The sequence below is a fragment of the Rhodococcus koreensis genome, from assembly GCF_900105905.1.
GTDB lineage: Bacteria > Actinomycetota > Actinomycetes > Mycobacteriales > Mycobacteriaceae > Rhodococcus_F > Rhodococcus_F koreensis.
The window spans coordinates 6,588,328-6,645,162 of sequence record NZ_FNSV01000005.1 but is presented as its reverse complement, the minus strand read 5'-3'; the positions used below and the strand labels follow the sequence as shown (position 1 = coordinate 6,645,162).

Here is a 56,835-nt window from a genome sequence, read left to right as displayed (position 1 = left end):
CGCCGTGCCACCGCCCGCGATGACGTAGTCGTAGGTGCCTGCACTCATCGATTGCCTCCGGTCCAGTTCGGGAACACGCGGGTGCGTGGTCCGGTGCGGATCTGAATGGTCTTGACGTCGGTGAACTCGTCGAAGCCGGCCTGGCCCATCTCGCGGCCGAACCCGCTCTGCTTCATGCCGCCGGCAGGCAGTTGCGGGGCGCCGTCGATGGTGGTGTTCACCCACACCCGGCCGCTGCGCATCTCGCGGGCCACCCGCAGTGCCTTGTCGATGTTCTTGGTCCAGATCGACCCGGCCAGTCCGTACTCCGTGGCGTTCGCGAGCCGGATGGCGTGGTCGACGTCGCTGAACCGGGTGACGGTGAGGACGGGGCCGAAGATCTCCTCCTGGAAGGCGGCGGATTCTTCGCCGACGCCGTCGAGGATCGTGGGAGCGACGAAATGCCCTCGTCCCCAGTTCTCGCCGTCGAGCCGTCCACCACCGGTCAGGACGGTTGCACCGTCGCGCCGCGCCGCGTCGATGTGGCCGAGCACGTTCGCGAGGTGGCCCGCGTCGATCATCGGACCCAGTTCGCTCGCCTCGTCGAGCGGACCGCCCACCGTGATGCGGCCGGCGGCCTCGACGAGGCGGCTCAGGAAAGCGTCCGCGATCGAATCCTGGATCAGGAGCCGGGCGCCCGACACGCAGCATTCGCCCTGGTTGAAGAACACCCCGAACAGCACCCCGTCGAGGGCGTCGTCGAGGTCTGCGTCGGCGAACACGACGCTGGCGGCCTTGCCGCCCAGTTCCATCGACAGCCTCTTGACGCTGCCCGCGGACGCCTCCACGATGCGCTTGCCCGTCTCGGTGCTCCCGGTGAACGACAGGATGTCGACGAACGGGCTCTCCGCGAGGGGTGCGCCGACCACCGAACCGGCACCGGTGACCACGTTCACCACGCCGTCGGGGACGCCGGCCTCGGTGAGCAACCGGGCCAGTTCGAGTGCGGTGCCGGACGTGAACTCCGCGGGCTTGATCACCGCGGTGCAGCCGGCGCCGAGCGCGAACGGCAGCTTCTGCGCGAGCAGGAGCAGTGGGAAGTTCCAGGGAATGATCATGCCGACCACACCGGCCGGCTCGCGGACCACCATGGCGGTGCAGTCGTCGCCCAGCGCCGTGTGTGCCTCACCGTGCATCGTCATGGCCAGGGCCGCCGCGTATTCGAACAACTCGATGCTCGCCGCGACGTCACCGCGGGCGAGGGTGATCGGCTTGCCGGTCTCCTCGGCGTCGATGCGGGCGAGGTGTTCCTCGTGTTCGCGCATCAGCCCAGCGCAGCGCAGGAGCGCGCGGCCGCGGTCCATCGCGGTCCAGTGCGGCCATTCACCCTCGTCGAACGCCGTGCGGGCGACGGCGACGGCGTCGAGCGCGTCGGCGCGCGTGCCCGCGGTGTACGTCGCGAGTACGCGGCCGTCGGCCGGGCTGATCCGCTCGAACGTGGTGTCCGACTGGGGCACCGCCCGGCCACCGATGAAGTGCCCGTAGGTGCGGAGGTGTGTTGCTTCGACTGTCGACATCTGGAGCCGTTCCTTGTCAGTGTTCGTGGATGAGGACGCCGCGCAGGTTGAGCCCTGCGTGCAGGTCCGCGTAGGCGTCGTTCACCTGGTCCAGGGCGTATCGCCTGGTGATCAGTTCGTCGAGCTTCAATCGTCCCGACTTGTAGTAGTCGAGGAGCGCCGGGATGTCCCGGGTGGGGTTGCAGTTGCCGAACAGGACCCCGCGCAGGTGCTTGGCGTAGACCACCAGTTCGAGCGGGCTGATCGGGATCCCCGGTGCGTTCTGGCCGATCGAGACGACCGCGACGGTGCCCTCCTTGCGGACGGCGCCGAACGCGTCGGCGATCAGCTGACCGTCCACCACGCCGACGGTGACGACGGCGTTGTCGGCGCCCTGGCCGTTGGTGACCGAGCGGACGAACGGCATGGCCTCGTCGATCGACGCGTACGCGTGGGTGGCGCCGAGTTCGAGGGCACGTTCGCGTTTGAACGCCACCGGGTCGACGGCGACGACGTGCGCGGCCCCCGCGTGGTGGGCACCCTGCACCGCGTTGATCCCCACACCGCCGACCCCGACGACCAGCGTCGTGTCCCGGGGACGGACGCCCGCGCCGTTCACGGTGGAGCCCCAGCCGGTCGCAACCCCGCACGAGACGAGACAGGCCACGTCGAACGGGATGTCCGCGTCGATCTTCACGGCCTGGGCCTGGGAGGTGACGAGGTAGTTCGCGAACGTGCCGAGGCGCTGCATGGCGCCGATCGGCCGCCCCGACTGTGTGGCGAACCGCGCCGTTCCGTCGAGCATGAAACCAGCCTCCATACCGGCCCCCGTATCGCAGATATATTGCATCCCCTGCGCGCACCAGGCGCAAGTTCCGCAGGCGGGGAGGTAGGCGGTGGCGACGTGATCACCGACGGCGAGCCGGGTCACCCCGGGACCGACCGCGTCGATCACCCCGGCACCCTCGTGACCGCCGACCAGCGGCAGCATGTTGGGGATGTCGCCGGTGACGAGGTGATCGTCGGAGTGGCACAGCCCGGACGCCATCACCTTGATCCGCACCTCTCCGGGACCGGGCTCGGCGAGGACGAGATCGTCGACCTCCCACTTGCCGCCCACTTCGTGAATCACCGCACCGCGTGCCGTCGTACTCATCGTTCTCCTTCGAATCTCACACTCACACAGAGTCCTATTTGATGATCGAGAGCCGGCTGCGGTCGAGCGTCACGGCGACCGCGACGATGACGACCACGCCGTACACGATCTGCTGAAAGCTGGGATCGATGCCGGCCACCGAACCGCCCACCCGGAGGACGGTGACCACCAGGGCGCCGACGAGCACCCGCCACGCGCCACCGATTCCACCGGTGATGGCGCAGCCGCCGACCAGCACGGCCGCGATCGCGGGAAGCAGCAGCGAATCCGCGAGTTGCGGTGCGGCGCTCTGCTGCTGGGCCGACAACACGATACCCGCGGCTCCCGCGAAGAAGCCGGACAGGGCGAAGGCTCCGACCCGGACGACCCGGGTCCGGACGCCGCTCATCATCGCCGCGATCTCCCCCAGCCCGACGAGGTGGAAGACGTTGCCCCGCGGCGAGAACCGCATCGCGCAGAAAACCGCGGCGACCGCGGCCACGCCCGCCCACACCGCCATCGGCAGTCCGAGCACCGTCCACGAACTGAGCCAGAAGATCGCGTCGTAGCCTTCGCTGATGTAGATGGTGGTCGATCCCGAGGCGACGAGCGCGACCGCACCCCAGAATCCCAGCGCACCGAGCGAGACGACGAACGACGGGACCTGCCCGAACACGATCAGCAGACCGGTCAGCGCACCGATCAGGGTGAGCGCCACGAGGGTGACGACGACCGCGAGCGGGCCGAGCGACCCGATCGCCGTCGCCAGGATCACCGTGGCGAGCGACGCGAGCGCCGCTACCGACAGGTCGATGCCGCCGGTGAGGATGACGAACATCTGCCCCAGCCCCAGCAGCAGGATCGGGACCGCCTGCGCCGAGACCACGGCGAGGGCGTTCACGGACAGGAAGTTCGGTTCGGCGAGCGCGACGAGGAGGACGAGCGCGACCAGCACGACCGACGGTCCCGCCAGGCGCAGCCGGTCCCGCGTCGTCCGGGACACCGCGGCCGCCGCACCCCCGGGTGCGCGCGTCTCGGCGGAAGTCCTCTCGGTGAAAGTTTCTGTTGCCACGGCGATCACATCATCTTCTCGAGGAGTTGGAGTTTGCTGGGTGGGTTTCCGGGCGGCGAGTCGAACTCGGCGGTGATCTCACCGTCGCGCATCACGATCACGCGGTGGCCGAGGCCGATCGCCTCGTCCAGGGTGTCGGCGAGCACCAGAATCGCCACTCCCCGCTCGGACAGATCGCGGAACAGTGCGTACAGGTCTTCCTTCGCGCCGATGTCGAGCCCGCGGGTGGGGTGGTCGAGCACCAGCACCTTCAGGCCGTCGCCCAGGATCCACTTGGCGACCACGGCCTTCTGCTGGTTGCCGCCCGACAGTCGCGCGATGTCGGCGTCGGGGTCGGCGGGCCGGATGCCGAGTGTGTCGATCCAGGTGCGCGCCGTCTCCTGCACTCGGGCGCCGGAGGAGATGCGGCCGCCGCCCGCCTTCACCGGATGCACCGTCGCGATGTTCTGCGCGACGGTCGCCCCGGCGATCATGCCCTCGACGCGACGCTCGGCGGGAACGTACGCGACACCGGACAGCACGGCGTCCGCCGGTGATCGGGGCGCCGAACGCTGCCCGTCGATCTCGACGGTTCCGGAATCAATGGGGACGGCGCCGAACACGGCGCGGGCCACCTCCTCGCGGCCGGAGTCGACCACCCCCACCACCGACACGATCTCGCCGGCGTGGACGTCGAGCGAGACGCCCGTCGCCTTGCCGCCACACGTGAGGTCGCGGACCGACAGCGTCGGCGTGCCGGTCCGGGAGACGGCGCGCTTGCGCTCCGACGAGTAGATCTCCTCGGCCGCACCCTTGCCGATCATCAGCTGGTACAGCTCGGATTCGGTTGCCGCCGCGGCGATCCGCTCGCCGACGACCTTGCCGTCGCGCAGCACGTACACGCGGTCGGAGAAGCGGAGGACTTCGTCGAGACGGTGCGAGACGAAGATGACGGAACCACGCTCCTTGAGAGCGGTGACCCGGCGGTGGAGCACCTCGACATCCTCGGGTTCGAGCACCGATGTCGGCTCGTCGAGGATGAGGAGCGGCGGGTGTTCGGACTGCCTGGACGCGACCGCGCGCGCCACCTCCACCATCTGTCGCTGCGCGAAACCGAGCGTTTCGGTGAGCGCACCGGGGTCGACCGTCGACTCCACCACGGACAACATGTCCTGGGCGCGGGCGCGGATCCGGCGCCGGCGGAGGAATCCGGCACGGGCGGTGTCGCCCTCGTGCCCGAGGATCAGGTTCTGGCCGACGGTGAGGTTCGGCAGCAGCGACTGCTCCTGATGCACGACCCCGATCCCGTGGCCGGCGGCGTCGGCCGGGCTCGAAAAGCTCACCTCGCGCCCCCCGAGCACCATCCGGCCGCCGTCCTGGCGGTGCACTCCCGCGAGGATCTTGAGCAGTGTCGACTTGCCGGCGCCGTTCTCGCCGATCAGTCCCACCACCTCGTTCGGAGCGATGGACAGGCTCACGTCGTCGAGGACGGTGTTGGGCCCGAACTTCTTCGTGACGTTGCGGAGTTCCAGGAGAGATGTCATTTCACGACCCTCAATCGACTGCGGGCGGGCCACCCGGTCGCGATCACCGCGACCACGATGATGAGTCCCTGCGCGCCCTGCTGGATGTACGGGCTGGCGCCCGAGAGGAGAAGCCCGTTGCCGAGGACCACGAGGAGCAGCACACCCACCAGGGAGTGCAGGGGCCCACCGCGACCACCGGACAGCAGGGTGCCGCCGACGACCACCGCGGACAGGGTGAGGAACAGGCTTCCCGATCCGACGCTCACGTCGCCGACACCCAGCCGGATGGTGGCCAGCACTCCCCCGAGCGCGGACAGCAGTCCGGCCACCGCGAACAGGATGACCTTGGTGCGCCCGACCGGGACGCCCGCCAGGCGGCTTGTCGACTCGTCGCCGCCGATCGCGTAGGTGTGCATGCCCAGCCGGGTTCCCTTGCACAGCACCACTGTCACGGCCACGGCGGCGAGCGCGAACACCACGACGACGGGAAGTCCGAGCCAGTGGCCACCCGCCCAGGCGGCGAGCGACGGGTCGGCGAGTTGGGGGGTGGCGGTGCCGAAGAGCACGGTGGCGACACCGAGCCCGACGAACCAGGTTCCCAGGGTGACGAGGAAGGACGGCACCCGCGCGACGACGTGCAGCACCCCGTTGGCCACCCCGAAGAGCAGACCGACGCCCAGCGCGATCAGGACCGCGAGGAGTCCGAGGTCGTTGCCGTTGACGCTGTTCGCGGCGAGCAGGACGAACGTCAGCCCGCTGGCCGCCATCACGCCCTCGATCGACAGGTCCACGCCGCCCACCAGGACCACCAGCGTGGCGCCCATCGCGAGGACCACGGGAATGGCGGCCTGCTCCACGATCGCCATCGCGTTGCTCGCCGTCGCGAACCCGGGAGCCAGTGCGGCGAACACGGCGCACAGTCCGAGCAGGGCGGTGAGCGGGCCTGCGGTGGACAGTAACCGTCGCACGCGGGGTCTGGTGGTGCGCGCGGGCGGGCGAGTTTCGGCGGGAGTCGTCACCTCCCCCGTCATTTCGGTCGTCGACATCGTCACTCCTTCGGAAGATTGTGTGGTTCGTGAATGGTGAGGGGTTACCGGGCCACCGGGCCGGTGATGCGGGAGAAGGGATCCTGCACGGACCGCACGATCTCCTCGTCACTCGGCACGGTGCGGAATCGGTCGACGTTGCTCGCGGTGATCAGCGACTGCTCGACGTAGAATTCGCGGTTCTCGCGGGGCAGCGACGCGACGTCGATCTCCCCGGTCATGGCCTGGTAGCAGATGGCGAGGCCCATCGCTCCGTTGAAATAGGGGTCGGTCGTGTAGGTGGAGAGCAGTTCGCCGTCGGCGATGGCGCCCAGCCCTTCCGGGGTGGCGTCCGCGGCGCTGGCGATCTTGATCTCGCCCGCCCGGCCCGCTTCACGCACCGCCTGCAGCGCACCCAGGGCCATGGAATCGGTTGCGGCCCAAATGCCGTTCACCTGGTCGCCGTATTTGTTGAGCAGGGTCTGCGTGGTGGTGTACGCCTTGTTGCGGTCGAAGTCGGCGGGCTGGTCGTCGAGCAGGGTGACGCCGGACTGTCCGTCCATGGCCTGCTGGAAGCCCTGGAACCTGGTCTGGCTGATCTCGTTGGCGAGCAACCCCTGCAGCGCGATCACGCCGCCGGTGCCGCCGAGCGAATCGACGAGCGCCTTCCCGGTGTCGGCGCCCTGCTGGACCCCGTCGTAGGCGACGTAGGACGCCCACCCGTTGCCGACGTCCCAGGGGTGCAGGTCCGAGGGCTTGCTCCACTGGGTGACCGCGCACCCGCCGCTGTTCTGCACGGCACGCACGATCGCCGGGGTGTCGGCGCTCGTGTTCGGATTGATGTTGAGCAGGACGGTCTTTCCCGCGGCGAGCACAGACTGCAACTGCGACAGCGCGTTCTGCGAATCGCCGCCGTAGACGATCACCTTCAGTTCGATCCCCAGCGATTCGGCGTACGCGCGGCTGCCCTGGACCCACGCGGCCTCGTACGGGTTGGTCAGCGACCGGACCTCGGAGACCATCACCATGTCGCCGCGGTCGACGGTGGCGCCGTCCCGCTCGGTCCGTTCCGATCCCGTCGAGCAGGCGACGGCGGAACTCGCCATGACGGAGATGGCCGCGGCAACGCCGACGGCCCGGGCCGCCGCCCTGACCGATCGGTTCGCCGGTGTCATCGTTCGTCCGAGCCGGTGCCCGCGGCACCCTTCAGCACGGCCCGGCTGATGATGAGCCGCTGCATTTCGCTGGTGCCTTCGTAGATCTTCGTGATGCGGGCGTCGCGGTAGAGGCGCTCCACCTCGTACCCGCGGATGAAGCCGTTGCCGCCGAACACCTGCACGGCGGCGTCGGCGTGGCGCACGCATCCCTCGGACGCGTACAGCTTGGCCATCGAGCAGAGTGTCTCGGCGTCCGCCGCGCCGGTGTCGAGGGCCCGCGCCGCCTCGACCGACAGCGCGGTGCCGGCCCGCAGTTCGGTGGCCACGGTGGCGAGGGAGAACGAGATGCCCTGGTTGGCGGAGATCGGCTTGCCGAACTGGCTGCGGTCGAGGGACTGCCGGGTGGCGGCGTCCAGTGCGGCGCGGCTGATGCCGAGGCTCAGTCCCGAGATCCCGAGACGGCCCTTGGCCAGCACCTTCATCATGTAACCGAACGCCTTGCCCTCCTCACCGAGGAGCGCGTCGGACGACAGCCGGACGGAGTCGAACACCAGACCGCCGACCTGGGACGCCCGCTGCCCCATCTTGTGTTCGTGGTAGGCGCGGCTGACGCCGGGCTGGTCGACATCCACCAGGAACACCGAGATGCCACCGCGCTTCCCCAGTTCGGGGTCGGTGACGGCGAGCACGACCGCGAAGTCCGCGACCGGGGCGTTGTGGATGTAGATCTTCTCGCCGCTGAGCACCCAGCCGTCGCCGCTGCGCACCGCCCGCGTGGTGATCGACCCGAGGTCGGAACCGGAACCCGGCTCGGTGAGCGCGTAGGCGCAGCGCTTCTCGGCGGAGAGCATCGGGCGCAGGTACTGCTCCTGCTGCTCGGGGGTGCCGTAGTTGCCGAGCAGGCTGCCGAGGATCTCGACGAGCCCGCACTGGTCGGCCACCGACGCATAACCGTAGGACAGCGACTCCATGACGAACAGGTAGTCGAGGGCGGTGCCGCCGAATCCGCCGAACTTCTCGGGCACGGTGATGCCGAAGAGCCCGATCTTGCCCATCTCGGCGTAGATCTCTTCGGGGAATCGTTCGGTCTCGTCCAGTTCGCCGGCGACCGGCCGGATCCGTTCGTCGACGAACTCCGCGACGAGCTTGCGTTCGTCGGTTCCGAGCACGGACGACGGAATGACACTGTTTCCGGTTGGCATGTGGTTCTCTCCTCAGATGTGTACGGCGACGGGGGCGAACAGCCCCGCGTCCATCAGGCGTGGGTTCTTGATGATCGGACGGAATCCCATGTGCGGAAGAATGTCCCGATCGATGTCGATTCCGGGAGCGACCTCGGTGAGTTCGAGGCCGTCCCGGGTGAGCACGAAGACGGCGCGTTCGGTGACGTACACCGCCTCGCGTCCCTCACGGACGGCGAGAGCGCCGGAGTAGGTGACCTGGTCGACGCGGTCGACGAACTTCGGCACCGACCCTTCCCGCCGGATCACCAGTTCTCCCCCGACGATCTCGATGTCCAGTCCGCGCGCGGTGAAGGTTCCGCAGAACACGACGCGCGGCGAGTTCTGGGAGATGTCGATGAACCCGCCCGGTCCGACGATGCCGCCGCCGATCTTGCTGACGTTGACGGCGCCGGTGACGTCGACCTCGGCCATGCCCAGGCAGCTGACGTCGAGCAATCCGCCCGAGAACAGGTCGAACTGGGTGGTCGACGAGTGCACGACCTTCGGTCCTCGTGCGGCCCCGAACAGGTCGCCGGAGACGGGGATGCCGTCGATCAGCCCCTGCTCGATGGCGAGGGTGACGTCGTCCAGGCGGTCCTGTTCGGCGAGCGCGTCCACGACCAGCGCGGACACCCCGAAGCCGACGTTCAGGACGTCGCCGTCCCGAACCTCGGCGGCGGCCCGCCGGGCGATCAGCATGCGGATCGGGTCGTGGTCCGTCGCGTCGAAGCCGGCGTTCGCCGCGTCGCCGGACAGTTCCGGGTCGAATTCGCCTGCGTACGTCTGCCATTGGGCCGGCGCGTGGACCACGTCGTCGACCAGGACCGCCGGGATGTGCACGAGCCGTGGATCGATCGGCCGGTCCAGCAGATTCTTCACCTGGACGATGACCCGGCCACCGCAGGCCTTCGCCGCCTGAGCGACGGCCAGCGCGTCGAGCTGCGCGGCCTCCCCCGAGCACGTGACGTTGCCGGACGGGTCGATGGAATCGCCGCGGACGATGGCCACGTCGACGGGAAACGGCTTGTAGCGCAGATACTCACGACCGTCCAGCGCGAGGAGTTCGACGAGGTCCTCGGTGGCGGACGGCGTGAACTTGCCGCCACCGTGCCGCGGGTCGACGAACGTGTCGAGACCGGTGGCGGTGACGAGGCCGGGACGGCGCGCGCCGATCTCCCGCAGCAGCTGACTGATCGCGCCGCCGGGCCATGCGTACGCCTCGATCTCGTCGTTGCGGACGAGTTCGATCATCGTCGGCGACCACGTCCAGTGCCCGCCGATGACCCGCTTGATCATGCCCTTGTGCGCGAGGTGGTTGGTTCCGCGGCGCACCCGGTCACCGATGCCCAGAGCGTGCACGATCGTGAGGTCCCTGGGCGATCCGGTCGCGAGAAAGCACTCCTCCAGCGCCTTCAGCACAGTGTCCGGTTCGAGGATTCCGCCGCCCGAACCGGTGAGGGCGATCGTCGATCCTGGTGCGATGCCGCTCACGGCTCGTGTCGCGGTGGTCGGTGTCCAGCGCCTCGCCGCGGCACCCGGTCCGGGATGTGTCATATCCGCTCCTGTAAATGCTTACATTCGGCCAATCGGTCCATGAACGCCATGTACCTCGGTTATTGACACACTATATTGTGAGCTGAACAACATCAAGAAAGCGGTTACAGAATTTTTCCGAGACTGATCCGGCTATCGGAAGAACACGATTCGCCGACGACTGCCGCGTCGGCCTGCTTCACCGCACCGGCGCAGCACTGTGCGCCGGGGTGACCTGGATGATCGACGGCTCTGTCGCCGACCCCGCCTCTATCGTCCGAGCGAAAACGCCGGGGTCAGCTCGGGACGGGGCCCGTCGACTCGCGAATGACGACGTCCGCGGAGATCAGCGGCGGAGACGTGGTGGTCTCGTTGTTCAGGGCGGCGCGCATCAGCGACCACGCCTGGTCGCCCAGATCGATCTTGGGGCTCACGACCGTGGTCAGGCGCGGCGCCAGGTGGCGTGCCATGTCGATGTCATCGAAACCGGTGACCGAAATGTCCTCGGGGACACGGAGTCCCCGCTCCCGCAGTTTCGAGATGACGCCGAGCGCCGTCAGGTCGTTGAAGCACACGAGGGCGGTCGGCTCGTGCGTGAGCGCTTCCTCCACCACGTCGTAGCCACCCTCGATGGTCCCGTCCGACGGCACCGCCGTCGCCTCGATCCCGAGCACCTTCGCCATTTCGATGGCCCGCCACCGCTCGCGGTTCTGCCAGGCCAGGTCCGAACCCTTGACGTAGACGATCCGGCGGTGGCCGAGCTTCGCGAGGTGCCCGCACAGCTCCATCATCGGGGTGAAGTTGTCGACCGCGACCATGGGGAGATCGACCCCCAGCTCCACCCGGTTGACGAGCAGGACGGGCGTCGACTGCCTGGCGAGTTCCTTCAGCCCGCTCGTCGGAATCCTCGACGAGAGCAGCACGAGACCGTCGACCTGGCCGAGCAGGTCGAGCGCGGTGGCGAGTTCGTCGGCCGCGTCACCGGAGTAGTCGGCGACGAGCATGCGGTATCCGTCGGCGGTGGCGCCGTGGTGCATCTGTTTGACGACGTCGAAGAAGTACGCGTTGGCCAGGTCGGGCAGGATCACGCCCATGTTTCTCAGCGACCCGAGGACGAGTCCGCGGGCGGCGCTGCTGGGCCGGTAGGACAGCTCGTCGGCGACCTTGTGCACCCGGGCCGCGAGGTCCGGGGTCACCGACGAGCTGCCGCTCATGACGCGGGAGACGGTGGCGATCGAGACGCCGGCGGCCTTCGCTACGGTGTTGATCGTGACGCGACGGCTCGCGGGCACTCGGGTCTGATCCGCCATCGTTGCCTCTGCATCTCTCGTCGCCATTGCCTCGTCCACCCAGTGAAGGGTGGAAACGCTTACAGCGTAGCGCGAAGGCGGCCCCGGATCACGCGGACGCTCACTCCCCGTGCAACAACGCGCGCGTTCCGAGCAGTTTCCGCGACGTCAGCAGCACCTTGACGTGCCTGCTGCCGTTCGATTCGAGCTCCTCGACCGCGCGGCCGAACTCGTCCAGCGCGAACGTCGCGGTGTGCAGCGGCGACGCGTCCACCTGCCCCGACTCGAGCAGTTCGGCCGCGTCGACGAAGTCCTGCCGCACATAGTTCCGGCAGGCCACGACGGACAGTTCGCGGGCGTAGAGCGCGCTGTAGTCGAGCGTCAGTTCGTGCCCGGGTTTCGCGGACGCGATCGCCACGTACCGGCCGCCCGGAGCGAGGACCCGCAGCGCCAGCCGAGCGGATTCCTGGGAGCACACCGTGTCGTAGACGAGGTCGACCGATTCCGTCCGGTCCCGGAGCCAGCCCTCGAGCGCGTCACCCGACTCCGTCGTGAAATCGCTCATCCCGCATGCCAGGGCGGGCCGCTCCCGTTCGGCGTAGCGATCGACGCCGAGCACCCGGACGCCCCGGCTCCGGGCCACCAGCGTGGTCGCGAGACCGATCGCCCCGGTCCCGACGACCAGCGCGGTGTCCCCCGCCGACACGCCGCCGCGGCGGACGACGTGAACGCCGACCGCGAGCGGTTCGACGAGGGCCCCGAAACGGTCCAGCACCGCGTCGCTGACGGGCACGCACTGCGTCTCGGGGACGACGAATTCCTCACTGAAACACCCGCGCGGATCGGACAGCCCGAACACCCGGATACTCGGGCAGTTGTTGATCCTGCCGTCGCGGCAGGCGCGGCATCGGCCGCATCCCGTCGTCGGGTAGACCATCACCGGCTGCCCGACCGTGAGACTCGTTCCCGGGCCCACCCGCGACACGCGTCCGGCGCATTCGTGGCCCAGCACCGTGGGGTACGCGGCGACGGCGTTCCGGCCACGCAGATGCGACAGGTCGCCGCCGCAGATCCCGGCCGAGTCGAGAGCGACGAGCACCTCCCCCTCACCGGGTTCCGCGACGTCACCGCGGTCGAGACGATAGGAGTTCGGACCGTCGACCCGAATACTCAAGACTGACATGCACTTTCCCTTTCCTCGGAGACGATTTCCGGTGTCGTGCCGGCAGCGGCGGACCGGTAGGCGGCGTCGATCACCGACTGCACGCGCAACCCGGACCGGGCGTCGGACAGCGGCGCTGCCCCTGCCGCCCAACTGGTGAAGACGTCCTCGTACAACGACCGGAACCACGCCGACATCGACAACGGGTCGGGTCCGGACGCGTCGACGGTCCCGTCGACGAGGGTGCGGGCACCGTCGCCGATCCGGACGAGCGAATCGCCCACCAGCCGAAGCTGTCCCGCGTCGCCGAAGAGGTGGATCGTCTCGGCCCCGCCCGGCCAGGCCGCCGTGCTCGCCGTCACCGACGCCGCATGTGTGCCCTGGTCGATCAGCAGGTGGATCGTGTCCTCGGCCTCGAGCCGCCCACGGCTGGTCGAGGACGCGGCCACGACACTGCGCGCCGGTCCGGTCAGCGACAGGTAGAGGTCGAGGGTGTGGATGGCCTGGGTGATCAGCGCTCCGCCGCCGTCGCGGTCCCAGGTGCCGCGCCCGGCCTCGGCATAGTAGGAGTCCGGCCGCCACAGCGGGACGGTGACGGTCGCCGAGCGGAGCGTGCCGATCGCGCCGTCGGCGAGCAGTTGCCGTGCGCGGACGGCCGCCTCCTTGTAGCGGTGTTGCAGCGTGACCGCGGCCCGGACACCGGCCCGCTCCGCGACGTCCACGATCGCCTGCGCATCAGGCAGCGAGGCCGCCAACGGTTTGTCGATCACCAGGTCCAGACCGCGTTCGGCCAGCGCCGACGCGACCGCGAGGTGACTCGAGGGCGGCGTGACCACCACCGCCGTGTCGGCGTCCAGGGCCGCTGCCGCGTCGAGACTCGGGAGGATCCGCGCCTCCGGTGCCAGCCGGTGGGCGGCGGCCGCCCTCGTCTCGTCGCGCGTCACCACACCGACCACGTCGGCGCCGACCGCCCGCAGGGCCGTGAGGTGCGCGGCGCTCGCGAGACCGGCGCCGACCACCACGACACGACGGGTCACGATGCCGCCTCGACGTGGGTGCGCGCACCCACGCTCCGGCCGAGAGTCTCGGGGAGCAGGGCGATGCCGATCAGACCCACCACGCTCAGGCCCATGAGGTAGCTCGCGACGAGCCAGGGTGTTCCGCCCGCAACGGCGACGAGGGCCGTGGCGACCAGCGGGATCGTGCCGCCGACCACCGCGGCGGGGATCTCCCGGGAGATCGCGATACCGCTCCAGCGGATCTTGGTGGGGAACAGTTCGGAGAGCAGCGCGCCGCCCGGGCCCGACGTCGTGCCCTGGACGAGGCAGATACCGAGGATCAGCGCCAGCCCGACCATCCACGGCGACCGGGTGTCCAGCATCATGAACATCGGGAACGGGAAGACGATGCCGAAGACCGCGCCGGACAACAGGACCGGCTTGCGGCCGATCCGGTCGGCCAGGCGGCCGAAGCCGAGGATGACGGGGATGGCACAGAACTCGGCGACGATCAATCCGATCAGGGCCTGGGTGGAATCGACCCCCAGGGTCTTGGTCACGAACGACAGCGCGAAGACCTGCATGACGTAGGCCCACGGAATCACGAAGCTGAACAGGGCGAGTCCGCACAGGATCTGCCGCCAGTGGTTGCGGACCGCCTCGACCAGCGGTGCACGGTCGACCTCACCGTGCTGGGCGGCCTCCTCGAACACCGCCGTCTCGTTCACCTTCAGTCGCAGGTAGCCGGCGACGAGAACGATGACGGCACTGGCCAGGAACGGAATACGCCAGCCCCAGGACAGGAAGAGGTCGTCGGGCATCAGCGTGAGCAACGCGAAGATCGCGGTGGCGCCGCCGGTTCCGACGTAGATCGCGGCGCCTGGATACGCACTGGAGAGGGCTCGCCGGGAACTGTCGGTGGATTCGGTGACCATCGTGATCGCCCCGGCGAACTCGGCGCCCGCGCCTGCGCCCTGGAACAGGCGGAGGACGATCAGGAGAATCGGCGCCCAGATGCCGATCGCGTCCGCGGTGGGCAGTGCCCCGATCAGCGTCGTCGAGGCGCCCATCACGAGCAGGGTCATGAGGAGCATCGGCTTGCGGCCGATCCGGTCACCGAAGTGCGCGAAGACCAGCCCACCGATCGGGCGGGCGCCGAGGCCGACGGCGAACGTCCCGAAGGCGGCCATCGTGCCGGCGAGGGATCCCGCCCCGGGGAAGTAGAGGGGCCCGAAGACGAGGGCGGCCGCGAGACCGTAGAGCGTGAAGTCATACCACTCGATCACGGTTCCCGCCGCGCTCGCCTTGATCACCCGGCGGCGTTGCTGTCCCGCCGACCCGTGCGGCACCGCGGTCGACCGCTCGGTGCCGAGTTCGGTCATGCCCATCGAGAACTCCTGACTGTGGAAAGGAACTGCCGGAACCCGACTACTATGACTCACGTCACCGAGTTTGTAAACGCTTTCTCAGCTCCGGCGGCGCAATTCCCGTTCACACAGTTCACAGCAATATGACCGATGTTTCCCGGCTACATGCGGGTAGATACCGCTTTCATTTCCGGTCGCGGGCCGGAACCGGCCTCGCGTTCAGGTGGGAGGCGTCGACCTTCTCCGGCGCGAGGTAGCACTCGGAGTCACCGCCGACAGATTCCGGAGGTCCGCGGCGGCGCGCGGGCCGATCGAATGGAACCTGGCGGTCCGAAACGGTTAGATGGGACCTGAGGTTCCGGACAGTGCAGCGTCGTACGTCGGAGTGAACGGAGACACAGATGCCAGGCCCAGTCGCGAGATTGGCACCCCAAGCAGTCCTCACTCCGCCCAGCCCTGCCGCCCTGTTCCTGGTGCTCCTCGCCGGCCCCTCCGACGAAGACCGCGCGACGGTGTGCGACGTGATCTCCGGCATCGACGGACCGCTCAAGGCCGTGGGATTCCGCGAACTCGCCGGCTCCCTGTCCTGCGTGGTCGGTGTCGGCGCGGAGTTCTGGGACCGCGTGAGCGCGTCGTCGAAGCCTGCCCACCTGCACCCGTTCGTCACACTGTCCGGACCGGCCCACAGCGCGCCCTCCACACCCGGTGACGTGCTGTTCCACATCAAAGCCTCGCGCAAGGACCTGTGCTTCGAACTGGGCCGCCAGATCGTCTCCGCGCTGGGGTCCGCCGCCACCGTCGTCGACGAGGTGCACGGCTTCCGCTACTTCGATTCCCGCGATCTCCTCGGATTCGTCGACGGCACCGAGAATCCCACCGAAGACGACGCATCCGACGCTGCGCTGATCGGCGACGAGGACCCCGACTTCCGGGGCGGCAGTTACGTGATCGTGCAGAAGTACCTGCACGACATGGGTGGGTGGAGCACGCTGAGCACCGAGGAACAGGAACGGGTCATCGGGCGCACCAAGCTCGACAACATCGAACTCGACGACGACGTCCAGCCGAGCAATTCGCACGTCACCCTCAACAGCATCGTCGACGAAGACGGCGTCGAGCACGAGATCCTGCGGGACAACATGGCATTCGGCAGCCTCGGCGAGGCCGAGTACGGGACCTACTTCATCGGGTACGCGAAGGACCCCGCCGTCACCGAGTTGATGCTGCGAAGAATGTTTCTCGGTGAGCCGCCCGGAAACTACGACCGCATCCTCGACTTCTCGACGGCGGCCACCGGCACGTTGTTCTTCGTGCCGAGCCGGGACGTGCTCGAATCGCTCGGCGACGCACCGGCCGTCGCGGAGTCGGCGCCCGAAGACCCGGTCGAGCCCGCCGCGGCCGACCCGTACGACCTGTCCCTGAAAATCGGTGGTCTCAAAGGAGTATCGCAATGAGTGATTCGAGCAATCTGCACCGCAACCTGGCACCCGTCACCGAGGCGGCCTGGCAGCAGATCGGCGAAGAGGCCACCCGCACGTTCAAGCGCCACGTCGCGGGCCGGCGCGTGGTCGACGTCGCGGGACCGTTCGGATACTCCTATTCGGCCCACAACCTCGGCCGGGTCAACCCGATCAAGACTTCCGACAGCAGGATCCGCGCCCAGCAGCGGCAGGTCGACCCGCTCGTCGAACTCCGGTTCCCGTTCACCCTGAGCCGCGCCGAGGTCGACGACGTCGCCCGCGGTTCCCTCGACTCCGACTGGCAGCCCGTCAAGGACGCCGCGAAGGCGGTCGCGTTCGCGGAAGACCAGTCGATCTTCCAGGGATTCGACGAGGCGGGCATCCGCGGACTCGGACCGTCCAGCGACAACCCGGTTCTCAGCCTGCCGGAGGATCCGCTGCTGATCCCCGACGCCGTCGCCTCCGCGCTGTCGGCGCTGCGACTCGCCGGAGTCGAGGGACCGTACTCGGTGGTGCTCGACGCCGACGCGTACACCGCGGTCAGCGAGACCCGCGACGAGGGACATCCGGTGTTCCACCACCTGCGCGACCTGGTCACCGGGGACATCATCTGGGCACCCGCGATCAGCGGTGGATACGTGCTGTCCACGCGTGGTGGCGACAACCAGCTGACCCTCGGCACGGACCTGTCGATCGGCTACGACAGCCACACCGCCGACGAAGTCACGCTCTACCTCGAGGAGACGTTCACGTTCGCCTCGCTCACCGCGGAGGCGGCAGTCGTCCTCGCACGCTGAGGCACACTGGGGGCCGTCAGCCACCGAACAGCAGGTACAGCCCACCGAACGTGTAGGTGACCATGGTGAGCAGCAGTGCCAGCTGCCCGGTCAGCTGATGGCCCCGCGGCAGGAGCCTCATGGATTTGTCGTGCGCCGCAATCACTCCCAGCACGTGCCCGGCGAGGACGAACAGCACCTTGATCGACGCCGAGGCGGCGGGGTGCTCGGACAGCACGTACCAGACCTCGGCGTCGCCGAGTCCCAGCAGGTTCCAGCCCCGCCCCATCGGGTCGGCCAGCAGGATCACCGTCGCCTGCCCCTTCTCCACCAGATACGTCAGATAGTGCGCGAAGACGTAGCCGATGACGATCGGGATCAGCGAATGCGACAGCTGCCCCGGGAGAGCGGCGCGCTGCTCGGGCCGCAGTCCCCCGGTGGCCCGCGAGGCCACCCAGAACGACACCCCGACGAAGCCGACGAAGACCAGGAGCCCGGCCGTGCGCACGAGGGTGGCGCCGATCGGGGAACCGATCCCGTCCACCAGACGCGACCACCAGAGGAACGCGGAGAAACTGTCGAAGGCAGTGGACCCCAGCAGGGTTGCCATCAATGCGACCGAGCCGGCCCGGACGGGCATCGACCCCAGGTGGTCCAGCGGGTTGCGCAGCACGATCCGTCCGCTCGGCCGGTCCCGACTCAGCGGAGACAGCCGCGACGCCAGCGTGCTGTACACCTCGAACGGATCGCCCCGCTCGCACCAGCGCTCGCCGCACAGAAACGCCCCGGCCGTCGTGACCACGACGTACACGAGCAGCCACGTGCGCACCGCGGCCACGGAACCCGGGTCGCCGGAGGCGAGTTCGAGCCAGACGAAGGCGAACAGTCCCGCGACCGCGGGCCGGTAACCCCACGAGTTGCGGTACCGCGCATCATTTTCCGCCGGTGAGCGGCCGATCGCCGCGCACACCGACCGGTGCACGGTGCGGACCGGGGACAGCACCCGCCAGACCGGCCCGAACGCCAGCGACGCCGCGACCAGCCCCACCCAGAGCAGCACGTAGAACACGCCCGGCAGTGCGTTCTCCGACGACGCCGACGGTCCGAAGAAGGCGGCGAGGGCCACCCACACCGCGAACACCACACCGGCCGCGGCCAGCACGTTCCGCGTGACCGGCGCGTCGGCGAACCGGGTCACCCAGCGGGGCAGCTCGCGCCCCGGGTTGTCCGGATCCAGCTTCGGGGTGCGCCACGCGAACGCCAGCACAACGAAGGAGACGGTGAGCGCCCAACTCGCCCCGACCAGCGCATACGTGAACGGGATGGGAAGGTCGGTGGATCCGCCGAGCCCGTGCGCGAGAACAGCGGTCATGGACGCACGAGCAGGGTGGCCACCGTCTTACCCGTGTCGTGCAATTCCACCGCCACCTGACCCGGAACGTCAACGGAGAACTGGGTTTCCTGCGTTCCGGGGTGAATCTCGAACGAGTGCTCCGGAACGGCGTGCACGTGCAACTCGTCGGCGGCGTCGCTGTCGATCCGCACCGTGACGGTCTCCCCCACCGTCGCCTCGATGCGTTCGTTGCCCGGTGTGACCGTGCCGTTCTCGATCACGACGTCGATCACGACGCCGTCCTCCGTGGCCGGTGTGTCGTCGTCGCCTCCGCAGCCCGATACCAGGGCGACGACGACAGCGGGTATCACTACAATTCCGGCCCACCGCCTGATCACCTAGTTCTCCTCTTCGTGCGCGCTCGGACCGTGCTTCGCGTTCTCGGCATTCTCGGCGGCTTCCGCCTTGCGGTCCCGGACCGCCAGGTAGATGACCAGTCCGGCCACCAGGAACGCCGGGACGAACGCCGGAATCGCCAGCAGTACCGAATGATCGGCGAGGTAGACGACGTCCGGATCGTGCACCGGGTTCATGTCACCGTCACGTCCTCGCGGGTGCCGGTGGCCGCCTGCCCCTGCGTGTACTTGCTGATCCGGCCCGCTCCCCACGCCAGCGCGGTGATCAGCGCCAGGGTGCACACCAGCACCACCAGCGATGCGGCGCCGAACAGCCAGGACGGGTGGTCGAAGTTCCGCTCCCGCTGCAGGATGGTGATCTCCGGGACGAAGTCGCGGGTCGAGGACGCGACTGCGGGCAGTTCCTCCGCGCCGATGCCCGGGTCGCTGGGCAGGTAGATCGGGACGGCCGTCATCGTGCGCCCGTCCTGCACGCGCAGCAACGTCTTCCATGTTCCGTGAACCGGGACCGGCTCGTGCGTCCGGTAGGTGCCGGGACCGGTGCGTTCGAGCCGGTCGACCGTGAAACCGTTGCCCAGTCCGGGGCCGCCCTGCCAGGACAGGATGGACACCCACGCCGGATCGTCGCTCGCGAGATCGGGTGGGTCGATGCGCACCTCCGCGTCGACCATGCGGCCGCCGTCCGGGGTGGCCTCCGTGAGAGCGATCGCCGCGGTGGCGTTGTCCGGGACCGTGGCGACGAGGCCGTTGGCCGTGGCGCCGGCGATCACCACGACGGTGGCGACGACGATGGTGCGGCTGATCGCCGGGCGCGGAAGCCCCTCGGATCGGAGCACCCGCCCGAGCAGGGCGCCGCAGGCTCCGGCCGCGATGGCGACGGGCACGGCCATGGCCAGGGCCTCCGGCCACATGCTGGTGGGCCAGGGGTAGATGTACACGGCGTCGATCCACAGCGACTCGAGCCACAGCCCGACCGTCGCGACGAGCAGTCCGCCGACGGCACCGAACGCCACCCGATTCTTGATCAGCGGTGTCAGAGCGAGCAATTCGATCACCACCGCGGCGCCGAGGCACAGTTCGAACACGTTGGTGGGGGCACCGAGAACCGGTCCGACGATCAGCGCCGTGATCGCGCGCACGACGCCTGCCACCGCCACGGCCACGATCGCCGCGAACGGTCCGAGAACGATGCGCGCCGCCACCAGGGTGAAGGCGGCCGCTCCGGCGATCATCATCGGTTGCAGGACGAGCCGGAACTGCTCGACGCCGAAGTCGTATTCGATCTGGAAGACGGACAGGCCGATGAGCAGGCCGCCGAACGTGCCGCACCGCAGGAACCAGATGAGCCTGCTGTCCGGCTTGACCTCCCCGGGGGTCGCCATCCGGCCCTCGTAGTCCAGGAGCAGGACGCCGATCAGCGACAGTCCCGCACCGCCGATCAGCATCAGGTGCGTCGGTCCCCACAGCGTGACGTCCTGACCGAAGATCCGGTGCCAGACGTCGTCGAGCGGGAACCCTATGAGGGCATACAGACCCGCTCCGGCCACGAGGACGCCGCCGACCGGGACGTACCAGGTGCGGGTGATCTTGATCGCCGCCGGACCGGGTTTCTCGTCGCGCGGCAGGATCATCGCCAGCATTCCGGTGATGAACAGCAGGAACAGCCCGACGAGGATGAAGTAGTGCGCGGGGTTCGCGAGCGGCCCGTCGTCGCGGCCCCGCCCGATGTGCAGGCTGACGTCCCAGATGAAACCGAAGAACGCCGTCAGGATGGTCCCGACGAACGTCACCAGGGGCAGGGCCACCCACGGGGGCCGGTCGAGTGCGCGCGACGCCGCGTCGGCAGTCGTCTGCAGCCACGTGATCTTGCGTGTGCGATGCAGGTACGCGATCCACAGCAGACCCACGGTGATGATCGCCGTCGCCACCGTGATTCCGATGATCTGGTCGAATGCCGCACCGCCACCCTCTCCGCCCGACTGGGCAAGAATGAGTGAACTCGGAGTAACAGTAACTTGGCTCACGGGGTGATTATGTGCGCCTCGTGCCGAAAATGCCAGACCCTCGACCCGTAAACCCGCGGACCGTATGCAAATCTATTCAAATCTGCGATCGAACGTAGATACGGCTAGATTCCCCTAGCGACGCCTCGACCAGCGACAACTGCCACCGACCGCACGCGCAGCCGAGGTAGGTGACCACGCCCGTGCTCGTTCGATGCCGGGATACTTCCTGCCAGTCGTGTTCGTGATGTTCGCTCATACACCCAGCGTGATGTAATGGCATTGTGCATCTCAACCCTTACGGAGAGTATGCGGTCACGCTCGCCGCCGACCTCGCGAATCACCCGCCCGATTCGACCGGCGAACTCGTCGGCCGATGCGTCGACGCCGGCATCGTCGTCGACTTCCCGGTCACCGACGACGACCTCGCCGAAGTACTCGCCATGCTCGATCGGTGGTCGGCGATCGCCGACGCCACGAGCGACGAAACCCGGGCCGAACAGGTCAACCTCCTGCTCACGAAGGCGTCCGCCTACCCGCGGCTGACCAACCACGCCGGCGACGGCTGGCACCTCCACTACCGCGACGACCAGCAGTCCCTCGCCGGCGTCCTCGAGGCGCTGTTCTCCGTCGGCACCGCGCTGCACCTCGTCGGCCGCGGCATGCATCGTCTCGGCCGCTGCGCGCTCGAGGAGTGCACCGCCATCTATGCCGACACCTCGCGCAACGGCCGTCAACGGTACTGCTCACCCAAGTGCGCGAACCGGGACGCCGTACGACGTCACCGGGCGCGCTGACTCGTGTGCGAAACCCTCCCCTGTCTACTCCCGCTACTCGACTACCGACTCGAGGACAGGAACGCCGTCGACCCCGACAGATCCCCGGGACGGTGGGTGCGGGACTGCACCAGACCGCGGCGTTCGAGGATCGGACGCACACCTTCGCCGAAGTTGAAGGCCTCTTCGAGGTGCGGGTAGCCGGAGAGGACGAAGTGGTCGAGTCCGAGCGCCGCGTACTCGGCGATGCGGTCGGCGACCTCCTCGTGGGAGCCGACCAGCGCGGTGCCCGCGCCGCCGCGGACCAGGCCGACCCCGGACCACAGGTTCGGGGCCACCTCGAGGGCGCGTGCGCCGGCGTCCTTCGAGTAGGCGCTCCCACCGCTGCGCAAATAGGCGGCACCGCCGCCGTGCAGTTCGCGCATGCGCCGCTGGCCCTCGGAACCCGAGCGGGCCAGGCTCTGCTGCGCCTGCTCGACGGTTGCCGGGTCGAGAGCGGACAGCAGGCGGTCGGCCTCGGCCCACGCCTCCTCGGACGTGTCGCGGCTGATCACGTGCAGCCGGATGCCGTAGTCGAGGGTGCGGCCCTGGACGTCGGCGAGGTCGCGGATCCAGGCGATCTTCCCGGCGACGGCACTCGGCGGCTCGCCCCAGGTGAGGTAGGTGTCGGCGAACTGGGACGCGACGGTGCCCGCGGCCGGCGACGACCCGCCGAAGAAGATCGGCGGCACCGGGTCGGGGATGCGCTGCAACTGGGCGTTCTCCACCCGGATGTACTCGCCCGCGTAGTCGACCGGTCCGGTTCCCGCCCACAGCTTTCGGATGACGTCGAGGAATTCGCCGCAACGGGCGTAGCGCTGACTCTTGTCGAGGTAGTCGCCGTAGGTGCGCTGTTCGTGGTCCTCACCGCCGGTCACGACGTTGAGCAGGAGCCGTCCCTGCGACTGCCACTGGAACGTCGCCGCCATCTGCGCGGCCAAGGTGGGGCTGAGCAGTCCGGGGCGCAGCGCGACCAGGAACTTCAGCGTCTCGGTGGTCTCCAGCATCATGGCCGTGGTGAGCCAGGCGTCCTCGCACCACGCACCGGTGGGCGTCAGGACCGATTCGAAACCGTTCGACTCCGCCGCTGCGCCGATCTGATTGAGGTATCGCAGCGTCGCGGGACGGTCTCCTGCCATGGAACTCCCGTGACCACCCGCCATCAGGTTGCGGGAATCACCGTAGGTGGGAAGGAACCAGTGGAAATGCAGAGACACGCGCGATCCTCTTGTCGACGACAGATGGGCAGCGCAGGCCAGTTCATCAACGACGGAGCCGGGCCGCGAGGGTTTCGATCACCGTGATTCAGAGTAGTGCTCGACCGCAGCCGGCAAGGTTACGGTCGCCGCGCTATGACTACGCTGTCCGACGCCCCGTACACATCCTCGAACGAATCCGACCTCGAACGGCGCAAGCGGCTCCGCACCGTCGTCGCCGCCAGCCTGCTGGGGACGACTGTCGAGTGGTACGACTTCTTCCTCTACGCGACGGCCGCCAGCCTGGTCTTCAACCAGCTGTTCTTCCCCGATCAGAGTTCGTTCGTCGGCACCATGCTGGCGTTCGCCACGTTCGCGGTCGGTTTCGTGGTCCGGCCGATCGGCGGAGTCGTCTTCGGCCACATCGGCGACCGCATCGGACGGAAGAAGACGCTCGCACTCACCATGTTCATCATGGGCGTCGCCACCGCCCTGATGGGTGTGCTGCCGACGGCCGCACAGGTCGGGGTGATCGCGCCGATCCTGCTGCTCCTGCTCCGCATCCTGCAGGGATTCGCACTGGGCGGCGAATGGGCGGGCGCCGTGCTCCTCGCCGTCGAACACAGCCCCGCGAAGAAGCGCGGCATCTTCGGCAGCATCCCCCAGATCGGCCTGGCGCTGGGCCTGGCCCTGGGCACCGGCGTCTTCGCCGCACTGCAGGTGATCTTCGACGACGGCCAGTTCCTCACCTACGGATGGCGAATTGCCTTCCTGCTGAGCCTGATCCTCGTCTTCGTCGGATTCGTGGTCCGCCTGAAGGTCGAGGAGACTCCCGCGTTCCAGGAGGTTCACGACCTCTCGAAGCGCTCCTCCGCTCCGCTGAAGGATGTGTTCCGCGGCCGGGTGCGCCGGGGCACCGTCCTCGGCCTGCTCTCGCGTTGGGGCGAGGGCGCCGCGTTCAACACCTGGGGCGTCTTCGCGATCACCTACGCCACCAAGAACCTGGAATTCGCCAAGATTCCCGTCCTCCTCGTCGTCACCGTCGCCGCGACGGTCATGGCGGTGCTCCTGCCCTTCTCCGGCCTGCTGGTCGACCGGTACGGGGCCAAACGGATCTACCTCATCGGGATCGGGGCCTACGGACTCGCGGTCTTCCCCGCGTTCGCCCTGTTCGGGACGGAGAACCTCGTCCTGTTCGGCGTCGCGATGGTGCTGGTGTTCGGCGTCATCCATGCCCTCTTCTACGGCGCGCAGGGCACGCTGTACGCGAGCCTTTACCCCACCGAGATCCGCTACACCGGACTGTCCGTCGTGTATCAGTTCTCCGGGATCTACGCGTCGGGCGTCACGCCGATGATCCTCACCGCCCTCATCGCGGTCGGGGGCGGAACCCCCTGGCTGGCCTGCGGCTACCTCGCCGCCACCTCGGTCGTCAGCGTCGTGGCGACCGCCCTGATCCGAAAGCAGGACCTCTACCTCTGAGACCGCCCAACTTTCCGAACGGGCTCTGACGGCCATGTTCGATACACCAGTGTATCCGATACGCTAGTGTATCGACGGTTGCTGTCGACCCGATCGGAGGAGAGGCCATGCCGACGTCACCGGCGCACTCCTCCGAGCCTGCCACCAGCACACCCCGGAAGGTGACGAAACGGCGCGGCCAGACTCGGCGGCGACTGCTCGACGCCGCCGTCGAGGTGTTCGCCGAAAACGGGTTCGGACGGTCGACGGTCGAGCAGATCTGCGAACGCGGCGGCTATACCCGCGGCGCCTTCTACTCCAACTTCGCGTCGCTGGACGAGATGTTCTTCGCCATGTGGGAACAGCGCTCCAGCGCGATGCTCGCGCAGATCCGGCTGGCCGCCGACTCGTCGAGCATCGACCTCTCCGGGCTCACGCCTGCCGAAAAACTGCGCGCCGGCACCGAACTGGTGCTCGGCGTCGTCCCCGTCGACGACCAGTGGTACCGGATCAACGCGGAATTCACCGCCCACGCCCTGCGCAACCCGTCGCTGAAGAAGGCACTCGCAGCCCGCGAAGACACGATTCTCGACACCATCGTGCCCATCCTCGAGAAAGCTCTGCACAGACTCGGGCGCCGCATCGCCGGCGATCCCCGGGTGCTCGGCCGCGCGCTCGTGGCGCTGCACGACGGCACCAGCGTCCAGTGCCTGATCGAGGACGAGAACGCCGCCGCCCGGGAACTGCGCCTCGAACTGTTCACCCGAGTCGTAACCGCCTACACCGAACCCGCCACCCACACCCACACACACCGGAAAGAGGGGTCCTCGTGACCGAACAGGCTGATGTGATCGTCGTCGGCGCCGGACTGGCCGGACTCGTCGCCACCTACGAGATGGTCAAGGCCGGCCGGAAAGTCCTCGTCGTCGACCAGGAGAGTTCGGCGAACCTCGGCGGCCAGGCCTTCTGGTCGCTCGGCGGCCTGTTCCTCGTCGACAGCCCCGAACAGCGGCGCCTCGGCATCAAGGACTCGTACGAACTGGCGATCCAGGACTGGATGGGCACCGCCGCCTTCGACCGCGAGCGCGAAGACCAGTGGCCGCGGCTGTGGGCGCAGGCGTACGTCGAATTCGCGGCCGGCGAGAAGCGGCAGTACCTCCACGACCTCGGACTGCGCCTGATGCCGAACGTCGGGTGGGCCGAACGCGGACGCGGATCCGCTCTCGGGCAGGGCAATTCCGTTCCGCGTTTCCACATCACCTGGGGTACCGGCCCGGGTGTCGTCGAGGTCTTCCTCACCCGCGTCGTCGCCGCGTCGAAGCGGGGACTCGTCACGTTCAAGCACCGTCACCAGGTCGACGAGATCGTCGTCACCGACGGCGCCGCCACCGGTGTGCGCGGCACCGTCCTCGAACCGTCCACCGAGGCACGCGGTGTGAAGAGTTCGCGAACCGCGGTCGGGGAGTTCGAATTCTCCGCGCAGGCCGTGGTCGTCACGTCCGGCGGCATCGGCGGGAACCCCGAACTGGTCAAGAAGAATTGGCCCGCACGACTCGGCAAGGCCCCCGAGAACATGCTCGCCGGTGTCCCCGCGCACGTCGACGGCCGCATGCTCGAGATCACCGAGAACGCCGGCGGCAACATCGTCAACCGCGACCGCATGTGGCACTACACCGAGGGCATCCAGAACTGGGACCCGATCTGGCCCAACCACGGCATCCGCATCATCCCCGGCCCGTCGTCGATGTGGTTCGACGGCAACGGCAACCGCCTGCCCAGCCCCAACTTCCCCGGTTTCGACACCATGGGCACCCTCGAGCACATCATGAACAGCGGCCACCACCACACCTGGTTCGTCCTCGACCAGAAGATCATCGAGAAGGAATTCGCGCTGTCGGGGTCCGAGCAGAACCCCGACATCACCGGCCGCGATTTCAAACTCCTCGCCGAACGACTCAAGAAGGGCGCCCCCGGCCCCGTCGAGGCGTTCAAGCAGCACGGCGCCGACTTCGTCGTCCGCGACAACCTCCGCGACCTCGTCGACGGCATGAACGCCCTCACCCCCGACGCACCGCTGAAGTACGAGGACCTCGAACGCGAAATCGTGGCCCGCGACCGGGAGGTGAAGAACTCCTACACCAAGGACTTCCAGGTCATGGCGATCCGCAACGCCCGGAACCTGCTGGCCGACAAGATCACCCGCGTCGTGAGCCCGCACGAGTTGCTCGACCCCAAGAACGGTCCCCTCATCGCGGTCCGGCTGCACCTGCTCACCCGCAAGACCCTCGGCGGCCTCGAGACCAACCTCGACTCGCAGGTGATCCGGCCCGACGGCACCCCGTTCGAGGGTCTCTACGCCGCTGGTGAGGTCGCCGGATTCGGTGGTGGCGGCGTCCACGGGTACAGCGCACTCGAGGGCACCTTCCTCGGTGGCTGCATCTTCTCCGGCCGGGCCGCAGGTCGCGCGCTGGCCCGCCGGCTGTAGGCTGCTCCGCCGCCCGTGCGTGCGTAACGAGTCCCTGAACTCCTTAACCACTCACGGGCGCAAGCCTCTCGGACGCCTCCAGTTCGCGGACCAGCGGCAGGACGTTGGCCCCGAAGTATTCGATCTCCTCCTGGAAGTGCAGGAAACCGCCCAGGATGAGGTCGACTCCGCGACGGCGGTATTCGACGATGCGCTCGGCGACCTGCTCCGGCGTGCCGATCAGCTGTGTGCGGAAGCCGTCGTTGTACTGGACGAGATCCTCGAACGTGGAGTCGGCCCACATTCCCGACTTGTCGGCGGTGGACGCGCCCGCCTGCTGGACGGCGGACCGGAAGCCCTCGACCGCCGGTTTGTTGGCCTTCTCGATGATTTCGCGGAGGGTGTCGCGGGCTTCCTTCTCGGTGTCGCGGGCGATGATGAACCCGTTGAGCCCGAACTTCACTTCCCGGTCGTGTTCGCGCGCCACCCGTCGTACGTCGTCGATCTGTTCGGTGATGCCGTCGTAGTCCTTGCCGTTGCTGAAGTACCAGTCGGAGTACCGGCCCGCGTTCTGTCTCGCGGCGGCGGAGTTTCCGCCCTGGAACAGTTCGGGGTTCGGGCGGTCGGGCGTGTTCAGCGGTTTCGGCTTCAGGGTGAAGTCGTGGATGCGGTAGAAGTCGCCGCGGAAGTCGACGTCGTCCTCGGTCCAGATCTTGCGGAGCACCTGCAGGAACTCGGCGCTGCGCCGGTACCGCTCGTCGTGCTCGAGCCACGGCTCCCCGAGGTGGGTGAACTCGTCCTTGAACCAGCCGCTCACGACGTTGACGGCGAACCGGCCGTTCGACAGGTGGTCGGCGGTGGCTCCCAATTTCGCCAGCACGGCGGGCTGCCACAGACCGGGGTGGACTGCGGCGATCACCTTCAGTCGCTCGGTGGCGAGCAGGAGCGCGAGGCTGAAGCTCGTCGACTCGTGCTGGAATTCGGCCCCGTAGCTGGCCTCGTACCGGACCTGGCTGAGCGCGTACTCGAACCCGTTGTTCTCGGCGGTCTGGGCGAGTTTCTTGTTGTACTCGTAGTCCCAGCTGGTGCGCTGTTCGATGTCGGACGTGACCAGCCCGCCACTGACGTTGGGCACCCAGTAGGCGAACTTGATCTGCTCAGCGATGTGTTCGGTTGACATACCCAGCATGGAACCCGCCGGCCCGGCAGACGCCCACCCTTCCAATCAGCGCGCGTCCAACCCTTCACCGGGCTCGCGGGACCGTGTGAGGTTCGACGGCATGACAGCCGTACAGGAACGAAGAGCTGCACAGCCCATCGCGAGCGAGACCGACTACGGCACGCTCGCCGCCCGGTTCCGCCCCCTCTTCGCCGACATCGCCGAAGGTGTGGTGGAACGCGAACGCGACCACGTCCTCCCCTACGAGCAGATCGACGCCCTGAAGAAGGCCGGTTTCGGGGCGGTGCGCGTGCCGACATCCCACGGCGGGTCGGGCGCGAGCATCCCCCAGCTGTTCCGGCTGCTCGTCGAACTGTCCGCGGCGGATTCCAACGTCACGCAGGCCCTGCGCGGACATTTCGCGTTCGTCGAGGACCGCCTCGTCGCCGCCGACGGTCCCGACCGCGACACGTGGCTTCGGCGATTCGCGGACGGTCAGCTGGTCGGCAACGCGTGGACCGAGATCGGCGACGTTCCGCTCGGCGAGGCGAACACCAAGGTGTCCCCCGTCCCCGGTGAGGCCCACTTCTTCGCGAACGGGACGAAGTACTACAGCACCGGTTCGATCTTCGCCGACTGGATCGACCTGTACTCGCAGCGCACCGACACCGGCGCGTTCGTGATCGCCGCGGTCGAGGCGCGTCAGCCTGCCGTCACGCACAGCGACGACTGGAACGGTTTCGGCCAGCAGACCACCGGTTCGGGCACGTCGACGTACGAGAACGCGATCGTCCAGCCGGAGAACATCTTCGACTTCTCCACCCGGTTCAAGTATCAGACCGCGTTCTACCAGTTGTTCCACCTCGCCACGCTCGCGGGCATCGCGCGGGCGGCGACGGACGTGATCGCCCGCCGGGTGGCGGCCCGCACCCGCACGTTCAGCCACGGCAACGCCCCCACCTATGCGCAGGACGCGCAGATCCAGCAGGTGGTGGGCGAGGTGTCGGCCGCGGCGCATGCCGCCGAGGCGATCGCACTGCACGCGGCGGAACCCGCCCAGTGGGCGTACGAGGCCGCGTTCACCGGCAGCCCGGACGAGGAGAAGTCAGCCAACATCGCCGCCGAGATCGCGTCGGCCCAGGGCCAGATCTCCGCCACCGCGCTCGTCGTCCCCGCCACCGCCACGATCTTCGACGCACTCGGCGCGTCCGGGGTCAGCCGCGACTGGGACCTCGACCGCTTCTGGCGGAATGCACGCACCGTCGCCAGCCACAACCCCGTGGTGTTCAAGGCCAAGGTGGTCGGCGACTACGAGATCAACGGAACCGAACCCGTCTACGTGTGGGCCATCGGCACCGCACCGAGCGCAGAGGGAGACAAGGCATGACCGTCATCACCGAACAGAAGATCTGGTCGGACGCCCCGGCCACCGCCGACGGCTGGATCGCGCGTGCGCGTGAGGTGAGCGCGATCCTCGCGCGCGACGCCGTCGAACGCGACCGCGCCGGCGGTGCACCGTTCGACGAAGTCCGGCTCCTCAAGGACAGCGGGCTCGTCACCCTGCTCGGGCCCACCGAATTCGGTGGCGCCGGACAGCCGTGGGAGACCGCCTACCAGGTGGTCCGCGAGATCGCGCGCGGCGACGGCTCCCTCGGACAGTTGCTCGGCTACCACTACCTGTGGGCGTGGGCCGTGCGACTCGTGGGCACCGCACCGCAGATCGGGGCCGTCGAGGAGTTGTACACGAGCAACCGCTTCCTGTTCGGTGGGGCGGTCAACCCGCGCGACACCGACCTCACGATCGTCGACCGCGGGGATACGCTCGTCTACAACGGGGAGAAGTCGTTCTCGACGGGCGGCCGCGCCACCGACCTCACCGTGCTCGAGGGCATCATCGAGGGCACGGCCACACACGTGTTCGCGATCGTGCCGACGGCGCAGGACGGCATCGTGTTCCGGGGTGACTGGGACAATCTCGGGCAACGCCTCACCGACTCCGGCACGGTCGAGATCAACGACGTCGAGGTGGACTGGTCCGGGGCGGCCGGGTTCGTGGACAAGGAGTTCCAGCCCCTCGTCTACAACACGCTGAACTTCCCCGCGCTCGAGATTGTGTTCGCCAACTTCTATGTCGGCATCGCCCGCGGCGCACTCGACACCGCGGCCGACTACACCCGGACCCGGACCCGTCCGTGGCCGTACGGCGGCGACGACAAGGAACTGGCGACCGACGAGTGGTACCTGCGCGAGGGCTACGGCGACCTGCAGTCGAAGCTGTGGGCGGCGGAGGCGTTCGTCGATCAGGTGAACCGCGAGGCGAACGCGGTGCTGCACGACGCGCGGGAAAACCTCACCGAACAGGCGCGCGGGGATCTCGCCGTCCGTATCGCCGCCGCCAAGATCCGCGCCGCCGACGTCGCCCTCGAGATCGGCACCAAGGTGTTCGAACTGACCGGTGCGCGTGCCACGTCCAACACGGTGGGTCTCGACATCTTCTGGCGGAACGTGCGGACGCACACCCTGCACGATCCCGTCGCGTACAAGCGGCGCGAGGTGGGCGGCCACCTGCTGACCGGCGAACTTCCCGAACCCACCTGGTACACATAACGATTCCGAACCCCGAGTCCGGCCACCCGTCGACGGTGGCCGGATTCGGTGCGTCCGCACCACCGACCCACGGAGAACCATGACCGCCGTCCAGAACGCCCACCGCATCAGCGACGAGGCCGAAGCCCTCACCGTCGCCGCCGATCTCGCCGCACACCTCGCCGAGGAGGCGGCAGCGCGCGATTCCGGGCGACAGCTGCCGCACGAACAGGTGCGGGCGCTCGCCGCGTCCGGACTGCTCGCGCTCGGCGTTCCCCGCGAGCACGGCGGCATCGACGCGCGGACCGAAACCCTCGCCGAGGTGTTCCGGCTTCTCGCCGAGGGCGATCCGAGCATCGCCCAGATCCCGCACAGCCACTACACGTTCCTCGAGGTGCTGCGCCATCAGGGCACACCGGCGCAGCAGGAGTTCTTCTACTCCGAGGTGCTTGCGGGGCGCCAGTTCGCCAACGCCCAGAGCGAGCGCGGAACGAAAACGATCGACATCGACGCCACGACCCTCACCGAACAGGACGGGGACTTCGTCGTCGACGGTCGCAAGTACTACAGCACGGGCGCGCTGTTCGCCGACTGGATCGCGGTGCGGGCCACGGTCCCCGGGAAGACGACGCCGGCGGGGAAACCCGCCAAGGCCGTCGCCTACCTGCCGCGGACCGCCGCCGGACTGTCGATCGTCGACGACTGGGACGGCATGGGGCAGAAGACCACCGCGAGCGGAACCGTCACCCTCGACGCCGTCCGGGTGCCCGCGTTCCACGTCGTGCCGTTCTCCCCCATCTTCGACGCACCGACCACCTACGGCTCGCAGGCGCAGATCCTGCACGCCGCCATCGACGCCGGGATCGCCGCGGCCGCGTTGAACGAGGGCGTGCGCGCCGCCCGCCGGGCGAGGCCCTACTTCGAGGCGGGCGTCACCGACGCCGTCGACGATCCCCTGCTGATCCAACTGGCCGGAGAGGCCGCGGTCGGCGTCCGGTCCGCGACGGCACTGCTCCGGGAGGGTGCCCGCAGCATCGACGCGGCGCGGCGCAATTTGACCGAGCAGACCGCCGCCGTCGCGTCGATCGACGCCGCCGCGGCCAAGGTCGCTGCCGCACGCGCGTCCCTCGAGGCGTCGAGCGTGCTGTTCGAACTGGGCGGCACCCGCAGTGCGTCGGACACGTCCAACCTGTCGCGGTACTGGCGCGACGCCCGCACCCACACACTGCACGACCCCACGCGGTGGAAGATCCAGCACATCGGCCGGTGGACGCTGTCGAGCACCGTCCCGCCCCGGCACGGCCTGCTGTAGGCGGCTCCGCCGCCCGTGCGCCTTTCTGGTTGCGGGAGCTACCAAAAAGGCGCACGGGTGCTACGCGCCTAGATCCGCCTTCATCAGGAAGACGTTGTAGTCCGACCAGGTCGACATGGTGAAGTACAGTTCGTCGCCGCTGGACCACGGGTGGATGAAGCCGCCGTACAGTTCCGGGTATTCGGCGGCGCTGACCATCGGCGCCCCGCCGGACCAGGCGCCCTGCGGCGAGTCGGACTCACGGAGCACGATGGCCGCCTTGGACGTGTCGAGGTAGGTCATCTGCCACTTGCCGGTGGCTTCCTCGTAGCGCACGGACAGTTCGGCGGCGGGGGCGTCCACGATCGGCGTCGCCTCCGTGTAGCCACCGACCGGCGTCCAATTACCGTTCTGCCAGTACTGGTACGCGGACGTGTTGAGCACGTCGGCGGCCGGGACGCGCGCCAGACCGATGGCGCCGAGCCTCGTGTTGGGGGTGCCGAACATGTACACGAAGTCGCCGGCGGGGACCATCGACGCGACCTGGAACTTGGTGACCCCGAAGATGTTGTCCCACTTCGCGTACGGGTCCTTGGTCCACGTCGATCCGCCGTCGTCGGAGTAAGCGATGCCGCCGTAGTTCGTCCACCACGTGGCCGGGATGCTGTTCCAGGTGCGGATCGACATGTAGCTCATGTACTGCCGGTTCCCGACGGCGAAACCGGACGTCGGGATGGTGGTGATCTCGATGTTGTCGAGTTTGCGGCTGTCGAGCAGTTCCGCCGCGTGGCACCGGCTGTCCTGGACCATGCTGTCGAGGCTCATGCCATCGGACAGGTTGCGGTCGGAGCTGAAACCGAGGACGTTGCTGCGCCAGTCGTCGCCCTGGCCGCCGGGCGGCTGGAATCCCTTGCCGACGGTGTCACCGAACGCGACGGCGACCTGGTCGGGGGCGCTCTCCCAGATGATGCCGAGGTCGGTGCCGTTGACCTGGTAGCGCTTGTCGGTGCGGCTGACCGAGCCGGCGCCGGTCACCTTCGCCACGCGGGTCACGTCGCCGATCTTCGGGGTGGCCGGGGCCGCGCGGCGCGGTGCCTCCTCGGTCGCGGGGTGGACGAGGGGCGGCGGCGGGGGCAATTGGATGTCGGCGCCCGGCACGGGAATGCCGAAGTGGAAGGGCGTGAACTTCACGCTGACGTCCGGGATGTTCAGCTCGCTCGACAGGTTTCCCGGGGCATGGTCGGTCTCGTCGGTGAGATCGGGGCACGGATCGGTGCACGTGTCGGCGGGCAACGCCTGCGAGACGCGGACGGGGTCCGTGACCGGGGCGGGATAGGGCACCGTCGTGATCTTCGGGTACGGGATCGGGATCTCGAGCTTGTCCGGGATGAGCGAGTGCGTCTCGTTCGACACCTCGCTCGCGCAGGGTCCGCTGCCCGGAAGACCGTTGGATACCCGCTCGGGTTCCGCGACGGCGGCGTTCTGGTTGGAGTAGGCGATCATGCCTGAACCGATCGCCACAGCCGCGACCGACGCGACCCACCTCTTCGACATTCCCCGACCCCTCCGTCAACTCCGGCCACACCCGGCGAGGGGAACATAACATCGCCCTTCTACGCTCGCCGGTTACCACACGCCATACCTGGCGGTAACATTTGCGTCCCGATCCGGAAACCGCTGTGACTCCATCCCCGGGCGCACGTTCACCGCGCCGCGATCCGCCCGAAGCCACTGCGGTTCAGAGGCTTCGGGAGTTCTCCTCCGGTGTCCGACATCACTGCCCGCCCGCGGGTGACCCGTCGTCCCGACGACCGCGGCGCCATTGCAGCGGCGGGATGTCGTGCCAACGCCGGAACGCGCGGCTGAACGCACTCTGGTTCCGGTACCCGAGCAGCCGGCTCACTTCGACGAGCGGCAGGTCCGTCTGGGACAGGAACTGTTCCGCGAGGTCGCGGCGGGTCTGATCGACCACCGCCTCGAACGTCGTTCCCGCGCGGGCGAGGTGCCGATACAGGGTGATGCGGTGGACGGAGAACAGCTGCGCCACCTGGTCGACGCTGCAGTCTCCGGCGTGCAGCGATTCCTCGACGGCCCGGCGAACCTGGCCCACAACGTCCTTCCCCGTCCCGGTCTGCAACTGCTGCAGATGCCCGTGGAAGAAGCGCTGCAGGGTGGGATCGGTTCCCGAGACCGGCTGCTGCAGCACTTCTTCCGGAAACAGCACCTCGTGCCGCGGTTCGTCGAAATGGATTGGTGCACCGAAGAATCGGCGGTAGACGTCGGACGACGCCGGCTCACGGTACGAGATGCGGACCAACGTCGGCCGCCACGGCCGTGCGAGAAGGATTTCGAGGATCTTCACGTAGGCCGCGAGATACGCCGTCAGCAATTGCTCGCGCCCCGGGAACAGGCCGTCGAGAGTGAGCGACAGGCCGGCGTAGCCGCGCTCGACGGTCAGCGCCACGGTGATCCCCCGGTACCAGATGGGGCTGAACCGGGCCACCGCGTCGAGGGCCTGCCCGACAGTGTCGGCATTCGTGACGAGGAATCGCAGCGGCCCGGTGTTCTCGAGCGACGCGAACTGCCCCAGCAGCAGCCCGAGGTGGTCACAGCCCGTCTCGATCGCCGCGGCGTGCAGGATCCGGCCGTGTGTCTCGATCGGCAGCGACCGCAGGGGTTGCCCGGTCAGGAGTTCCGCGGTGACGCCGTACGACTCGAGCAGGGGCCACGCGTCCGCGCCGAAACTGCCCATCACCTTCGGCAGGTTGGCGAGCGCGCCCACGGGAATCGACCGGGCCCGCAGGCCCGTGTTCTCACCGGCCATGACTGCCCGTTCGCCAGCTGCAACGCATAGGTAAATAGTAGTTACGTAGAGATAAATAGTCAGGTGTGATGCGCATTACCTTGAGTTCTCGACAGGGCAGACGAGCAGGAGATCTGCCCCTGAACCCGAGGGATGAACATGCACTTTCTCGACGACAGCCTGTACCCCGAAAACCAGGAGAAGCTGGTCATCCAGGTCGCGCCGTACGGTCCGCAGTGGCTGCCGACCGACTCCGACGACATCGCGGTCACCATGGACGCCCAGATCCAGAAGGCCGTCGACTGTTTCAATGCCGGCGCCTCCGTGCTGCACGTCCACGTCCGCGAGGAAGACGGCAAGGGCTCCAAGAAGCTGTCCAAGTTCAACGAGATGCTGGGCCTGCTCCGCGAGGCGGTCCCGGAGATGGTCCTCCAGGTGGGCGGATCAATCTCCTTCGCACCCGAGAACGAGGGCCAGGCCGCCACGTGGCTCGACTACGACACCCGCCACATGCTGGCCGAGCTGGACCCGGCGCCCGACCAGGTGACCGTCGCCGTCAACACCAGCCAGATGAATATCGTCGAACTGCTCACCGAGGACGACGTCCAGGGCACGATCCTGGAGAACCCTCAGTACGTCCAGGCGTACACCGAGATGGTGTCGGACGCGCGCCCCTCCTTCTACATCGAACACCTCGAACGGCTGGCCAAGTCGGGGATCCAGCCCCACTTCATGCTCGGCCACGTCCACCAGCTCGAGTCGGTGGAACGGCTCATCCGGAAGGGTCTGTACCAGGGCCCGCTGATCCTCAACTACGTGGCGATCGGCGGCGGCGCGGCCGGGTTCAACCCGGCCGACCTCATGGAGTTCGTCCGCCGCACCCCCGACGGAGCCGTGCTCACGGTGGAGAGCGCGATGCGTGCGGTGCTGCCGATGAACGCGATGGCCATCGCGATGGGGCTGCACGTCCGGGTCGGCATCGAGGACAACCTGTGGGGCCGCAAGGGCGAACGCATCACGTCGGTGGAGCAGATCGAGCAGACCGTGCGCCTCGCCCGCGAACTCGGTCGTGACATCGCCGACGGCACGGAGGCCCGCAGGATCTACAAGATCGGCGAGACCTACGGCAGCACCGACGAGACGATCGCGAAGCTGGGCATGGCCCCGAACCGGCGCGTCGGCCAGCGGGGCTTCACCGTCCCCGGCGTCGCCTGAATCGGTAGGCAGCAATGGATCATTCCACGCTCGACCCGAAGCTTGCCGCCTTCGTCCGACTGAAGATCGACGTGTCGGCCACGCACCTGTACGCGCCCGGCGTCCGCAGGCACATCAAGACCGCGATCGAACTCGGCGCCACCCGCGAGGAACTGCTCGAGGTGATCAAGCTGTCGGCGGTGATCGGGATCCACTCCTGCGCAACCGGTGTGCCGATCCTGGCCCAGGAACTCGTCCACGCCGGTCGCCAGTCGGCTCCCCCGGAATCGACGCACCCGACACCCGTCTGCGACGGGCTGCGGGCACAGAACCAGTTCAATCCCCTGTGGGAAACCCTCTACAACTGGGACCGGGTCTGGCTCGAGAAGTTCCTCGCGATGGGCGCCGGCATCTGGCGCGACAACATCCTTCCCCCACTGTGGATCGAATTGCTCTGCATCGCCGGCGATGCCGCGCTGACCCACATGTACTCCCCGGGCACACGCAGGCACATCGCGACCGCGCTCGCGCTCGGCGCCGACCGCGCACAAATCGACGAGGTCCTGCGGATCGTCGCCGAGCAGGGCCAGGAGTCCTACGAATTCGCCCTGCCGATCCTGGAGCAGGAACTGCGCAACCAGGCCGTCGGCGTCTGACACGCCCACCGCCGTCCCCTCCCGACGCGCACGATTCCGTGCCAGTGAAAGAGACACCATGAGAATCACACGAACCCGCGGCGGTGCCGCCGCGAGCACGGAGTCGTGCGCCCCGGGCAGGGGTGACGGCCCACCGGCGACGAAGGCCGAACTCGACCGGCTGTACCGCAAGATCGCATTCCGCCTCCTGCCCTTCCTCTTCGTCGCCTACATCGTCAATTCGATCGACAGGGTGAATATCTCGTTCGCCAAACTCCGCATGATGGACGACCTCGGGCTCAGCACCGCCACCTACGGACTGGGCGCGTCGCTGTTCTTCGTCGGATACGTCCTGTTCGAGGTGCCGAGCAACCTCTACATGCAGCGCATCGGCGCCCGGGCGACCGTCATGCGCATCATGATCCTGTGGGGCCTGATCACGGTGGCCACCGGTTTCGTCACCGCCCCCACCCAGCTGTACATTCTCCGATTCCTGCTCGGTGCGGCCGAGGCCGGCTTCTTCCCCTGCATCATCCTGTACCTGACGTATTGGTTCCCGGCAGCGCGACGGGGCCGGATCACGTCGATGTTCGTCCTCGCCGTCCCCGCCGCCGGGATCCTCAGCGGACCCCTCGCCACCTGGATCATGAACACGTTCGACGGTGCGCACGGCCTGCACGGCTGGCAGGTGCTGTTCGTCTACGAGGGCATCCCGGCTGCGCTGCTCGGCGTCCTCGCCTGGTTCCTCCTGCCCGACGGGCCCGCCGACGCCAAATGGCTCACCCCGCGTGAACGAGACGTCACGGCAAGCGAACTCGTTACCGAGAACACCGCCCGGCACGCCGGCGAGCCAGCCGGTAGCGTTCTGCGCCGGCTCCTGACGGACCGGCGGGTGTACATCGCGGGCTTCGTGTTCTTCGCCATGTACGCGGGGTTCAGCGTGTTCTCGTACTGGACTCCCACCATCCTCGAGGGGCTCGGTGTCACCGACCTCACGACGATCGGCACCCTGAGCACGCTGCCCGCCGCGGGTGCCGTGATCGGAATGATCGTCAACGGCCGGAGTTCCGACCGCCGCCTGGAACGCCGGTTCCACGTCGCGGTGCCCCTGGTGGTCGCCGGATTCTGCTTCGCGGCCCTGCCACTGACCCAGACGAGTGTCCTGTGGTCGATGGCTCTCCTCACGGTGGCCGCCATGATGTGCTTCGGCACCCTGCCGGTGTTCTGGACGGTGCCGCCGTCGTACCTGTCCGCGGCCACCGCGGCCGGCGGGATCGCGCTCATCAGCAGCATCGGCGGTGTGGCCGCTTTCGTCACCCCCAACGTCATCGGGCAGATCACCACGGCGACGGGGAACCTCTACGACGCCCTGCTCGTCATCGCGGCCCTGCTGATGGTCGCCGCCGTCGTCATGGTGAAGGGAATCCCTGTCACCGTCCTGAAGGAGCACCGCTCCGCCGCCCCCTCCGAACTGTGAAAGGTCCGATTTCCATGCCTGTCTCGGCGCCCCATGCCACTCTCTCGCTGGCGGCGATCGTCGCCGAGTCCGCCCGGAAGTACCCGCACGACGTAGCCGTCGTCGACGGCGATACCCGGCTGACGTACCGGGACCTGTGGGACCGTGCCCGCCGGGTGGCCGCCGCCCTGCACGAGCAGGGGGTGCGGCCGGGTGACCGGGTCGCGCTGATGATCGGCAACGTCGCCGAGTTCCCGGTCGTGTACTTCGGAATCCTCGCTGCGGGAGCGGTGGTCGTCCCCGTCCACCTCCTCCTCACCGCCACCGAGGTGGCGTACGTGCTGCGCGACAGCGAAGCGAAGCTGATCGTCTGCCACGGCCCGACCACCGAGGTGGCCATCCTCGCCGCCGACGAGGCCGGCGTGGCGGTCGCGGCGGGTGGTGCGCTCTCCGAAGGAGGCACGGCCACAGTCGGTTACGAGTCTCGATCGCCCGAGGATGCCGCCGTCGTCTTCTACACCAGCGGCACGACGGGCGCGCCGAAGGGCGCGGTCCTCACCCACCTCAACATGGTCCTGAACGCCACGGTGTCGGCACTCGACGCGAACGACGTCCGCAAGTCGGACATCGTGCTCGGCTGCCTTCCGCTGTTCCACGCGTTCGGCCAGACGGCCACCATGAACGCCGCCTTTCGGATGGGGGCGACGATCGTCCTGCTGCCCCGCTTCTCCGGCGACACCGCGATCGAGATGATGGTCCGGAAAGGCGTCGACGTCTTCCACGGGGTGCCGACGATGTACATCGCACTGCTCGACGCCGCTCGGGCCGCGGACTGCGCCCTCCCGTCGCTGCGCACCTGCATCTCGGGTGGCGCGTCGCTGCCCGTGAACGTGCTCGACGAGTTCGCCGCCACGTTCGCGACGACCGTGTACGAGGGGTACGGTCTGTCGGAGACGGCGCCGGTGGCGTGCGCGAACCAGGCCGCGTTCGGCACCCGGCCGGGAACAGTCGGCAGGCCGGTGTGGGGTGTGGACGTCGAGATCGCCGACCCCGAACGGGAACTCACCGTCGAACTGCTTCCCGACGGCGAGGTCGGGGAAATCGTCATCCGCGGGCACAACATCTTCGCCGGATACCTGAACCGCCCGGACGCGACCGCCGAGGCCGTCGTCGACGGCTGGTTCCGCACCGGCGATCTCGGGACGAAGGACGCCGAGGGCTTCGTCACCGTCGTCGACCGCAAGAAGGACGTGATCATCCGCGGCGGATTCAACGTCTACCCCCGCGAGGTCGAGGATGTTCTCTCGACACATCCCGCCGTGTCGCAGGTCGCGGTGATCGGCCTGCCCGACGCCACCCGCGGCGAAGAGGTCTGCGCGGTGGTCGTCCCGGCGGATCCGACCGCCGGAATCGATCCGACGACGTTGATCGAATGGAGCAGATCCCGTCTCGCGAAGCACAAGTACCCGCGACAGGTGCACGTCGTGGACGTGCTGCCGACGGGACCGAGTCACAAGGTACTGAAACGAGAGCTGCGCGAGACGTTCTCGCGCTCCTGACCCACGAGGAGAAGAACATGCGAATGAAGGACAAAGTGGCCGTGGTGACCGGCGCCGGACCGGGCCTGGGCAAGGCGATCGCCGTCACCCTGGCCCACGAGGGCGCGAAGGTCGTCATCTGCGATGTCAGCGACGCATCGTTGGACGAGGCCCGTCGCGAGATCGAGGAAGCCGGTGGCACCTGCCTCGCCGTGCGCTGCGACGTGTCGTCGAGTGCGGAGGTCCACGACCTGTTCGCGGCCGCGGTCGAGCAGTTCGGCACCGTGCACGCGCTCGTCAACAATGCCGCGCTGACGCCCAACCGGCCGATCGACACCGAGCGTCGCAACACGCTCTACGCCTACCTGCAGACCCCGGTGGAACGCGACTCGCTCCGGTTCACCAGCGAGATCACCGACGAAGAATGGTTGCGGTACTGGGACGTCAACGTGCACGGCGTGTTCTACTGCACCCGTGAGGCGCTGCGACTGATGGAACCGCAGCGGTACGGGCGCATCGTCAACATCGCGTCGATCGCAGGCATCTCGGCGCGCAGTGCGCACAGTCCGCACTACAGCGCCACCAAGGGCGCGGTGGTCGCGTTCACCCGCTCCGTGGCGTTGGAGGTGGCAGGCGCGAACATCTTCGTCAACGCGATGGCGCCCGGCGGCGTCGCGACGCCCGCCTTCAACGGCTACCTCGAGCAGATCGGCGAGACCGGCCGCAACCGGCTCTGGCAGAGTTGCCCGGCGGGGCGCTTCGGGTCGGTCGACGAATACGCCTCCACGGTGCTGCATCTCGCGAGCGACGAGCACTACCTCGTCGGGCAGGCCATCAGCCCGAACGGCGGCTCCGCGATCTGATCGCGCTCGCCCCGGGTCGCAGCAGCACCACGATGAGACCCGACAACCCGGCGACGACGACGGCCAGCACGACGAGCGTCGTGTGGAACGCGCTGTCGTAGGCGTCGACCGCGGTCAGCCCTTCGTCGACGCGGCGGGTGGCGAGGCCGGTGAGCAGCGCCGCGTACACGGCCACCGCGAGGGCCTCGCTGCCCAGCCGCATCGTGTTCACCACCCCCGCAGCCATACCCGCCTTTTCCTCGGGGACGAGTGCGAGTGCCTGACCGTCGACGAGACCGGCGGACAGTCCCATGCCGGATCCCGCGAGCAGCAGCGGCACCGCGATGACCGCGACCACCGTGTCGGGGCCCGCCAGCAGCAGCCCCAGGTCGCCGGCGATCAACGCTCCCAGGCTGATCCAGATCACGACGAGCGGGTTCACCCCGGCGCCGACGGCGCGGCCCGCCGCGAGCGGGCCCACCACGACCGGAATCGTGAGGAGCACGGTCACGAGGCCCGCCTTCGCCGAAGACTGTCCGGCCACGTACTGGAGGAAGGTCGGGAAGTAGGTGAGCAGCGTGACGAAGCCGAACGACGCTGCCACCGGAACGAGGCACAGTGCCATGAACCGCGGGTGGGTGAGCAATTCGAGATCCAGCAGCGGGGCCGGGCGTCGCGATTCGACGCGGGCGAACCCGATCAGCAGCGCGATGGCGAGGACGAACGACGCCACTACCGCCGGGCTGCCCCAGCCCCAGGGCCCGCCCTGGACGATGCCCACCATCGCGGCGAGCAGACCCGTGAGGTTCGATGCAAGGCGAACCTTCGGTCTGGTGGTCGAAGACCCGAACCTGGAGGTGCGCAGTGCCCGACGCCGAGGGACATCCCGCAGTCGACGAGATCGAACTGGTCTCCGTGCTCGCCGCACTCGCCGACCCCCTGCGACTGGAGGTCGTGCAGAAGCTCTTGGTCGAGGCCGAAGGCGCGGAACGTCACTGCACGTCGTTCGGGCTGCCCGTGTCCAAGTCGACCCGCAGCCACCACTTCAAGGTCCTGCGCGAGGCGGGGCTGATCAAGCAGGTCGACCGCGGCAATTCCCGGATGGCACAGCTGCGCAGATCCGACATCGACGCCCGCTTCCCGGGGCTCCTCGACGCCGTGGCGACCGCACCCGCCTGAGCGGATTCCACACCCGTGGTGATGATGACGTTCTCAGGCGCCGGTTCCGAACAGCATGCCCAGCACGTAGGTGGCGGCGGCTGCGCCGTACCCGATTGCCAGCTGGCGTAGCGCCCGTTTGACCGGGGGTCCACCCGACAGCAACCCCACCACCAGGCCGGTTCCGAGCAGCGCGACGCCGACGAGCGCGGCGGCGACCACGAGCGCGGCAGTCCCTTCCATCCCGAAGAGATACGGCAGCACGGGGATCACCGCACCGGACGCGAAGAAGCAGAAACTCGCCGCCGCCGCACCGAGTCCGGTGCCGATGGCCTCGTGCTGGTCGACGGCCTCCGAACCCGAAACAGCCTCGGGCTGAACAGCTCTCTTCAACACGTCGGCGGCGCGTTTCTCGGCGTCTTCGGCGGGCATGCCCCGCGCCCGGTACACGAGTGCGAGTTCATTCGCGTCGACGTCGAGGAGCGGCACTGCCGCGCGAGCCCCCTCCCCCGGCGCCGACGCCTCGAGCAGTTCACGCTGCGACCGCACGGACACGTACTCGCCCGCACCCATCGACAACGCGCCCGCGAGCAGACCGGCGAGCCCGGTCAGCAGCACGATGTGATTGTCGACGCCGCTGCCGCTGATACCGAGCACCAGGGCGAGATTGCTGACCAGGCCGTCGTTGGCACCGAACACGGCAGCACGAAACGTGCCGGACAGACGATTTCGCCCACGGGCCGCCAGCGCCCGCACCACTTCTTCGTGGATGCGCTCGTCCGCGCCCATGGCGACGGTGGCGTCGACGTCGGTCAGGTATGGCGACCGGGTCTCCACGCGTTGCGCGAGGGCGAGCACGAACACCGATCCGAACCGCCGGGCCAGCACTCCGAGGATGCGCGTGCGGACGTCACCGCGAACGGGTTTGCCGACGTGCTCGCCGAGCAGTGCACGCCAGTGCGCCTCGTGCCGTCCCTCGGCGTCGGCGAGCGCCAGCAGAATCTCGCGTTCCTCACCGGTGCGGCGTTTCGCGAGATCGCGGTAGACGGCCGCCTCGGCACGTTCGTCGGCGAGGTAGCGACGCCACTTCCGGACCTCACGCGGACCGGGATCCGGTCGTGCACCCGCAACCATCGTGAGCCTCCCGATCGTCGACGCGTCGAAGCCTACCGACGCGACTACCGCACCGCGGCGGTTCGAGGTCAGTCCCCGGCGGCGAGGGCCTTGCCGAGCGAGTCCTCGGGTTCGGAGACCACCACCGGATCGCGCCGGGACAGCAGGTCGAGGACGGCCTTGGGCCGGGCCAGCGATTCGCGCACGGTGTTCCTGGCCATCGTGATCGGGCGGCATTCGCACCCGGCGTTGACGCCGGCGACATCGATCCCGGCGCCGCGGCACAGCGCGACCGCGCGGGGGACGTGGAAACCCTGAGTGACGATCAGCGCCTTGGTCACTCCGTATGTCTGGACGGCCCGAGCGCACGTGTCGTAGGTGTCGAGCCCGTACCGGTCGCCGACGATCCGGCTGCGGTCGATGCCCTTCTCGACCAGGTATTCCGTCATCGCCGCGATCTCGTCGCCGGACCTGCCCGCGCCGTCGCCCGAGACGAGCACCGCCCGCGCCCGCCCGTCCTGCACGAGGCGGACGGCGACGTCGAGGCGCCCGGCCAGATACTCCCGGGGTTTGCCGTCGCGTACCTGCGCACCGAGAACGATGACCACCGGGGCTTCGGGTGCGCCCTCGACGTCGTAGACGTGCCCCTCGGCCTCGCGCGAGATCCACACCGTCGAGGCCGCGACGACGAGGACCGCGAGCGCGCCGAGGCCCGCTCCGATGCCGACCAGTCGGCGGACGATCCGTCGTTCCCCCATGCCGCCATCAAACCACAGGGTCAGGCGACGGCCGGCTCTTGCGGGGCGCGCCGCTCACGCAGTCCGGATACCAGGCACAGTCCGAGCCCGAACAGGATCCAGCAGGTCAGCACGAGCAGGCCCGCGCCGGCTCCGTGTCCGTCGAAGAACGCCGTCGACCGCACCACGGTTCCCGCCGCTCCGGGCGGCAGGAGCTGACCGAACGCGCCCCACCCCGAGGGCAGCCACGCCGGGGAGGTCGCCAGTCCCGACAGCGGGTTGGCGAGGAACATCATCGTCACCGCTCCGAGCGCGAACCCCGCGATGCCCAGAACGGATTCGAGTCCGAGGACGGTCAGGGAAATGGCGGCGATCCCGAGGATGACGGCACCGGACGTCGTCCAGTAGTCGCCGTCGACGCTTCCGAGACCGAACTGCAGAATTGCGGTCAGCGCCAGTCCGGCGCTCACGGCGAAGAGCACCGCCCCCGCCACCCTGCTCGTGACGCTGTGCGGAAACAGTCGCACCAGCACGATCGCGGGGATCATGCCGCCGAAGACCAGCGGAAGCGCCATGCCGCCGAGGCCGGCCCCGGCAGGGTCGTCAGCCGTCAACGGAACGACGTCCTCGACCGGAACAGGCTGTCCCGCAGTCGCGCTCATACCCGCCGCGAGACCGTTCATCGTCTGCGCGATGGGCGCCCCGCCTGCGCAGGCGGACAGGACCTTCATGCCCTCCGGTGTCGCGACGATTCCGCCGACCACCTCCCGGTGCTCGATCGCCGTCCGGACCGCCTCGGCGTCCGCGAACCGCTCGGTGGCGAAGACCCCCGGGCGGCCCGCGTCGAGTGCGGCATCGATCCGGGTGACGGCCGCGTCGGGCCCGGCGACGCCCAGCCGCAGGTCGTGCGGGCCGCTGTGGACGGCGGGCAGCGCGAACGCCAGCAGCATCACGGCGATCACGGCGGTGAGTCCCAGCACGACGGCGATCATTTTCACCGGATCGGACGGGCCGTTGCTCGTCTGCCCGGCGGGCTCGACGCGCGGGTCGAGTGTCCCGGTATCCGCAGCGCTCATCGGACTCCCCTTCAACTAAGTGGAGGAAATTCCTCCAGTACTTGTGGAGAATATTCCTCCGGTTATGCTGGGTTGTCAAACGAGAGAGGTGCCCCCGATGCGAGCCGACGCGCTGGAACGCCGCAACACCCTGATCAAGGCAGCCCGGGCGGTGTTCGCCGACCGCGGGCACGACGCGCCGCTCGACGCCATCGCCGCGCACGCCGGCGTCGGAATCGCCACCCTCTACCGGAATTTTCCGAGCCGGGACGACCTCGCCCACGCCGTCGCCCGCACGACGCTCACCGAGGTCCGCGAACTCGCAGCCCGGGCGCTGGACGAGTGCGCCGACGACCCCGAGGCGGCATGGCGACGGTTCGTCGACGCGGTGGTCGATCTGCGGATGGGAGCGTTGGTGCCCGCGCTGGTCAACAGCCTCGACGAACTACCGCCCGACGTGCGCGACACGCGGGAGCAGACGAAGGCGTCGGTCACCGAGCTCATTCACCGGCTCCAGGAGTTCGGGCTCATCCGCGAGGACGTCGTGCCGCTCGAGATCATCATGGGGATCGCGATGCTCACCCGGCCGCACGTGCTGATGTTCGAGGACACGACGGCCAATCTCGTTCCGCGGCTGATCACGGTGTTCCTCGCGGGGTTGCGCCCGGACGGGTCACCGCTGCCGCCGCCGATCCCCCCGGCCGCGGATGTACTGTGACGAACATGCAGCAAGGGGGGCCTCTGCCACAACCATGGAATCATCCACGCACCGGTGACGAACAGCGCCCGTCACTGAACGGCTGGGACGTGGCGGCGTCGGCGGCAGCGATCGTCGTCGCGGTCGCGGTCGCCAGCATCTCCGCGGTCGCGGCGTTCTTCTGGCTGCTGTTCCTGGACTACTGCCCGCCCGAATCCTGCAGCGCCGAGAACGCGTGGATCGCGGTGTGCGTCGCACTCGCGGTCGCGGCACTGGTGACCGTGATGGGCGGCGCGGTCACGATCGCCCGCATCGCGCGCCGCACGCTCGCGTGGCCGGTGGCGTGCGGGACCCTCCTCCTCTGCGCGGGCGCGTGCGCGATCGGATTCGCCGGTTACGTTTCCGCGACCGGAATCTGAGCGCCCTCAGGCCACGTGATGGTGGTCCGTCCGGCTGATCGCGACGGCCGAGACGATCACACCGACCACCACACCGACGAGCGTGTCGACGACGCGGCTCACCGCGATGTCCGGCGCCACCGCCGAGCCGAGACCCGTCAGCAGCAACGCCATGGGAGTGATGGCGACGGACGCGAACGCGTAGTTCTTGATGACCACCAGTTCGGTCACGGTCTGCAGCACCACGATCACCACGACGGTCTGCCAGTACCCCATCGCCGCGGCGATCAGCCCGGCGGCGAGGACGGCGCCCGCCACGTTGCCGACGAGACGTTGAATTCCCCGCTGCACCGTCTGACTGAAGTTGAACCCCTGCATCGCGGCCATCGCACCCATCGACGCCCACAGCGGATGTTCCAATCCCACTGCCACACAGATCCATCCGGCCAGCGCGGCAGCGGCGGCGATGCGGGCGGCATTGACGATCCCCTCACGCGACCGCAGCCCCCGGACACCTTCCGCGAGGAAGCCGACCGGCTTCGGCAGCGCCGCGGCCTCCGCAGTGAAAGACGGAAGGTCGCTGCGGCGCTTCACCTTACGAAGCTCCGACTCGTGGTCGACGAGCGCACGCAGGGTGTCGTGGTCACGCTCGTGCGCCCACCGGTCGACCACTGTGTCCGCTTCGGCGAGGAGCGCGAACAACTGGTGGGAGTGACCGTCCCGGCCCCGGCCGCTGTGCGCGATCACGTCTCGCGCGTTGTCGATGGCCTTGCGGGCGGCCGCGATCGCGGAGACGTCGTGCGCACGTTCCAGCTTTGCGACGGCGGCGAGCGCCCGCGCCGCCGCCAGTCGCGCGGGACCGAGGGGAACGAACAGGCAGGGGGTCATGGCGGCGATCCAGCCCACGACGACACCGGTCGCCACGGCCACGACTGCCGGCCCGAGATCGGCGAGCCGCGTCGAGTACCCGGCCGCCGCGGTGGCCGCGAAGATCAGGATGACGGGACCGGGGCCGGCGATCCGGAACGCCGCCAGCAGCCATGCGGCGATCCCCGACGCCACGGCCATGAGCGCTATCTGCAGCCAGAGGGACAGTCCGGCCGCACCGAGGAGTGCTCCCCCGGCGACGAAGACGACGAGTGCGACACCGACGAGACCCGTCTTGCGGGCGAGCCGCGGGTACGGCTCGTATCGGCCGAATGCGGCGGTCAGCGCACCCAGCGCCGCGAAGCCGGCGAGGTTGCCGTGCCCGAGCAGGCCGCCGATCACCAGCACCAGAGCCGTCGCCGCACCCACCCGCAGGGCGGGAGCGATGGTGGCGTCCGCGGTCCGGACCTCGAACGCCCGGCGCCACGTCGACGGCGCCACCGAGTGGGCCAGCGCCCCACGGGAGTGATGGAGCCGGCTGAGGTCGGGTGCGTATCGAGGAGAAGCCTGCATGACCTCAGCGTACCGTATACTTCACTAGTAAAATAGTTGTGAAATAGTGTGAAGTTGATCGCTACGATGGTTTTCATGAGCCCTGCCCCACGTCCGGATGAGGATTTCACCGATCGCGTACGACGCGAATGGGCGGAGACCCATCCCGACGTGGACACGTCACCGATCGAGGTGATGGGTCGCATCACCCGGATCGGATCCCAGGCCCTGCAGCAACTCGACCGTGCCCTCGACGCGAGCGGGGTCTCGAGGGCCGAGTTCGACGTCCTGTGCGTGCTCGCCCGGAGCGATCGACCCCTGCGGGCCAGCGAGGTCACCGCCGTGACCATGCTCAGCGGCGCCTCCACTACCAAGCACGTCGACCGCCTGGGCAGGCTGGGGTTGGTGGAACGGCTGCCCTTCGAACGGGACGGCCGGGTCGTGCTGCTCCATCTGACCGAGGCCGGACGCGCCCTCGTCGACACCGAATTCCCGCAGCGCGTCGAACGCGACCGGCAATTCCTCGAGGGACTGGACGAGGACGAATGCGCGGTGCTGGCGGGTCTGCTCCGGCGGATCGCCGCCAACGTCGAATCCGGACTGCGCCCGTAGTCCGTGTCAGGGAACGATCTTCCGCGCCCGCAGGTCGCGGAAGATGTCGAGGAACATCTGCTCGGTCTCGACGTGACGGTGGAAACCGAACCTGCGCGCCTTCGACCCGTCCGCGATGACGTCGTAGTCCCAGCCGAAGACGAAGTCGCCGAACGCCCACGACGACACGTCCGAGTACGGCGTCGGCGCCAGTCCGTGCTTCGCGACCAGGTCGTTCCACACCCGTTCCTTGTCGGCCATGACGACGTCCATCGACATCGGCAGCGGCGGCGCGACGTCCAGTTCGAAGAAGTCGGCGATCTTCGGCAGCATCTCGTCCCAGCGGAACAGATCGCCATTGTTGATGTTGAAAGCCTGATTCGCGCACTCGGGCGTGGTCGCGGCCCAGACGGTCGCCTCTGCCAGCAGTCCGGCATCGGTCATCTCGATCAGACTCGTGTACGCGCCGGGCCTGCCCGGAAAGCGCAGCGGCACTCCGAGTTCCTTCGACATCGTGGCGTAGACGGCGATCACGAGCGCGAGGTTCATCGGGTTCCCGAGCGCGAATCCGCACACGACCGAGGGTCGGATCGCGGACCACGTCCAGCTCTTGCCGCGCTGACGGTCCTCGAGGAACTGCTGCTGATCGACGTTGAACTCGGGCGGCATGTGCGGCGGATCGCTCTCCCGTGCCGGCGTCTTGAACGGTCCGAGGTGGGCGCCGTAGACCTTGTAGCCCTGCATCAGACTGATGTGCTCGAGCCCGGCGGCCACGGGTTCGAGCGCGTTCACCGTGTTGACGAGCATCGCGACGTTGGGCGCGACGAGCTCAGCCCACGACGAACGGTCCTGGTAGGCGGCGTAGAAGATGTGGGTCGCGTCGCGGAGTTCGGCCAGCTTCTCGGCGGCGTCACGCTCGTCGAGCAGATCGACCGCGATGTGCCGCACCCGGTCGGTGTCGGGTCCGCCTCGGCGCGACAGTCCGACGATCTCCCAGTCTCCGGTCGCCTCGAGGTGCTCGATCAGATTGCCGCCGATCACCCCGCGCGCACCGACGACCACTGCCACTCTGCGCTTCGACATCACTCGACTCCTATCGGTATATCGCGAAGTTGCGATATATGGAGTCAAGCACATATATCGGAAAATCGCGATATAGCGGTACGCTGGTTCCCGTGAGCGAACTTCCGGACCCCGACGACCTCGCCCTCGTCTTCAAAGCGCTGTCGAACCCGACCCGCGTGCGCATCCTGCAGTGGTTGAAGGACCCGGACAGCTTTCCCCCGCAACTCGAACCCGCGGAAGAGGTGGGCGTGTGCCTGAAGCACATTCAGGCACGGGCCGAGGTCTCCCAGTCGACGGCGTCGCAGTACATGGCCGCCCTACAGAGCGCCGGCCTGGTCACCAGCCATCGGATCGGCCAGTGGACCCACTATCGCCGCAACGAGGACCGGATCAGTCGGCTCGCCGACCACATCCGCACCGAACTCTGACGCCTCAGGGCATCTCCACGGTCTCGGCGCGCGCGATCTCGTCGAGCGCCCGGCGCACGTAACCGTCGGCGGGCACCTCCGCCGCACTCAGCAGATCGGCGATCACCAGGATCGCGGCCTCCACCGCACGCTCCGGTCTGCGCGGGTTCTCCTCGACATCGGCCACACCGAGGGCGCCGGTCAGCACCGTGACCAGCGAGTCGACGTCGACGGCCGGAAACCAGAGTGCCGCCGCCCGCGCGCAGCGGGTGAGCACGTCCTGCACGTCCTCCCCCGTCAGACCGTCCGGGTGCAACGTCTCGAGGAGTTCCCGGATCACCCCCGCCAGCACCGCACCGACCTGCTCCGCAGGCAGGGCCGCCAATTCCTCCGTCGCCTCGGTCAGCGCCGCTGCATCCGACGCACGCGCCGCGACGATGGCGGCATCCAGCGCTTCGGCGATGTCACGCGCGACAGCGGGCCAGTGAGTGGGCCACATCCGGTAGATCCTCTTCTCGTATCCGTCGATCAGGCACTCACTGTGCCACGAGGCACCGACAGTCAGCGCAGCCGCTCGATCAGCCGGAGCGCGTCGAACGGGGCGTACCCCTTCATGTCGTTGTCGAAGTAGGCGAAACAGTCGAGCCCCTGCCCGCGCCACCGCTCGATCTTCCGCGCCCACTCGTCGAGGGCCTCGTCGGTGTATCCGCTCGCATACAGTTCCTTGTCACCGTGCAACCGCAGGTAGACGAAATCACTCGTGACCGCCTCCACGAACGGGTACCGGCCCGCCGTGTCGGCGACGACGAACGCGACGTCGTGCGCGCGAAGCAACTCCTTCGCCTCCTCCGCCTCGAAGCTGTGGTGGCGAACCTCGAGCGCATGACGGACGGGGCGGTCGGCGTCGGTTTCGGTCCACGTCCGGTCTTCGGCGAGTTTGTCGTCGTGCCGCGCGGCGACTGTCGCGGCCTCCGCAGTCGTCCGCGGCAACTGGTCCAGGAACGCTGCGAGGCTCGCCGCGTCGAACGCGAGCGTCGGGGGCAGTTGCCACAGCAGCGGTCCGAGCTTGGGGCCCAGCGCGAGCACCCCTGAGGCGAGGAAGTTCGCCAGTGCCGCCTCGACACCGACCAGCCGCTTCATGTGCGTGATGTAGCGCCCGCCCTTGACGGCGAACACGAAATCGTCCGGCGTCTCGTCACGCCATTTCGCATAACTCGTCGGCCGTTGCAACGCATAGAAGGAACCGTTGATCTCGATGGACGTCAAACGCCCCGCGGCGTAGGCCAACTCCCTGCGATGCGCGAGGCCTTCCGGGTAGAAGTCGCCGCGCCACCCGGGATACGTCCAGCCGGAAATACCTACGCGGGCCTGCGCCATCTCCCGACCCTAGCGCCGGAACCTATTGCATGTGGCCCGTCCCGGGAGAACCATGAGAAGACCCCACAATCGAGGAGGCACCGATGCCGAGATACCTCTGGCAGGTCACGTACTCACCCGAAGGCGCGAAAGGACTGCTCACCGAAGGCGGCACCGCACGACGCGACGCGATCACCCAGATGGTCGAAAGCGTCGGGGGCACAGTCGAATCCTGCTACTTCGCACTGGGTGGCCGGGATCTGTTCGTGATCGGTGACGTGCCCGACGACGTGGCCGCCGCCGCGCTCGGCATCCGCACCACCGCCTCCGGGGCGGCACGGTCGGAATCGGTGGTGCTGTTGACACCGGAGCAGGTGGACGACGCGGTGCGCCGCGACGCCCAATACCGGGCGCCCGGCAGCTGATCGACCTCACCGCCTGCGGCGGCGAATATCGTTCTGCAGGATGATGTGCGGCCGCGGAGTCGGCCGATACCGTCGAGCCACGTCTGCCGACCAGACCTACTCGACCACGGTGAACCCGTTCACCACCGACTCCGTTCGCCGTGCCCTGTTCGCGCCGAGCGCGCTGCTGTTCCGGTCGTGGCTCCACCAGATCTGAGATGCCGGAATGAATGTCCGCGAGCGAAGGTTGCACGCCACATGACGGATACCTCAGGAGAAACCCCGCAGCTCGGACAGTTCGGCGTCTGGCGTCACGCCGGCGGATTGGCACCCGAAGTGGGTGTCGCGATCGAATCGGCAGGTTACGGCGCGATCTGGATCGGCGGCTCGCCGCCGGCCGACCTCGACGTCGCCGAACGCCTGCTCGACGCGACGTCCACCATCACCGTCGCGACCGGCATCGTGAACATCTGGACCGCACCCGCCGACGAGATCGCGACCTCCTTCCACCGGCTCGAGGCCCGTCATCCGGGGCGCTTCCTCCTCGGCATCGGCGTCGGCCATCCCGAACAACCCGGCCTGAACTACAGCAAGCCGTACGCCGCGCTCGTGGAGTATCTCGACGTCCTGGACGCCGCCGGGGTCCCGGCGGGGCGACGCGTGCTCGCCGCGCTCGGCCCGAAGGTGCTCGAACTGTCGGCGGCCCGCGCCGCAGGCGCCCACCCGTACCTGACCACTCCGCAGCACACCCGGGAAGCGCGTGAGCTGCTCGGTCCCGGTCCGGTGATCGCACCGGAGCAGAAGGTCGTGCTGGACACCGATTCGGAACGGGCGCGCCCTGTCGGACGTGCGGCGGTCGAGAATCCGTACCTGCACCTGCGCAATTACGTCAACAACCTGAAGCGGCTCGGGTACACCGACGAGCAGATCGCGAACGGCGGCAGCGACGAGCTGATCGACGCCCTCGCCGCCCACGGCGACGCCCCCTATATCGCCGGCCGCCTCCGCGAACATCTGGACGCGGGCGCCGATCACGTCGCGATCCAGGTGCTGCCCGCCGGTGACGATCCCATCCCTGCGCTGCGGGAACTCGCGGGCGCGCTGGGACTCTGAGTTCTGCTAACGAAATAGTGTGATGGCGGGTACCGCATACTGAAAAGCGTTCGCCGAAACGGTCGGGGTATGGTCCCCTTCTGAACGGCAGGCAGGACTGAACGCAAGGTAGGAACTGTGCACGAGCCAACGCCACGTCCGGTCGGCCCATACGCTTCGGGGCCGCCACCTGCAGCCCTGACCGTGCATTCGGCGACTCTCGACCGGTTCCGCGCGGCGGAGTTGTGGCGGGCGCTGGTCATCGGCGTGGTCGTCGTCGCCTACACACTGCTCGCGCTCGTCACCTGGCCCGTCCGGCGTCGCGGCCGCACCCTCGCGGACGCGGCGTCGGAAGGCCTGGTCAACGGATTCGAGGTGCTCGGCCCGACGTTCGTCAAGGTCGGGCAGCTGATGGCGTCGTCCTCCGGCGTGTTCCCCGCCCCGCTGGCCAACGCCTGCCTGCGATGTCTCGACGACGTGCCGCCGGTGTCCGCGCAGGAAGCCCGCCGGGTGATCGAGGCAGACCTGGGACATCCCGTCGACGCGCTGTTCGCGTCGTTCGACGACGTCCCCCTCGCCGCCGCCTCCGTCGCACAGGTGCACGGCTGCGTGCTCCCCGACGGCCGGGAAGCCGTCATCAAGGTGCAGCGCCCCGACATCTTCCGTCGCATGGTGGTGGACCTGCGCACCGCGTACTGGGGTGCGCGGATCCTCGAGAAACTCTTCGAGTTCTTCCGCATCGCCAACGCCACCGCCATCATCCGCGATCTCCACGCGGCCACGATGACCGAACTCAACAGCGCGGTGGAAGCCGACCGGCAGGCCCGGTTCAGGACGAACATCGGGGCCTTCGGCGAAAACAAGGGCGTCACCACCCCGGAGGTGTACTGGGACTACTGCGGTCCCCACGTCATCTGCATGGAACGCATGTACGGGCTGCCGCTCGACCGGTTCCCCGACCTCGTCCACATGGACACCCGCATGCTGATCCGCCGCGGTGTCAAGGTGTGGATCGAGTCGGTCATCCTGCACGGCCCGTTCCACGGCGACGTGCACGCCGGGAACCTGTGGGTCCTCGACGACGGGCGCATCGCGATGCTCGACTTCGGCATCGTCGGTGAGCTACCCGAATCGTGGCGGCAGATCCTGCGCGACATGTTCTACGCGACCCTGATCGACGGCGACTTCTCCCGGATGGCCCGCGGAATCCGCAGCCTCGGCTACGCGCAGGACAACGACGCCACCGACGACGAGATCGGCCTCCAGGTGGCCGCCGCCCTCGCCCCCCTGCTGGGCCGGGACCTCGGCGAGCTGCGGCTCAGCGAACTCATCATGGCGCTGATCGGCATCGGCAAGAAATGGGACGTCGCCAGCCCGGAGGAACTCGTCCTGTTCGGGAAGCAACTCGGCTACTTCGAGCGCTACGCCACCGAACTCGCGCCCGGCTGGGTTATCGGACAGGACTTGTTCCTGTTCCGCAACGTCTTCCCGGACGCCGTCGCCGCGAAGGCCCGCGAACTCGGAGTGGAACTACCCGACGAGTGACTCGTGTCGTTGCGTCACCCGACTACACCCGCCGACTTCGCGGCGCGCAGCCAGTCGGGGAACTCGCTGAGCAGGCGGCGGTACAGTTCGGCGTCGTCGATCCTGTCGAGGTCGTCGACGGCGAAAAACCCGGCGTTGTCGAGGGTCCGCCCGTCGAGGGTGTCGAGTTTCTCGAGCAGTCCGTAGTCGGCGCGGCCGATTCCGACGAACTGCCAGAACGCGGGCAGACTCGACGCCCGGCGCATGAGTTCGCTGATCTTGGCGCGCTGCTGGAATCCGCCGTCGGTGAAGAACAGCACGAGGGTGGGGGTCCCGCCCCGCGGCGGCAGACTGGAGACGATGTCGGTCATGATCGGCAGTTCGTCGTTGTAGCCGCCGATCGCCTTGTAGTCGATTCCGCCGTGGACGCCGCCGAGATGCAGGAACGTGTCGCACCAACTGTCGACCTCGTGGACGGCGATGTCGGGCAGGCGCGCGAAGTTCTTGGCGTAGAGATACGGTTCGAGGCGACCGTCGTCGTCGATCTGCGTGGCCACCGGCACCATCCGCTCGACCACCCGGTTGATCGCCCGGGTCGAATACTGACGCCGCATGCTGCCCGTCTTGTCGATCACCAGAACGACCCGGGCGCGCGTCTCACCTGCACCCTTGTGCAGCAACACCTTCGCGACTTCACGCTTGCGCATGTCGAGCTTCTGCCGCTTCTCGAACGTCAGACCCAGCTCGTCCGGCACCGTTCGCACGGCAACATCGTCGGCGGAGTCGGAATCCGTCACGTCGACGCCGTGCTCGGTGACGAGGACAGCGAGCCCGCCGTCCCACCCGGCCGAGACGTTGCGCACCTTCCATCCGGAACCACGCCGATACACCTCGACGAGTACGGCGGCGCGCTCGGTGCTCAGCCCGGACGCGTCCGCCCCCAGCGACACTCCGGAGTTCTCGATCACAACGCCCAACCCGACGCGATCGGCGAGACTGCCGGGCACCGAGTCGTCGAGGGCGACGGCGATACTGAGCTTGTCGATGTCGGCGGGCACCGCCGCGAGATCGAGGTCGACGCCGTCTGCCGCTGCCAACCGCACGGCCCCCTCGGGTGAACTGGGGTTGTTGAAGAAGACGAAATCCCCGTCGGACCGCACCCGTCCGTTCGCGCCGAGTTGGAAGACCATCAGGTCGACCTCGCCTCGGCGGGCACCGGCGACCGCGACACTCGTCGGCGAACAGACGATCTCGACGTTCTCGCCGCGCGCAAGACGTGTCACGGTGCACTCACCTTTCGTGGCCGGTCAGCGAATCCAGCACCGACGCCCGGTGGAGGGGGTGGTCCGGGAGCCGGTCGGGGGTCAGGATCCAGTCGTTGCCGGTCCACGGGTCGGAGACGGTGAGGACCCCCGACGTCGGAACCTGCTGGGCGATGCGTTCGAGCACCGCGACTCCCGGATCCGAAGCGGCGCCGGCGCTGTCACCGACGATGATCAGCGACGTTCCGACCGCGGGACCGTGGTCGGCGAGGTGCACGATGCGGGCGGCGTCCTCGGCGCCGTACCCGTGCGGGAAGTCGCCGAGGATCACCAGCCGCGGTTCCGGCAGGGTGCCCCGGATTCCGCTGCGGGCCGCCATCTCTGCGAGGTCGACACTCTCGGACAGCGCGGTGAGCCGGGCGGTGATGTCGGAGGCCGCGGACACGACGGGCGAGGCCAGGAGCGCCCCGAGGGGGTCGGTGAACGTGCGCAGCGAGCCGCTGAGGTCGACGACCTCCAGCCGCCCCGCCGCCGCGGGCGATGCCACCAGCATGCGCGCGGCCAGCGCCGCGACCACCGGTGCGGCCTCGGCCGGTTCGCCGACGATCCACAGAGGACGCCCCAGCGGGTAGTGGACGCAGAACGGAACCCGCAGTTCGCCGAGGTCGGGTGCGGACAACTCACCGAGCCTCAGGCCGTCCGGCACGGCGCTGCTCGTGACTGGGTTCGTCCACGCGGCGGATTCGAACGTCGCCAGCGACCGCGGCAGCAGCGGGTCGATGACGCGGAGTTCCTCGGCCAGTTGCGAAGTCTCGCCGTCGAATTTGCGTTGTGCCTCGGCGACGAGGGCGTCGGACCGCTCCTGCGCCCTGGCCTGCGACTGCGCGACCGCCGGACTGTTGCGGGTGGACGGGTCGGCCACCGACGCGGACAGTTCGTCGTCCAGCCGCGCCTGCGCGTAGTCGCGGGAGGACCGGAACGAGGCCGCCGACCGGGCGGCGTCCTCGAAGATCATCCACGCTCTCTCGAACGAGTGGGCCGGGTCGAGCGGGATGCCCGCCGGGCCGGCCGTCGCCGGAACCTCCTCGGCGACAGCATTCGCGGGTTCGTCCACGTCGACGCCGTGCCTGGTGACGAGTTCGGCGAGGCCGCCGTCGTATCCCTGCCCGACGGCACGGACCTTCCAGTCGGTGCCGCGGCGGTAGATCTCCAGGCAGATCGCGGCAGCCTCGGAGCCGACCAGAGGGACGTCGAAAACGACCACGGTAAGGCCGCTTTCATCGGTGAGCGTGGCCGACAGGCCCTCGCGGGCCAGCGTCGCCGGACCGGTCGGGGATGCCGGATCGACACTGACCACGCAGAGCACGCCCGCCGCGGCGGCGTCCACCTCGTCCATGTGCAGCCGGACCGTTCCATCCGCGTCGAGTTCCACGCCGGCGGCGCGCCGCTGGTTGTAGAACACGAAATAGTCCGAGGACAGCGCGCGGAGATCGCCGTCGACGATCAACGCCGAGACATCGACCGGTGTCGCGCCGACCGCGCGGAAACGCAGTACGCGCGACGGCAGCGGGGCGTTCTGCCCCGGAACGAGGTAGACCGTCACCAACCGCCCCTAGACGCCGAGGAACCGGGCGAGTTGAGGCGCGGCCTCACCGGCGTGCTTGGCCTGGATGCCCTCACCGATGGCCTGCAGCTTCCATTCGCCGCCCACCCGGTACACCTTGGCCATCACCATTCCCGTGAACGGCATCCCGCCCTGCAGCGTGAACCGGGCGAGTTCGGCGTTCGACGTGGTGTCCACCAGGCGGCAGAACGCGTTCTTCACCTGCTCGAACGTGTGCCCCCGGTACGACGTCACGATGAACACGATGGTCGAGACGTGCGGCGGAATGCGGGTGAGATCCACGAGGATCACCTCGTCGTCGCCCGCGCCCTCGCCGGTGAGGTTGTCGCCCTGGTGCCGGATCGACCCGTCCTTCGACGTCAGCTGACCGTAGTAGGCGACGTCGACCATGTTGTTGTCCGCGAACAGGACCGCCGACGCGTCGAGGTCGACGTTGGCGGAACGGTTTCCGAACATGCCGCGCTTCTCGATCGGATCCCAGCCGAGTCCCATCTGGATGTACGT

The 56,835-nt window shown here is 68.5% G+C and carries 55 protein-coding genes (2 of these 55 cut by a window edge); 23 read left to right on the top strand and 32 right to left on the bottom strand.

Going from position 1 to position 56,835, the window contains the following annotated elements:
• The 13 genes from BLV94_RS34815 to BLV94_RS34755 form a co-directional block, all read right to left on the bottom strand.
• Positions 1 to 48: the 5' end (the start) of a GMC family oxidoreductase gene (locus BLV94_RS34815; protein WP_072946322.1), read on the bottom strand. It extends 1,557 nt beyond the left edge of the window; the window shows 48 of its 1,605 coding nt (coding positions 1–48); it begins with the start codon at positions 46 to 48; the stop codon falls past the left edge of the window.
• Positions 45 to 1,556, bottom strand: a complete 1,512-nt coding sequence (locus tag BLV94_RS34810; RefSeq protein ID WP_072946323.1) for an aldehyde dehydrogenase family protein — start codon at positions 1,554 to 1,556, stop codon at positions 45 to 47. Before BLV94_RS34810 ends, BLV94_RS34815 begins: the two co-directional genes overlap by 4 nt.
• A gap of 16 nt (positions 1,557 to 1,572) precedes the next feature.
• Positions 1,573 to 2,691 (bottom strand): Zn-dependent alcohol dehydrogenase, encoded by a 1,119-nt coding sequence (locus tag BLV94_RS34805; protein WP_072946324.1) that lies wholly within the window; start codon positions 2,689 to 2,691, stop codon positions 1,573 to 1,575.
• Between the two features lie 34 nt (positions 2,692 to 2,725).
• Positions 2,726 to 3,742, bottom strand: coding sequence for an ABC transporter permease (locus BLV94_RS34800; protein ID WP_072946414.1), 1,017 nt, complete (start codon positions 3,740 to 3,742; stop codon positions 2,726 to 2,728).
• A gap of 5 nt (positions 3,743 to 3,747) precedes the next feature.
• Entirely contained in the window at positions 3,748 to 5,265 is a 1,518-nt protein-coding gene (locus tag BLV94_RS34795) for a sugar ABC transporter ATP-binding protein (RefSeq protein WP_072946325.1), read from the bottom strand.
• Positions 5,262 to 6,293: an ABC transporter permease gene (locus tag BLV94_RS34790; RefSeq protein WP_083395952.1), complete on the bottom strand. Its 1,032-nt coding sequence runs from the start codon at positions 6,291 to 6,293 to the stop codon at positions 5,262 to 5,264. Before BLV94_RS34790 ends, BLV94_RS34795 begins: the two co-directional genes overlap by 4 nt.
• 44 nt (positions 6,294 to 6,337) lie before the next feature.
• Complete coding sequence (locus tag BLV94_RS34785; RefSeq protein ID WP_072946415.1) at positions 6,338 to 7,378, bottom strand: sugar ABC transporter substrate-binding protein; 1,041 nt, start codon at positions 7,376 to 7,378, stop codon at positions 6,338 to 6,340.
• 65 nt (positions 7,379 to 7,443) lie between these two features.
• A complete protein-coding gene (locus tag BLV94_RS34780; protein ID WP_072946326.1) occupies positions 7,444 to 8,631 on the bottom strand; it encodes an acyl-CoA dehydrogenase family protein in 1,188 nt (395 codons plus the stop codon).
• Between the two features lie 12 nt (positions 8,632 to 8,643).
• Positions 8,644 to 10,206, bottom strand: a complete 1,563-nt coding sequence (locus tag BLV94_RS34775) for a CoA-transferase (protein WP_072946327.1) — start codon at positions 10,204 to 10,206, stop codon at positions 8,644 to 8,646.
• A gap of 275 nt (positions 10,207 to 10,481) precedes the next feature.
• On the bottom strand, positions 10,482 to 11,495 hold the full coding sequence (locus BLV94_RS34770) for a LacI family DNA-binding transcriptional regulator (RefSeq protein ID WP_072946328.1): 1,014 nt from the start codon (positions 11,493 to 11,495) through the stop codon (positions 10,482 to 10,484).
• 100 nt (positions 11,496 to 11,595) lie between these two features.
• A complete protein-coding gene (locus tag BLV94_RS34765; protein ID WP_072946329.1) occupies positions 11,596 to 12,648 on the bottom strand; it encodes an alcohol dehydrogenase catalytic domain-containing protein in 1,053 nt (350 codons plus the stop codon).
• Positions 12,645 to 13,673, bottom strand: a complete 1,029-nt coding sequence (locus BLV94_RS34760; RefSeq protein ID WP_072946330.1) for a Gfo/Idh/MocA family protein — start codon at positions 13,671 to 13,673, stop codon at positions 12,645 to 12,647. The genes BLV94_RS34765 and BLV94_RS34760 overlap by 4 nt, the downstream gene beginning before the upstream one ends.
• On the bottom strand, positions 13,670 to 15,022 hold the full coding sequence (locus tag BLV94_RS34755; protein ID WP_072946331.1) for an MFS transporter: 1,353 nt from the start codon (positions 15,020 to 15,022) through the stop codon (positions 13,670 to 13,672). The genes BLV94_RS34760 and BLV94_RS34755 overlap by 4 nt, the downstream gene beginning before the upstream one ends.
• 380 nt (positions 15,023 to 15,402) lie before the next feature.
• Between BLV94_RS34755 and BLV94_RS34750 the strand changes: the two genes are divergently transcribed.
• A complete protein-coding gene (locus BLV94_RS34750; RefSeq protein ID WP_072946332.1) occupies positions 15,403 to 16,455 on the top strand; it encodes a Dyp-type peroxidase in 1,053 nt (350 codons plus the stop codon).
• Positions 16,452 to 17,258 (top strand): family 1 encapsulin nanocompartment shell protein, encoded by an 807-nt coding sequence (locus tag BLV94_RS34745; RefSeq protein ID WP_072946333.1) that lies wholly within the window; start codon positions 16,452 to 16,454, stop codon positions 17,256 to 17,258. Before BLV94_RS34750 ends, BLV94_RS34745 begins: the two co-directional genes overlap by 4 nt.
• A 16-nt stretch (positions 17,259 to 17,274) precedes the next feature.
• On the opposite strand, the gene BLV94_RS34740 is transcribed toward BLV94_RS34745, so the two are convergent.
• Genes BLV94_RS34740 through BLV94_RS34725 form a run of 4 tightly spaced genes read right to left on the bottom strand, consistent with a single transcriptional unit; the run spans position 17,275 to position 21,010 of the window.
• Positions 17,275 to 18,609, bottom strand: a complete 1,335-nt coding sequence (locus BLV94_RS34740) for a hypothetical protein (protein ID WP_072946334.1) — start codon at positions 18,607 to 18,609, stop codon at positions 17,275 to 17,277.
• Entirely contained in the window at positions 18,606 to 18,968 is a 363-nt protein-coding gene (locus tag BLV94_RS34735; protein ID WP_072946335.1) for a hypothetical protein, read from the bottom strand. Before BLV94_RS34735 ends, BLV94_RS34740 begins: the two co-directional genes overlap by 4 nt.
• Positions 18,969 to 19,163: a hypothetical protein gene (locus BLV94_RS34730; RefSeq protein ID WP_072946336.1), complete on the bottom strand. Its 195-nt coding sequence runs from the start codon at positions 19,161 to 19,163 to the stop codon at positions 18,969 to 18,971.
• A complete protein-coding gene (locus BLV94_RS34725) occupies positions 19,160 to 21,010 on the bottom strand; it encodes a hypothetical protein (RefSeq protein WP_072946337.1) in 1,851 nt (616 codons plus the stop codon). The genes BLV94_RS34730 and BLV94_RS34725 overlap by 4 nt, the downstream gene beginning before the upstream one ends.
• Before the next feature lie 263 nt (positions 21,011 to 21,273).
• Between BLV94_RS34725 and BLV94_RS34720 the strand changes: the two genes are divergently transcribed.
• Positions 21,274 to 21,786 (top strand): CGNR zinc finger domain-containing protein, encoded by a 513-nt coding sequence (locus BLV94_RS34720; RefSeq protein ID WP_072946338.1) that lies wholly within the window; start codon positions 21,274 to 21,276, stop codon positions 21,784 to 21,786.
• Positions 21,787 to 21,827: 41 nt separating this feature from the next.
• On the opposite strand, the gene BLV94_RS34715 is transcribed toward BLV94_RS34720, so the two are convergent.
• Entirely contained in the window at positions 21,828 to 23,021 is a 1,194-nt protein-coding gene (locus tag BLV94_RS34715; RefSeq protein ID WP_072946339.1) for an LLM class flavin-dependent oxidoreductase, read from the bottom strand.
• 135 nt (positions 23,022 to 23,156) lie between these two features.
• Between BLV94_RS34715 and BLV94_RS34710 the strand changes: the two genes are divergently transcribed.
• The 3 genes from BLV94_RS34710 (at position 23,157) to BLV94_RS34700 (ending at position 26,946) form a co-directional block, all read left to right on the top strand.
• Positions 23,157 to 24,482 carry an MFS transporter gene (locus BLV94_RS34710; RefSeq protein WP_072946340.1) on the top strand — a complete coding sequence of 442 codons (1,326 nt, stop codon included), beginning with the start codon at positions 23,157 to 23,159 and terminating at the stop codon, positions 24,480 to 24,482.
• Between the two features lie 107 nt (positions 24,483 to 24,589).
• Complete coding sequence (locus BLV94_RS34705) at positions 24,590 to 25,294, top strand: TetR/AcrR family transcriptional regulator (protein ID WP_072946341.1); 705 nt, start codon at positions 24,590 to 24,592, stop codon at positions 25,292 to 25,294.
• A complete protein-coding gene (locus BLV94_RS34700; protein ID WP_072946342.1) occupies positions 25,291 to 26,946 on the top strand; it encodes an FAD-binding dehydrogenase in 1,656 nt (551 codons plus the stop codon). Before BLV94_RS34705 ends, BLV94_RS34700 begins: the two co-directional genes overlap by 4 nt.
• Before the next feature lie 43 nt (positions 26,947 to 26,989).
• Here the strand turns inward: BLV94_RS34700 and sfnG are convergent, their stop codons facing one another.
• A complete protein-coding gene (sfnG, locus tag BLV94_RS34695) occupies positions 26,990 to 28,105 on the bottom strand; it encodes a dimethylsulfone monooxygenase SfnG (protein WP_072946416.1) in 1,116 nt (371 codons plus the stop codon).
• A gap of 100 nt (positions 28,106 to 28,205) precedes the next feature.
• On the opposite strand from sfnG, the gene BLV94_RS34690 reads away from it, so the two are divergent.
• The 3 genes from BLV94_RS34690 to BLV94_RS34680 all read left to right on the top strand — a co-directional run bounded on the left by BLV94_RS34690 (position 28,206) and on the right by BLV94_RS34680 (position 31,982).
• A complete protein-coding gene (locus BLV94_RS34690) occupies positions 28,206 to 29,471 on the top strand; it encodes an acyl-CoA dehydrogenase family protein (protein ID WP_072946343.1) in 1,266 nt (421 codons plus the stop codon).
• Entirely contained in the window at positions 29,468 to 30,691 is a 1,224-nt protein-coding gene (locus BLV94_RS34685; protein ID WP_072946344.1) for an acyl-CoA dehydrogenase family protein, read from the top strand. The genes BLV94_RS34690 and BLV94_RS34685 overlap by 4 nt, the downstream gene beginning before the upstream one ends.
• 79 nt (positions 30,692 to 30,770) lie before the next feature.
• Positions 30,771 to 31,982, top strand: coding sequence for an SfnB family sulfur acquisition oxidoreductase (locus tag BLV94_RS34680; protein WP_072946345.1), 1,212 nt, complete (start codon positions 30,771 to 30,773; stop codon positions 31,980 to 31,982).
• A gap of 60 nt (positions 31,983 to 32,042) precedes the next feature.
• Here the strand turns inward: BLV94_RS34680 and BLV94_RS34675 are convergent, their stop codons facing one another.
• Complete coding sequence (locus tag BLV94_RS34675) at positions 32,043 to 33,515, bottom strand: DUF4185 domain-containing protein (RefSeq protein WP_072946346.1); 1,473 nt, start codon at positions 33,513 to 33,515, stop codon at positions 32,043 to 32,045.
• A gap of 220 nt (positions 33,516 to 33,735) precedes the next feature.
• The gene (locus tag BLV94_RS34670) at positions 33,736 to 34,785 is read right to left on the bottom strand and encodes an AraC family transcriptional regulator (RefSeq protein WP_072946347.1); all 1,050 of its coding nucleotides are present in this window, start codon (positions 34,783 to 34,785) and stop codon (positions 33,736 to 33,738) included.
• Between the two features lie 138 nt (positions 34,786 to 34,923).
• Here BLV94_RS34670 and BLV94_RS34665 point away from each other — a divergent pair, with 138 nt between their 5' ends.
• From BLV94_RS34665 to BLV94_RS34645, 5 genes are read left to right on the top strand one after another with little or no spacing between them, the layout of a single operon-like run.
• Positions 34,924 to 35,979: a beta-keto acid cleavage family enzyme gene (locus BLV94_RS34665; protein ID WP_072946417.1), complete on the top strand. Its 1,056-nt coding sequence runs from the start codon at positions 34,924 to 34,926 to the stop codon at positions 35,977 to 35,979.
• Between the two features lie 14 nt (positions 35,980 to 35,993).
• Positions 35,994 to 36,614 (top strand): carboxymuconolactone decarboxylase family protein, encoded by a 621-nt coding sequence (locus BLV94_RS51140; protein WP_072946348.1) that lies wholly within the window; start codon positions 35,994 to 35,996, stop codon positions 36,612 to 36,614.
• A 58-nt stretch (positions 36,615 to 36,672) separates the two neighbouring features.
• On the top strand, positions 36,673 to 38,070 hold the full coding sequence (locus BLV94_RS34655; protein WP_083395771.1) for an MFS transporter: 1,398 nt from the start codon (positions 36,673 to 36,675) through the stop codon (positions 38,068 to 38,070).
• A 14-nt stretch (positions 38,071 to 38,084) separates the two neighbouring features.
• Entirely contained in the window at positions 38,085 to 39,608 is a 1,524-nt protein-coding gene (locus tag BLV94_RS34650; protein ID WP_072946419.1) for a long-chain-fatty-acid--CoA ligase, read from the top strand.
• 17 nt (positions 39,609 to 39,625) lie between these two features.
• Entirely contained in the window at positions 39,626 to 40,450 is an 825-nt protein-coding gene (locus tag BLV94_RS34645) for an SDR family NAD(P)-dependent oxidoreductase (RefSeq protein WP_072946349.1), read from the top strand.
• Here BLV94_RS34645 and BLV94_RS34640 read toward each other — a convergent pair.
• Positions 40,422 to 41,213 carry an MFS transporter gene (locus tag BLV94_RS34640; protein WP_244163731.1) on the bottom strand — a complete coding sequence of 264 codons (792 nt, stop codon included), beginning with the start codon at positions 41,211 to 41,213 and terminating at the stop codon, positions 40,422 to 40,424. The genes BLV94_RS34645 and BLV94_RS34640 overlap by 29 nt on opposite strands.
• A gap of 80 nt (positions 41,214 to 41,293) precedes the next feature.
• Here BLV94_RS34640 and BLV94_RS34635 point away from each other — a divergent pair, with 80 nt between their 5' ends.
• Complete coding sequence (locus BLV94_RS34635; protein ID WP_072946420.1) at positions 41,294 to 41,608, top strand: ArsR/SmtB family transcription factor; 315 nt, start codon at positions 41,294 to 41,296, stop codon at positions 41,606 to 41,608.
• A gap of 33 nt (positions 41,609 to 41,641) precedes the next feature.
• Here BLV94_RS34635 and BLV94_RS34630 read toward each other — a convergent pair whose 3' ends face one another.
• The 3 genes from BLV94_RS34630 to BLV94_RS34620 all read right to left on the bottom strand — a co-directional run bounded on the left by BLV94_RS34630 (position 41,642) and on the right by BLV94_RS34620 (position 44,513).
• Complete coding sequence (locus tag BLV94_RS34630) at positions 41,642 to 42,721, bottom strand: VIT1/CCC1 transporter family protein (protein WP_072946350.1); 1,080 nt, start codon at positions 42,719 to 42,721, stop codon at positions 41,642 to 41,644.
• A gap of 68 nt (positions 42,722 to 42,789) precedes the next feature.
• The gene (locus BLV94_RS34625; RefSeq protein ID WP_072946351.1) at positions 42,790 to 43,458 is read right to left on the bottom strand and encodes a SanA/YdcF family protein; all 669 of its coding nucleotides are present in this window, start codon (positions 43,456 to 43,458) and stop codon (positions 42,790 to 42,792) included.
• A 20-nt stretch (positions 43,459 to 43,478) separates the two neighbouring features.
• Entirely contained in the window at positions 43,479 to 44,513 is a 1,035-nt protein-coding gene (locus BLV94_RS34620) for a hypothetical protein (protein WP_072946352.1), read from the bottom strand.
• A 97-nt stretch (positions 44,514 to 44,610) separates the two neighbouring features.
• Between BLV94_RS34620 and BLV94_RS34615 the strand changes: the two genes are divergently transcribed.
• Positions 44,611 to 45,210 (top strand): TetR/AcrR family transcriptional regulator, encoded by a 600-nt coding sequence (locus BLV94_RS34615; protein ID WP_072946353.1) that lies wholly within the window; start codon positions 44,611 to 44,613, stop codon positions 45,208 to 45,210.
• A gap of 5 nt (positions 45,211 to 45,215) precedes the next feature.
• On the top strand, positions 45,216 to 45,608 hold the full coding sequence (locus tag BLV94_RS34610) for a hypothetical protein (protein ID WP_244163730.1): 393 nt from the start codon (positions 45,216 to 45,218) through the stop codon (positions 45,606 to 45,608).
• A gap of 6 nt (positions 45,609 to 45,614) precedes the next feature.
• Here BLV94_RS34610 and BLV94_RS34605 read toward each other — a convergent pair whose 3' ends face one another.
• Entirely contained in the window at positions 45,615 to 47,027 is a 1,413-nt protein-coding gene (locus tag BLV94_RS34605) for an FUSC family protein (protein WP_072946354.1), read from the bottom strand.
• A gap of 66 nt (positions 47,028 to 47,093) precedes the next feature.
• On the opposite strand from BLV94_RS34605, the gene BLV94_RS34600 reads away from it, so the two are divergent.
• Positions 47,094 to 47,618, top strand: coding sequence for a MarR family winged helix-turn-helix transcriptional regulator (locus BLV94_RS34600; protein WP_072946355.1), 525 nt, complete (start codon positions 47,094 to 47,096; stop codon positions 47,616 to 47,618).
• Positions 47,619 to 47,624: 6 nt separating this feature from the next.
• Here the strand turns inward: BLV94_RS34600 and BLV94_RS34595 are convergent, their stop codons facing one another.
• Entirely contained in the window at positions 47,625 to 48,680 is a 1,056-nt protein-coding gene (locus BLV94_RS34595) for an SDR family oxidoreductase (RefSeq protein WP_371851573.1), read from the bottom strand.
• A 92-nt stretch (positions 48,681 to 48,772) separates the two neighbouring features.
• Between BLV94_RS34595 and BLV94_RS34590 the strand changes: the two genes are divergently transcribed.
• Positions 48,773 to 49,090: an ArsR/SmtB family transcription factor gene (locus BLV94_RS34590; RefSeq protein WP_072946357.1), complete on the top strand. Its 318-nt coding sequence runs from the start codon at positions 48,773 to 48,775 to the stop codon at positions 49,088 to 49,090.
• A 4-nt stretch (positions 49,091 to 49,094) separates the two neighbouring features.
• Here the strand turns inward: BLV94_RS34590 and BLV94_RS34585 are convergent, their stop codons facing one another.
• A complete protein-coding gene (locus tag BLV94_RS34585; RefSeq protein WP_072946358.1) occupies positions 49,095 to 49,568 on the bottom strand; it encodes a hypothetical protein in 474 nt (157 codons plus the stop codon).
• Between the two features lie 62 nt (positions 49,569 to 49,630).
• Complete coding sequence (locus BLV94_RS34580; RefSeq protein WP_072946359.1) at positions 49,631 to 50,446, bottom strand: DUF72 domain-containing protein; 816 nt, start codon at positions 50,444 to 50,446, stop codon at positions 49,631 to 49,633.
• A gap of 83 nt (positions 50,447 to 50,529) precedes the next feature.
• Between BLV94_RS34580 and BLV94_RS34575 the strand changes: the two genes are divergently transcribed.
• From BLV94_RS34575 to BLV94_RS34565, 4 genes are all read left to right on the top strand, one after another.
• Positions 50,530 to 50,850 (top strand): GYD domain-containing protein, encoded by a 321-nt coding sequence (locus tag BLV94_RS34575; RefSeq protein ID WP_072946360.1) that lies wholly within the window; start codon positions 50,530 to 50,532, stop codon positions 50,848 to 50,850.
• Positions 50,851 to 50,890: 40 nt separating this feature from the next.
• Complete coding sequence (locus BLV94_RS49710; RefSeq protein WP_167372204.1) at positions 50,891 to 51,046, top strand: hypothetical protein; 156 nt, start codon at positions 50,891 to 50,893, stop codon at positions 51,044 to 51,046.
• 41 nt (positions 51,047 to 51,087) lie between these two features.
• Positions 51,088 to 51,942 (top strand): LLM class F420-dependent oxidoreductase, encoded by an 855-nt coding sequence (locus tag BLV94_RS34570; protein ID WP_072946361.1) that lies wholly within the window; start codon positions 51,088 to 51,090, stop codon positions 51,940 to 51,942.
• A 117-nt stretch (positions 51,943 to 52,059) separates the two neighbouring features.
• Positions 52,060 to 53,466, top strand: a complete 1,407-nt coding sequence (locus BLV94_RS34565; protein ID WP_072946362.1) for an ABC1 kinase family protein — start codon at positions 52,060 to 52,062, stop codon at positions 53,464 to 53,466.
• Between the two features lie 14 nt (positions 53,467 to 53,480).
• Here the strand turns inward: BLV94_RS34565 and BLV94_RS34560 are convergent, their stop codons facing one another.
• The 3 genes in view from BLV94_RS34560 to BLV94_RS34550 are tightly spaced (at most 9 nt apart) and all read right to left on the bottom strand, a layout consistent with a single transcriptional unit that may run on beyond the window.
• Positions 53,481 to 54,728: a vWA domain-containing protein gene (locus BLV94_RS34560; RefSeq protein ID WP_072946363.1), complete on the bottom strand. Its 1,248-nt coding sequence runs from the start codon at positions 54,726 to 54,728 to the stop codon at positions 53,481 to 53,483.
• A 7-nt stretch (positions 54,729 to 54,735) separates the two neighbouring features.
• Entirely contained in the window at positions 54,736 to 56,310 is a 1,575-nt protein-coding gene (locus BLV94_RS34555; protein WP_072946364.1) for a TerD family protein, read from the bottom strand.
• Between the two features lie 9 nt (positions 56,311 to 56,319).
• Positions 56,320 to 56,835, bottom strand: the 3' end of a protein-coding gene (locus tag BLV94_RS34550) for a TerD family protein (RefSeq protein ID WP_072946365.1). Its footprint extends 726 nt past the window's final position; 516 of the gene's 1,242 nt are visible here — the last part of the coding sequence; its start codon lies beyond the right edge, outside the window; the stop codon is at positions 56,320 to 56,322.

Bases quoted from the DNA above. Each gene is read 5' to 3' on its own strand.
- BLV94_RS34730 (WP_072946336.1), bottom strand. From the start codon at position 19,163: ATGAACCCGGTGCACGATCCGGACGTCGTCTACCTCGCCGATCATTCG.
- BLV94_RS34785 (WP_072946415.1), bottom strand. From the start codon at position 7,378: ATGGCGAGTTCCGCCGTCGCCTGCTCGACGGGATCGGAACGGACCGAG.
- BLV94_RS34690 (WP_072946343.1), top strand. From the start codon at position 28,206: ATGACAGCCGTACAGGAACGAAGAGCTGCACAGCCCATCGCGAGCGAG.
- BLV94_RS34665 (WP_072946417.1), top strand. From the start codon at position 34,924: ATGCACTTTCTCGACGACAGCCTGTACCCCGAAAACCAGGAGAAGCTG.
- BLV94_RS34650 (WP_072946419.1), top strand. From the start codon at position 38,085: ATGCCTGTCTCGGCGCCCCATGCCACTCTCTCGCTGGCGGCGATCGTC.
- BLV94_RS34670 (WP_072946347.1), bottom strand. From the start codon at position 34,785: ATGGCCGGTGAGAACACGGGCCTGCGGGCCCGGTCGATTCCCGTGGGC.
- BLV94_RS34645 (WP_072946349.1), top strand. From the start codon at position 39,626: ATGCGAATGAAGGACAAAGTGGCCGTGGTGACCGGCGCCGGACCGGGC.
- BLV94_RS34600 (WP_072946355.1), top strand. From the start codon at position 47,094: ATGGTTTTCATGAGCCCTGCCCCACGTCCGGATGAGGATTTCACCGAT.
- BLV94_RS34770 (WP_072946328.1), bottom strand. From the start codon at position 11,495: ATGGCGGATCAGACCCGAGTGCCCGCGAGCCGTCGCGTCACGATCAAC.
- BLV94_RS34745 (WP_072946333.1), top strand. From the start codon at position 16,452: ATGAGTGATTCGAGCAATCTGCACCGCAACCTGGCACCCGTCACCGAG.
- BLV94_RS34615 (WP_072946353.1), top strand. From the start codon at position 44,611: ATGCGAGCCGACGCGCTGGAACGCCGCAACACCCTGATCAAGGCAGCC.
- BLV94_RS34620 (WP_072946352.1), bottom strand. From the start codon at position 44,513: ATGAGCGCTGCGGATACCGGGACACTCGACCCGCGCGTCGAGCCCGCC.
- BLV94_RS34580 (WP_072946359.1), bottom strand. From the start codon at position 50,446: ATGGCGCAGGCCCGCGTAGGTATTTCCGGCTGGACGTATCCCGGGTGG.
- BLV94_RS51140 (WP_072946348.1), top strand. From the start codon at position 35,994: ATGGATCATTCCACGCTCGACCCGAAGCTTGCCGCCTTCGTCCGACTG.
- BLV94_RS34640 (WP_244163731.1), bottom strand. From the start codon at position 41,213: ATGGTGGGCATCGTCCAGGGCGGGCCCTGGGGCTGGGGCAGCCCGGCG.
- BLV94_RS34605 (WP_072946354.1), bottom strand. From the start codon at position 47,027: ATGCAGGCTTCTCCTCGATACGCACCCGACCTCAGCCGGCTCCATCAC.
- BLV94_RS34790 (WP_083395952.1), bottom strand. From the start codon at position 6,293: ATGTCGACGACCGAAATGACGGGGGAGGTGACGACTCCCGCCGAAACT.
- BLV94_RS34570 (WP_072946361.1), top strand. From the start codon at position 51,088: ATGACGGATACCTCAGGAGAAACCCCGCAGCTCGGACAGTTCGGCGTC.
- BLV94_RS34750 (WP_072946332.1), top strand. From the start codon at position 15,403: ATGCCAGGCCCAGTCGCGAGATTGGCACCCCAAGCAGTCCTCACTCCG.
- BLV94_RS34755 (WP_072946331.1), bottom strand. From the start codon at position 15,022: ATGGGCATGACCGAACTCGGCACCGAGCGGTCGACCGCGGTGCCGCAC.
- BLV94_RS34625 (WP_072946351.1), bottom strand. From the start codon at position 43,458: ATGGGGGAACGACGGATCGTCCGCCGACTGGTCGGCATCGGAGCGGGC.
- sfnG (WP_072946416.1), bottom strand. From the start codon at position 28,105: ATGTCAACCGAACACATCGCTGAGCAGATCAAGTTCGCCTACTGGGTG.
- BLV94_RS34705 (WP_072946341.1), top strand. From the start codon at position 24,590: ATGCCGACGTCACCGGCGCACTCCTCCGAGCCTGCCACCAGCACACCC.
- BLV94_RS49710 (WP_167372204.1), top strand. From the start codon at position 50,891: ATGATGTGCGGCCGCGGAGTCGGCCGATACCGTCGAGCCACGTCTGCC.
- BLV94_RS34775 (WP_072946327.1), bottom strand. From the start codon at position 10,206: ATGACACATCCCGGACCGGGTGCCGCGGCGAGGCGCTGGACACCGACC.
- BLV94_RS34780 (WP_072946326.1), bottom strand. From the start codon at position 8,631: ATGCCAACCGGAAACAGTGTCATTCCGTCGTCCGTGCTCGGAACCGAC.
- BLV94_RS34740 (WP_072946334.1), bottom strand. From the start codon at position 18,609: ATGACCGCTGTTCTCGCGCACGGGCTCGGCGGATCCACCGACCTTCCC.
- BLV94_RS34655 (WP_083395771.1), top strand. From the start codon at position 36,673: ATGAGAATCACACGAACCCGCGGCGGTGCCGCCGCGAGCACGGAGTCG.
- BLV94_RS34805 (WP_072946324.1), bottom strand. From the start codon at position 2,691: ATGAGTACGACGGCACGCGGTGCGGTGATTCACGAAGTGGGCGGCAAG.
- BLV94_RS34595 (WP_371851573.1), bottom strand. From the start codon at position 48,680: ATGTCGAAGCGCAGAGTGGCAGTGGTCGTCGGTGCGCGCGGGGTGATC.
- BLV94_RS34680 (WP_072946345.1), top strand. From the start codon at position 30,771: ATGACCGCCGTCCAGAACGCCCACCGCATCAGCGACGAGGCCGAAGCC.
- BLV94_RS34810 (WP_072946323.1), bottom strand. From the start codon at position 1,556: ATGTCGACAGTCGAAGCAACACACCTCCGCACCTACGGGCACTTCATC.
- BLV94_RS34610 (WP_244163730.1), top strand. From the start codon at position 45,216: ATGCAGCAAGGGGGGCCTCTGCCACAACCATGGAATCATCCACGCACC.
- BLV94_RS34575 (WP_072946360.1), top strand. From the start codon at position 50,530: ATGCCGAGATACCTCTGGCAGGTCACGTACTCACCCGAAGGCGCGAAA.
- BLV94_RS34675 (WP_072946346.1), bottom strand. From the start codon at position 33,515: ATGTCGAAGAGGTGGGTCGCGTCGGTCGCGGCTGTGGCGATCGGTTCA.
- BLV94_RS34795 (WP_072946325.1), bottom strand. From the start codon at position 5,265: ATGACATCTCTCCTGGAACTCCGCAACGTCACGAAGAAGTTCGGGCCC.
- BLV94_RS34585 (WP_072946358.1), bottom strand. From the start codon at position 49,568: ATGTGGCCCACTCACTGGCCCGCTGTCGCGCGTGACATCGCCGAAGCG.
- BLV94_RS34630 (WP_072946350.1), bottom strand. From the start codon at position 42,721: ATGGTTGCGGGTGCACGACCGGATCCCGGTCCGCGTGAGGTCCGGAAG.
- BLV94_RS34710 (WP_072946340.1), top strand. From the start codon at position 23,157: ATGACTACGCTGTCCGACGCCCCGTACACATCCTCGAACGAATCCGAC.
- BLV94_RS34685 (WP_072946344.1), top strand. From the start codon at position 29,468: ATGACCGTCATCACCGAACAGAAGATCTGGTCGGACGCCCCGGCCACC.